Source organism: Microbacterium sp. LMI1-1-1.1, from assembly GCF_040815675.1.
Lineage (GTDB): Bacteria > Actinomycetota > Actinomycetes > Actinomycetales > Microbacteriaceae > Microbacterium.
In genome coordinates this window covers 512,982-567,214 of sequence record NZ_JBFPNN010000008.1, presented here as the reverse complement: position 1 = coordinate 567,214, position 54,233 = coordinate 512,982, and the positions used below count along the sequence as shown (strand labels likewise).

Here is a 54,233-nt window from a genome sequence, read left to right as displayed (position 1 = left end):
GCCTCACCCCGTTCGCGCAGGACTATTACCTGCTCACCGTGCTCATGGTGGGCGTCTTCCTCGGGTCGATCGGCTTCCCGGTCATCTTCACCCTGTGGCGCCACTACTGGCATTTCCGGCGGTGGTCGCTGCACGCCAAGCTCACGATCATCACGACCGTGATCCTCTTCTTCGCCGGCGCCGCGGTCATTCTCCTGCTGGAATACGACAACCCGTCCACCTTCGGGAGCATGGACGCCTGGGACACGACGTTCCAGGCCCTCTTCCTCTCCGCGATGACCCGGTCGGGCGGCTTCTCCGTCATCGACATCGGCGACCTCAACGGCGCGACCCTCATCGTCGGGTCGATGCTCATGTTCGTCGGCGGCGGTTCCGCCTCGACGGCGGGCGGCATCAAGGTGACGACGCTCGCCGTGCTGGCGCTGGCCGTCTGGTCCGAGGCGAAGGGACGCCCCGCGGTGCAGGCGTTCGGCCGCCGGATCCCCAGCGACGTCCAGCGCGTCGCCCTGTCGGTCGTGGCCTGGGGCGCGACCATCGTGGCGCTGTCGACCGTCATCATCAGCCGGATCACGAACGCCCCGATCGAGTACGTCCTGTTCGACGTCATCTCCGGCTTCGCCACCGTGGGGCTGTCCACGGGCCTGACCGCCGAGCTCCCCGACCCCGCCGTCTACGTGCTGGCCGTGACCATGTTCATGGGGCGCATTGGTACTGTGACACTCGCCGCGGCCGTCGCCGCGTCCTCTCGTTCGCAGCTCTACGCGCTGCCCGTGGAAAGGCCGATCGTTGGTTGAACGGATTCGCAGCGACGCGCCCGTCCTCGTGATCGGACTGGGCCGCTTCGGCGCCGCCTGCGCCGGGGAGCTGGACCGGCTCGACCGCGACGTGCTCGCCGTCGACGGCAACCTCGAGCTCGTGCAGAAGTGGTCCGAGCGCGTCACCCACGCCGTACAGGCCGACGCCCGCAACATCGATGCGCTGCGTCAGATCGGCGCCCAGGACTTCCAGGTGGCCGTCGTCGCCGTCGGGTCGCTCATCGAGGCGTCCGTCCTCATCACCGCCAACCTCGTCGACCTCAAGGTCCCCCAGATCTGGGCGAAGGCGGTCTCGCAGTCGCATGGCAAGATCCTGTCGCGCGTCGGGGCGAACCACGTCATCTACCCCGAGCGCGAGGCCGGCGAGCGCGTCGCGCACCTCGTGAGCGGTCGCATGCTGGACTTCATCCGCTTCGACGACGACTTCGTCCTCGCCAAGATGTACCCGCCCAAGCTGGTCCGCGGCGTGGGCCTGAACGAGTCGGGCGTGCGCTCGAAGTACAACGTCACGGTCGTCGGGGTGAAGAGCCCGGGCCGCCCGTTCCGCTACGCCGAGGCGAACACCGTGGTCACGAATCACGACCTCATCATCGTGTCGGGGACCAACAGCGACATCGAGCGGTTCGCGGCGCTCGACCGCTGATCGCGGGGCCCCGGCGGGCGCTGCAGGTCGCGCCTTCGGCGACGCTCAGGCGTCGATGTCGAGCTCGAGCTCGACCACATCGTCCACGGCGACGCCCTCGGCATCCTGCAGCGCCTTCTTGATCGGCACGACGTAGCCGCCGTCCTTCGGCCAGAGCGACGTCGTCACACGCGTGCGGCCGATCGTGACAGCGGCGGGGATCATCCCCCAGCCGTACGTCACGACGGGGGCGACCTCGGCGATCCTCGCGGCCTCCCGCTCCGGGACGGTGACGAAGTGGAACGGCGCGGGACCGCGCCAGAACCAGATCTCCCCCGAGAACCGCAGTCGCATGTCAGCTCCCGGCGGCGAGCTCCCGGGCCCGCGCCAGCGCGGCCTCGGCGGCCTCGGTGAACGTCCGGTCCAGGCGCGCCTCCTGCAGCACGGCGACCGCCCGTTCGGTGGTGCCCTTCGGGCTCGTCACGCGACGTCGGAGCTCGGCGGGGTCGTGCTCGGAGGCATCCATCAGCACCGTCGCCCCGATGAAGGTCTGCTCGGCGAGGAGGCGCGCGTCGGCCGTCGAGAAGCCCATCGCTTCAGCGGCCGCGGTGAACTGCTCGACCAGCAGGAACACGTAGGCGGGGCCCGACCCCGAGATGGTCGACAGCGCGTCGATCTGCGACTCCGGCACCTCCAGCACGGCGCCGACGGTCTCGAACAGGCGACGCACGACTGCGACCTGCTCCTCGGACGCGCTCGGACCCGCGGCGAGCCCCGTCACGCCCTTGCCGACGAGCGACGGCGTGTTCGGCATCGACCGCAGTGTCGCGACGTCCGCGCCCAGACGGTCGGCGAACGTGGCGAGGGTGACGCCGGCCGCCAGGCTCACGACGACCGCGCCGGGACGCAGGTGCGGCCGAATCTCGTCGAGGAGGTCGGGCACCATGGCCGGCTTGACCCCGATGAGGACGATGTCGGCGGATGCCACGGCCTCGGCGTTGCCGTCCGCGTTCGCCTCGAGGGCGATGCTCGTCACGCCCTCGAGATCCGCCAGCTCGGCGGCCTTCGCGATCGACCGATTCGTCGCGACGATCCCCCCGCCGGAGAGCCCGGCCGTCACGAGGCCGCGCAGGATCGCACCGCCCATCGAGCCGGCGCCGAGAACGGCGATCGAAGGCAGGGACCCGGTGGCATCCGTCATGCTCCCCAGTCTACGAACACCGCCTCGCCCGACGCGGGCAACCCTGAGTGCGGGCCGAAGGGGGGCGCGTTAGAGTCGGGAGCGCGCGGGGTACCGGGGCTCCGCGCTCGACCCGGAGGACCTCGCATGACTCTCTTCGACGGCATCGCCGCCCGCCTCGTCGACACCGGTCGGCTGAGCGTGAACGTGCTCGAGCGCGCCGGCGACGAACCCGCGACGGTGGCCGAGCAGACGGTCGTGCTCGTGCACGGCAGCGTCGCCTCGTCGCTGTTCTGGCAGGAGATCATGCAGGACCTGCCGAGCGACCTGCGCGTGCTCGCGGTCGACCTGCGCGGCTTCGGCGGCACCGAGCACTCCCCCATCGACGCCACCCGCGGCGTCCGCGACTTCAGCGACGACCTGCACGCGACCCTTCAGACCCTCGGCCTCGACGCGGTGCACCTCGTAGGGTGGGCCCTCGGCGGCGCCGTCGTCCTGCAGTACGCGCTCGACCACCCCGTGCTCTCGCTGACCCTCCAGGCGCCCCTGTCGCCGTACGGGTTCGGCGGTACGCGCCGGGACGGCTCCCTCGTGTCCGAGGACGGCGCGGGCACCGGTGCGGGTGCGGCCAACCCCGACTTCGTGCAGCGGCTCACCGCCCGCGACGCCACCGACGACGCCCCCACCTCCCCCCGCTCGGTGTTCCGCTCGAGCTACGTCTCGTCGGACTACCGCTCCGAGCACGAGGACGTGTGGGTGGAGGCCATGCTCAGCACCTCCACCGCCGGCGGCAACTACCCCGGCGACGCACGAACCGTCGCGACCTGGCCCGGGTTCGCACCGGGGACGACCGGCGTGCTCAACGCGATCGCGCCCACCCACCTCGACCTCTCCGCGATCGTCGACATCGCCGACAAGCCGCCGGTGCTGTGGATCCACGGCACCGCCGACGCCGTCGTGTCGGACACCTCGTTCTCGGACGTGCACCACCTGGGCGCGCTCGGCGTTGTCCCCGGGTGGTCCGGCGCCGACGCCGCTCCCGCCCAGCCGATGGTCTCGCAGACCCGCGACGTGCTCGCCGACTACGCGGCGGCCGGGGGCGCGGTCACCGAGCTCGCCGTCGAGGACGCCGGGCACGCCGTGCACCTGGAACGGCCCGCGCAGTTCCGTCGGGCGCTGCTGGAGCACATCGGCTACGTCGGGCGCCCCGCCGACCCCGCGCCGCCGACCGAGGCGATCATCCTGCGCTCGGCCGACTGATCCGCCCACCCCGAGGAGCCCTTTGTGGAGTACTGCCTGTTCACCGAGCCCCAGGAGGGGTTCTCGTACGACGACCAGCTCGCGTTCGCCCGGTCCGCCGAGCAGCACGGCCTGGACGGGTTCTTCCGCTCCGACCACTACCTGCGCATGGCCGACGGCGACCCGCTGCCCGGGCCCACCGACGCGTGGACCACCCTCGCCGGCCTCGCCCGCGAGACCTCCCGCATCCGCCTCGGCACCCTCGTGTCGTCGGTCACCTACCGGGTGCCCGCGATCCTCGCCATCCAGGTCGCCCAGGTCGACGCGATGTCCGGCGGACGCGTCGAGCTCGGGCTCGGCACCGGATGGTTCGCGCGCGAACATGCCGCCTACGGCATCCCGTTCCCCGACAAGCGTTTCGACCTCCTCGAGGAGCAGCTGCAGATCGTCACCGGACTGTGGTCCACACCGGTCGGCGAGACCTTCTCGTTCGACGGCGCGCATCATCGACTGGATGCCGCCCCCGCCCTGCCGAAGCCGGTGCAGACGCCCGTGCCGGTCATCGTCGGCGGCGGCGGCCCGAAGCGCACCCCCCTGCTCGCAGCGCGCTACGCCACCGAGTTCAACATCGGCTTCGTGACCGAGGACGTCGTCGCGGAGAAGTTCGACGGGGTGCGCCGCGCCTGCGACACCATCGGCCGCGACCCCGGGTCGCTCAAGCTGTCGGTCGCGCTCCCGACGATCATCGGCACGGACGACGCCGAGATCGAGCGCCGCGTCGCCGCGATCGGTCAGACCCGGGCGCAGTTCGACAACGGGGCCAACCTCATCGGCACCCCCGCGGAGGTCGCTGAGCGCGTGGAGCGGCTCGCGGCGCGGGGCGCACAGCGCGTCTACTTCCAGCTGCTCGACCTGCGCGACGTGGACCACGCCGACCAGGTGGGCGCGGAGCTGCTGCCGCTCCTCCCCCGCTGAGCCGGGCGCGTCCGGGCCGTCAGTCCCCGCGGCGGTCCTCGAAGAACGCCCGCAGCAGGGCCGACGCTTCCTCCTCGGCGACCCCGCCGACCACCTCGACCCGGTACGGCAGGCGCCGGTCGCGGAGCACGTCGTACATCGATCCGGCCGCGCCGGCCTTGGCATCCCAGGATCCGAAGACGACCCGCGGCACGCGCGCCTGCAGGACGGCGCCCGCGCACATGACGCACGGCTCCAGCGTGACGACGAGGGTGCAGTCCGCGAGATGCCACGAGCCGAGAGCGTCGGCGGCGCGGCGCAGCGCGACGACCTCCGCGTGCGCGGTCGGGTCGCCCGTCCGCTCGCGCAGGTTCCGCCCCTCGCCGAGGACCCGGCCGTCGGGCCCCAGGACCACCGCCCCCACCGGGACGTCGCCCTCCGCCGCGGCCTCCCCTGCCAGCACGAGGGCACGGCGCATCGCGTCGAGGTCGGCGGCGAGCGGGGTCACGGTCCTCCGGGACGGGAAGTGCGACGCCGGGGTCGGGCGCGCGGGTGGAACGGCTAGCCTTGAGCCTATGCGTGTCCACGTCGCCGATCACCCGCTCATCACCCACAAGCTCACGGTGCTGCGTGACGTGCAGACGTCGTCGCCGGTGTTCCGCCAGCTGACCGAGGAGCTCGTGACGCTCCTCGCGTACGAGGCGACCCGCAACGTCCGCGTCGACCCCGTCGAGATCCAGACCCCGGTCACCACCACCACCGGGGTGAAGATCAGCGAGCCCCGTCCGATCGTCGTCCCCATCCTGCGTGCCGGTCTCGGCATGCTCGAGGGCATGGTCAAGCTCCTCCCGACGGCCGAGGTCGGCTTCCTCGGCATGGTCCGCGACGAGGAGACCTTCGAGCCGACCACCTACGCCGAGCGGCTGCCGGACGACCTCAGCGACCGTCAGTGCTTCGTGCTCGACCCGATGCTCGCCACCGGCGGCTCGCTCGGCGCGGCCATCAACTTCCTGTTCGCCCGCGGCGCGCAGGACGTCACCGCGATCTGCCTGCTCGGGGCGCCCGAGGGCGTCGCGGCCATCGAGAAGCAGGTCGAGGGGCACGACGTCACGCTCGTGCTGGGCGCGGTCGACGAGCGCCTCAACGAGAAGGGCTACATCGTGCCCGGTCTCGGCGACGCCGGCGACCGCCTCTACGGCACGGCCTGAGCCGCGCCCCGCGGCTCAGACGACGGCCGGCTCGCGCACATCGCCGGTGAGGGCGCCCGCCGATGTCGGCTGGGCCGCCCTCAGACGACGGCCGGCTCGCGCACATCGGCCTCGACGAGGCGCGCGAACGCGCTGAGGCGGGCGACTCCCTCCGGCGTGCGCGGGAGGTCGTCGAGCAGTGCGGGCGAGAAGACCACGTACGCCGCCTGCATCGCGCGCGAGATCGCGACGTTGATCCGGTTGCGCAGGAGGAGGAACTCGAGCCCGCGGGGAGCCTCCCGGCCGGAGGACGCGGCGAGGGTGAGGACCGCGACCACCGCCTCCTTGCCTTGGAACCGGTCCACCGTGCCGACCGGCACGTCGGCGAACCCGGCCGCGGCCAGTGCCTCCTCGACCGCCACCTGCTGTGCGTTGTAGGGCGTGATCACGATGATGTCGTCGGCCCGCAGGGGCCGGGGCTCGTGCCGGACCGCGGTGTCGCCGGCGCCGCCCTCCGCACCGGTCCACCGACGCCCCACGAGGTCTGCGACGATGCGCACGACCTCCGCCGCCTCCTCGGGCGAGCAGGTCGCGTTGCCGGTGTGACGCACCGGGCGCACGTGCACGCCCGGCTCGACCCCGTCCAGGGTGCGCAGCGCCGTGGAGGGGTGCGCGGCCAGGCGCCCCTCGTACGACAGGCGCGATACGGGCTCGGCGACGTCCGGGTGCATGCGCCGGGTGCGCGCGAGGAAGTAGCCGAGCTCCGCGGGCACGACCTCGGCACCGTCGATGATCCACCCCAGCGCGGACGTGTCGACGGGCTCCGGGTGGGTGCCCTGGCTGACCTGCGGCAGCTGCTGCGGGTCGCCGAGCAGCAGCAGGCGCTGGGCCACGAGGGAGACGGCGATCGTGGATGCCAGCGAGAACTGCCCCGCCTCGTCGATGACGAGCAGGTCGAGGCTGCCGCGCGGCAGGCGGCCCTCGTGACTGAAGTCCCAGGCCGTCCCGCCGACGACGAAGCCCGTCGCGGCGTTCTCGGCCGTGAAGGCGGCGATGCCGTTCTTCGGCAGCACCGTGAAGGCGTGCGCGGCCGCGGGATCCTTCGGCGCCTTGCCGACCCGCGACGCCGGGACGCCGGCATCGACCACCCGGTCGAGCATGTTCTCGACGGTCGCGTGCGACTGCGCGACCACGCCGACGCGGAACCCGCGCTCGGCGACGAGACGCGCGATGACGTGGGAGCCGACGTAGGTCTTGCCCGTGCCGGGAGGGCCCTGCACCGCGAGGTAGCTGTGGTCGAGGTCCGCCACGCTGCGGGTGATGGCCCCGACCTCGTCGAGTGGCTCGGCGGTGGCGGGGCCCCCGCCCGCGGCCCCGGCGACGGGGGCGGCGGTGACGCCGGTGACCGCGGCGAGCGCGCCGGACCGCGTGCGCGGCGGCACGCGACGCAGGATGTCGGCGGCCGGGCCCTGCGGGATCCGCGGCGCCGCCGCCAGCACGGCGTCGGCCCAGGCGTCGATCGCCTTCTGCTGGTTGCCGGCCCGAGGCGGTGCGGGCGGCGTCAGGGCCAGCGGCAGCTCGTCCCACGTCACGCCGTCGGCCGCGACCTCCTCGACGACGGCCCCGTCGTCGAGCACCTCGCGGACGGTGACCCGCCGCGCGCCGTGGATCCAGCGCGGCCGGGTCTCCATCGGGAACGGCGCCGGCAGGTCGTAGACGGCGAACGGCTCGCCGTCGACGCTGAGACGCGTACCAGGGGCGAGCTCGCCGCGCAGTTCGATGAGGCGGCGTTCCGCGCCGCGGCCGGACTCGGCGATGTGCCAGTCCGCCACCACGCGGGAGCGGGCGGCGTCGACGACGACCACGTCGCGGGTCTCCTCCCACACCGACACCGGCTCGCGCAGGCGCAGGAAGTGGGTGGCCCAGTACGTCTTCTCCTCGCGCGGGTAGTAGTCGATCGCGGCGGCCGCCAGCCGCAGGGCGACCGCGTCCGCCTCGTCGGCATCGGCCGCCCACCGCTGCAGCGCCGTCGCGCGGGGCGAGGGCTCGTAGGCCTGCTCGTCGGGCTCGGCGCCACGGGCCGGGACGGCGCCCGACTCGCGGGCGCGCTCGACGAGCCAGTCGCGCAGGCGACGGGTCGAGACGCAGTCGTAGCGGTTGTAGTCCGCGAGGTCGTCGAGCACGCGTCGCGCCCCGTCCGCGTCGCCGTCCGCCGCGAGCGCCCGCGCCTCCACGTACTTGACGATGGAGTCGTCACCGCGCTGCACGTCGCTCGTGCGCACCTCGTCGCCCATGTACAGCGGCTCGAGCTTCTTGATGGAGTACGACCGCGATCCGACGCGGAGCGCACGACGGACGACCGGGTACAGGTCGACGAAGACGCCGTCGCGCAGCAGCCGGTCGACGTCCGCCTCGCGCACCCCGTACCGTGCCGCCATCGTGAGCAGGTGCGTCGGCTCGTAGGGCGCGTAGTGGTAGATGTGCATGCCGGGGAACCGCTCGCGCCGCACCGCCACCATGTCGAGGAAGCGCTCCAGCGCCGCCCGCTCCTCGTCGAACGTGTGCGCCCACAGCGCGCCGTACGTCTCGCGGCTGTCGACCCACCCGAACAGGTAGTCGATGCCCCAGTGCGCGCCGGCGCCCTCCGTGTAGAGCGGGTCGCCCTCGAAGTCGAAGAAGAGGTCGCCGTGGTCCGGACGGGGCAGCACGCCGAGCGATTTGGGGGCGACGACCTCGAAGGTGGGGACGGCGTGCGGGTCGGCGTCCGCCTCGTCCCCGGGCACGCCGGCCGGACTCGCGAGCTGCAGCCGGGCCTGCGTGCGCAGCGACTGGAACGTGTCGGCGCTCATCGCGCTCGGACCCGTCGCGGCGGCGGCGAGCGCGTCGATCGTCTCGAGCCCGCCGGCGCGCAGACGCTCGCGCTGGACGGGGCGCATGCCCGCCACGAGGAGGAGGTCGCGGTGGGCGACGACCTCGAGCTCGCACGTGGCGCACCGCCCGCACGCGATGACGGCGAGATCGCCGCGCGGGTCGCCCCACGGGATGACGGGGCCGCCGGTGCCGAGACCGACGGCGCGGTCCGCGATGAGGGCGCGCAGCCGGGCCCGGCGCAGGCCGAACACCGGCAGGAGGTCGTCGACACGGTGCTCGCTGACCGACCCGTCGCCGAGGAGGAGCTGCACGTCGTCGGCGCGGGGGACGCCGAGGCGGTCCAGCTGGTCGACGTAGGCGGCGAGCTGCATGAGGGCGGTGACCCGGGCCCGGCGGGCGAGCTTGGTGTCCTGCACGACCCAGCGACGTGGCATCCCGTCGCCCCGATCCGGCTCGCGGACGAGGAAGTCGGCGAACCCGACGAACTCCTCGGTGGCGAACGCCGCCTGGTAGACGACCTCGACGTCCGGGTCGGCCAGGGCGTCGCCGGTGAGGCGGACCGCCTCGGCGAGCGCCGCCGCATCCGACGAGCGCGTCTCGGGGATCTCGCGCACGGCCGCGCCGAAACGGGCCCGGTAGTCGTCGAGCACGCGCAGCTCGTGCGCGGTGCCGAGGCGGGCCGCGCGCTCGAGCGTGGCGTCCTCGGGGTCGTCGACGGGCGCGATGCGGCCGATCTTCGCGTCGATGGCCCGCAGCCACGCGAACTCGCATTCGGCTGCCGCCTTGAGGTCGCTGGCGCTCCAGACGATCCGACCGTCGTGCTCGATGTACCGCATGATCCCCCACGGTAATCCGGGGCGCCGACATCGGCGGTCGCGGCGCCCGGACGGGGCCCTGCGCGATCCGGCCGCCCCCTGTCGGGAGCACCTGACAGACTGAACGGGTGAGCACCGACCTGCCGTTCGAGAGCGTCTACCGGCACGGGTTCGCGCGCGTCGCCGCGTGCACGATCCCCGTCGCGGTGGCGGACCCCGCCCGCAACGCCGACGCCGTCCTCGCCTCGGCGCGCGACTGCCACGACGAGGGCGTCGCCGTGGCCGTGTTCCCGGAGCTGTGTCTGTCCGGCTACGCCATCGACGACCTGGTCATGCAGGACCCTCTGCTCGACGCGGTCGAGGCGGCGGTGGGTCGCATCGTCGCGGCATCCGTCGACCTTCTGCCCGTGCTGCTGGTGGGTGCGCCGCTGCGCAGCGGCAACCGCCTCTACAACTGCGCGGTCGTGATCCACCGCGGCCGGGTGCTGGGCGTCGCACCGAAGTCGTACCTGCCGACCTACCGGGAGTTCTACGAGCACCGGTGGTACGCCCGCGGTGACGACCGGTCGGACGAGCTCATCGTCGTGGCCGGGCAGACGGCGCCCTTCGGCCCCGACCTGCTCTTCGACGCGGTCGACGTCCCCGGGCTGACCGTGCACGCCGAGGTCTGCGAGGACGTGTGGGTGCCGATCCCGCCGTCGTCCGGGGCCGCGCTGGCCGGCGCCACCGTGCTCGCGAACCTCTCCGGCAGCCCCATCACGATCGGCCGCGCCGACGACCGGTCACTGCTGTCGCAGTCCCAGTCGCTCCGCTGCCTCGCCGCGTACGTGTACGCCGCCGCGGGGCAGGGCGAGTCGACCAACGACGTCTCGTGGGACGGCCAGACCATGATCTACGAGGGCGGGCAGCTGCTCACGACCACCGAGCGGTTCCCCGACGGTCCGCGGCGGAGCGTCGCCGACGTCGACCTCGACCGCCTGCGGCAGGACCGCCTCCGCCAGGGCACCTTCGACGACAACCGGCGCACGACCCGGCCGCGGTTCCGCACCGTGACGTTCGAGCTGGCTCCCCCGGCGGCCGACATCGGCCTGCGCCGCGCCCTCGACCGCTTCCCGTTCGTCCCCGACGACCCGTCCCGCCTCGCGCAGGACTGCTACGAGGCGTTCAACATCCAGGTGTCGGGTCTCGTGCAGCGCCTGCAGGCCATCGGGAACCCCAAGCCGGTGCTCGGCGTCAGCGGCGGACTCGACTCCACGCACGCCCTCCTCGTCATCGCGCGGGCCATGGACCGCATGGGCCGGCCGCGCAGCGACATCCTCACCTACACCTTGCCCGGCTTCGCCACGAGCGAGCGGACCAAGCGCAACGCCATCGCCCTCGCCGAGGCCGTCGGGGCGTCCATCGAGGAGATCGACATCCGCCCGGCGGCATCCGAGATGCTGGCGCGCATGGGGCACCCGTTCGCCGCGGGCGAGCCCGTGCACGACGTCACGTTCGAGAACGTGCAGGCCGGTCTGCGCACCGACTACCTCTTCCGCCTGGCGAACCAGAACGGCGGCATCGTCGTGGGCACCGGCGACCTGTCCGAGATCGCGCTGGGCTGGTCGACGTACGGCGTCGGCGACCAGATGAGCCACTACTCCGTGAACCCGGGGGTGCCGAAGACCCTCATCCAGCACGTCATCCGGTGGGTCATCTCCGCCGGGGAGCTCAGCGCCGCCACCGTCGAGGTGCTGCAGGCCGTCCTCGACACCGAGATCAGCCCCGAGCTGGTGCCGGCCGGTCAGGACGGACGGATGCAGTCCACGGAGGATCGCATCGGCCCCTACAACCTCCACGACTTCACGCTGTACCACGTGCTGCGCTACGGCTTCCGGCCGTCGAAGATCGCGTTCCTCGCCGCCCGGGCCTGGGGGGATCCGGATGCCGGGACGTGGCCTCCGGGATACCCGGAAGGTCAGCGCCCGTCCTACGACCTGGTCACCGTCGCACGGTGGCTCGAGGTGTTCCTGCAGCGGTTCTTCGGCTTCGCGCAGTTCAAGCGCACCGCCATCCCCAACGGCCCGAAGGTGTCCCCCGCAGGCTCGCTGTCGCCGCGCGGCGACTGGCGCGCCCCGTCGGACGGGAACGCGCGGGTGTGGCTCGCCGACCTGCACGCCGCGGTGCCGCAGGCGTTCGAGGACTGACCCGCGGGCGCGTCGGCGCGCTCGGGTCGTTCGGCGCGCTCGGGTCGCCCGCCGTGGCCGCGTCGGCGCGCTCGGGTCGTTCGGCGCGCTCGGGTCGCCCGCCGTGGCCGCGTCGGCGCGCTCGGGTCGTTCGGCGCGCTCGGGTCGCCCGCCGTGGCCGCGTCGGGCCGCCCGCGCGGGGCTACCAGCCCATCGAGCCCGGGACGCCCTTGAACGGGCCGGCGAGGTCCGACGTCACCCATCCGCCGTAGAAGCCGCCCGGCTGCGGCTCGACGACTTCGCCGTTCACGATGCAGCGGTCCATCGGGCCGGCGTACACCGCGACGCGATCGGCGAGGACCTCGTAGCCGGGCATCGGCGACGGGTAGTTCCACGCCGCCCGTTCCGCGACCAGGCCTCCGCCGCCATGGACGTCGAAGTATCGCGCCCCGCCCTTGAACTCGCAGAACGACGCCCCCTGGCCCAGGGTGAGCGCGTCGCCGAAGGCGTCGATCGGCAGGTAGTAGACCGGCGGATGGCTCGTCTCGAGCACGCGCACGACGTCGTCGGTGTCGGCGATGCGCACACCGCCGAAGTCGATCTGCACGCGGCCGGGGACGCGCTCCACGCGCGGCGGCCGGGGGAAGTCCCACACCGAGAGCTGGCCGGGACGGATCGGGTGGGGTACGGGACGCGCCATCCCTCCACGCTACGCAGCGCCCGCCGGTGGTCAAGCCCTCGCGCCGGGACATGTCCACGGCATTCGCTACGCAGCGCCCGCCGGTGGTCGCGCCCTCGCGCCGGGACATGTCCACGGCATTCGCTACGCAGCGCCCGCCGGTGGTCACGCCCTCGCGCCGGGACATGTCCACGGCATTCGCTACGCTGATCCCGGGAGGCGAACGGGTGAGCGGCGACAGAAGCATCGGCGGCAACGGCCGGTACCGGGTGTACCAGGTGGTCGGTCTGATCCTGGGCGCCCTGTTCGTCGCGGTCGGCCTCGCCGCGATCCTCGGCGGCGGCGGACCGGTCATCGGGGTCATCGGCCTCGTCGGCGGCGTCGCCGTGATCGCCGTCTCGATCGTCATGATGGTGCGCTCGTGAGCGCCCCCGAGGGCGGCGGCGGCCGCAAGTACCCGCCGGGCACCATCGTCATCTGGGTCGCGGTCTCGGCCGTCGGCCTCTGGCTCATCGGCAGCGGCCTGGTCGGCATCCTGTCCGGCAGCTGACGCGCGCCCCCACCGATCCGCCCGGGGATGAGACGGTGCACGGCGGCGCGCCGCGGAATTCTCCACGCCGCGGGTCGTTGACATTCTCCAGATCCACACGACCTGGAAGGGCATCATGACGCGCATCGGACAGAGCGACCTCGACATCCTCCCCCTCTCGCTCGGCGGGAACGTCTTCGGCTGGACGGCCGACCGCGACACCTCCTTCGCCGTGCTCGACGCGTTCCACGCGGGCGGCGGCGACTTCATCGACACCGCCGACGGCTACAGCGCCTGGGTCCCCGGCAACAGCGGCGGCGAGAGCGAGACCCTCATCGGCGAGTGGCTGGCCTCGCGCAAGCCCGCCGACGTCGTCATCGCGACCAAGGTCAGCACCCACCCCGACTTCCGCGGGCTGTCCGCGTCGAACGTCCGCGCCGCCGCCGAGGCATCCCTCTCCCGCCTCGGCGTCGAGGCGATCGACCTCTACTACGCGCACTTCGACGACCCCGAGACCCCGCTCGAGGAGACGGTCGGCGCCTTCGCCGACCTCGTCCGGGACGGCCTCGTCCGTCACGTCGCCGTGTCGAACTACACGGCGGAGCGCATCCGCGAGTGGATCTCGCTCGCGCAGTCCTCCGGCGCCGCCCTGCCCGTCGCCGTCCAGCCGCACTACAACCTCGTCCACCGCACCGAGGTGGAGAGCGAGATCGTCCCCGTCGCCGAGGAGTTCGGCCTCTCGCTCGTTCCGTACTACGCCCTCGCGAGCGGATTCCTCACCGGCAAGTACCGCACCCCGGATGCCGCCGGCTCCTCGCCCCGCGCGGGCACCGCCGCGAAGCTGGCCACTCCCGCCGGCCTCGCCCTGATCGACGCGCTCGAGGAGGTGGGCGCCGCCCACGACGCCTCAATCGCCTCCACGGCCCTGGCGTGGCTGCGCCGGCAGCCCACGGTGGCCGCGCCGATCGCGAGCGCGTCGAAGCCCGAGCAGGTCGCCGACCTGCTGGCGAGCGCGCGCCTGGAGCTGTCGGACGACGAGGTCGCGCGTCTGTCCGCCGCCGCCCAGTCCTGAACGTGTGATCTCGGGCCCGGCGGACCGGCCATGATGGAGGGGTGAAGCTCCTCGTCGCCGCCCACGTGTCCGAGCTCGTCGCGTTCGAGGAGGACCTGCCCGGGTTCGACCGTCTGCTGACCGGTGTCGGCAAGATCCCCGCGGCCTACGCCCTCACCCGCGCACTGAGCGGCCGCACGTACGACGAGATCGTCGTCGTCGGCACGGCCGGCGCCATCGACCCCGAGGTGGAGGGCGGGGTGTACGACATCGCCGCCGCCATCCAGCACGACGTGAAGGACCTGGACGGCGTCTTCGGGCAGCACGCGTCCCTTCCCGCGCGCGTGGAGACCGGGGTCGACGGCCTGGTGATCGCCACGGGCGACCACTTCGTCGACGACGCCGAGACCGTCGCCCTCGTCCGCGCGCTCGACGCCCGTCTCGTCGACATGGAGTCCTACGCGCTGATCTGGGTCGCCCAGCAGTTCGGCGTCCCCATCCGCATCCTGCGGGCCGTGTCCGACCGCGCCCAGGACGGAGCGACGCAGGTCTGGGATGAGGTCGTGGAACGCTGCAGCCACCAGCTGCGCACGGTCGTGCGCGAGCGCTACGGGGTCTGACCGGCGGCATCCATCCGCGACATCCCCGACGACCTCAGGGCGTCTGCGATCCGCGGCGGGCGCGTCTCGTGAGGTCGACGACGCCGATGACGAGGGCGAGCCCCAGGAACACCCCGACGGCGATCATCCCGCTCGCGTAGGCGTCGTGGAAGACCGTGAGGGTCTCCTCGGTGTCCTGCTCCCGGTAGACCGTCGCGTAGAAGAGGGCGAGCGCGATCGCCGTGCCCACGGCCGTGCCGATGCGCTGACCGAGCTGGCCGACCGAGCCGGCGACGCCGCCGCTGGCGACCGGGATGTCCGCGAGCGTCAGCGTCTGGTTGGGCGAGATCACCAGGCCGCCGGCGAAGCCGCCGAGCACCATCACCCCGGCCATCACCCACGGCGTCCATTCCGGGGCGGTGAACACCGCCGCCAGGACCAGTCCCCCGGCCGTCGCGACCATGCCCACGATCCCCGCGACCACGAGGGGGCGCCCCAGGCGGATGACGAGGTTCCCGCCGATCCAGGAGCTCCACGCGGATGCCACGGCGAAGCCGATCGTCACCATCCCGGCGAACACCGGCTCGAGGCCGAGACCTCCCTGCAGGTAGAGCGTGCCGAGGAGGAACATCGCGGGGATCGCCGAGAAGTACGCGGTGGAGATCAGCACGCCGTTGCGGTACGACGACAGCCGGAAGATCGAGAACGGCATGAGGGGCGACCCGCCGCGGTCGGCGTAGCGGCGCTCCCAGAAGACGAAGACCGCCGCGAACAGCACGGACACCACCAGCAGCCACCACCGGCGGGGGTCGTCGTCGGGTGATCCCGTCGTGAACAGGAACGGCCACATCAGCGCGATGATCGTCAGCCCGAAGAGCAGGACGCCGACCGGGTCGAGGTCGAGGCGGCGGTGGGACTTCTCCCGGGTGGCGGGAAGCAGCCAGGCGGCGAGGGCGATCACGATCGCGACGAGGGGGATGTTGATCCAGAAGATCAGGCGCCACCCGTCGGTGTCGCCGCCGAGGGCGATGAGGAGGCCGCCGAGGGTGGGGCCGAAGGCCGTCGCGATGCCGATCGTCGCGCCGAACAGCCCGAAGGCGCGGCCCCGCTCCTTGCCCTGGAACAGCTGCTGCACGAGCCCGAGGACCTGCGGCATCTGGATACCGGCAGCCACGCCCTGCAGCAGCCTCGCGGTCAGCAGGACCGCCGTGTTCGGCGCGAGGGCGCACGCGAGGCTCGTGACGAGGAACAGCGACAGGCCTACGAGGAAGAGCACCCGGCGCGACCGCAGGTCGCCGAGTCGCCCGGCGGGCACGAGCACGAGGCCGAACGTGAGGATGTAGCCCGACACGACGAGCTGCAGCTCGGTGGGGCCCGCGCCCAGGGCCGCCTCGATCGAGGGCAGGGCGACGTTGACCTTGGTCAGGTCGAGGATCGTCAGGGCGGCGACGGACACGGCGACCCAGTAGGCGCGCCAGCGGTGCTTCGGCGAGAGGACGATGTCGCGGGTGGGCGGGTGGGCGCCACCGGCGGGCGCGGACTGATCAGGCATCGCTCGCGACGCTACTCCCGCGCGGGAGGCGGCCGGTCGGGGTTGCGCGGAAGGGGCGAGGGCACCAGCGGGTCCGCGCTGGCGGGTCAGTCGACGTCGCGGCGCGCGAAGACGGCGCGCAGCACGAAGAAGACGATGAGCGCGACGACGGCCACCGCGAGGAGACGGAAGACGAACGCGACGAGCGAGAAGAGGATGTTGACCAGGAACCACGCGATGACGATGGCCGCGATGACGCCGAGGACGGTCCACAGGGTGCTCTTGCGCATGGTGCCAGCCTACGGCGCGGATGCGAGGGCGCGGCTCACACGAGCGCGGCGGCGTCCTGCCGGATGATGCTCGGGCCCCGCGGCGTCGCCGAGACGCGCAGGTGCGCGGGGAGCTGATCCTTCATCGCCGCGACGTGGCTGATGACGCCGACCGTCCGACCCCCCTGGCGCAGCTCGTCGAGTGTCCGCAGCGCCAGATCGAGCGTCTCGTCGTCAAGGGAGCCGAAGCCCTCGTCGATGAAGAGCGTGTCCAGACGGATGCCGCCCGCGCGCGCGGTCACGACCTCGGCGAGGCCCAGCGCGAGCGCCAGCGACGCGAGGAACGTCTCTCCCCCCGAGAGGGACTGCGGCGGTCGGCACTGCCCGGTGAAGGCATCCATGACCTCCAGGCCGAGACCGCTCGCGGCCCCGCGCGCGGCGAGTGCATCCGTGTGCTGCAGCCGGTAGCGCCCGCCGGACATGTGCTCGAGGCGCAGGTTCGCGGCCACGACGATCTCCTCCAGCTCCGCGGCGAGCACGAACGTCTCCAGCGTCATGCGGTGGGTGTTCGGGGCGCGTCCCGCGACCGTGTTCGCGAGTCGGGCGATGACGGCGTGCTCCTCCGAGAGCCGCGCGACCGCGTCGTGCCCGGCGTCGGCGCGCTGTGCCAGGTCGCGGAGGCGGGCGGCGGCGGACGCGGCCGCGGCGTGGGCGGCCGTGGCGGCGCTCGCCTCGGCACGGGCGGCGGCGACGGCGGCGACCACCGGGGTCAGGTCGACCGGCTCGTCCGGTTCGTCGACGAGGGCGAGCTCGAGCTCCAGCAGCCTCTGCCGGGCGGCGCGCTCCGCGCTCTCGTGGGTGCGCACGCGGGTGTCGAGCCGGCGGCGCTCCGCGGCGTCGCGCAGCGCCGCCGTCGCCTCCGACGCGTCGTCGAACGGGCTGCCGGCGAGACGTGCCGACAGGTCGTCGCCCGCCTCCGCCCGGGCCCGTACGCGCGTGCGGAGGTCCGTCCCGGCGTCCGCGAGCGCGCGCAGGCCGTCGCGCCGTGTCACGGCGTCGGCGCGGCGTGCCGCCACCGTGGGGAAGCCCCCGCGCGCCTCGTCGAGACCCCACCGTGCCGCCTCCGCCCGCTGAACCGCCAGCGCGAGCTCCTGCCGCTGGGCGACGAGCTCGGCGGCGAGCCGGTCGGACTCGGCCGCCGCGGCCGCCTCCAGCTCGGTCAGCGACCGGTGCTCGGCGCGGACGCGGCCCTCCTCGGCGACCTCGGCCGTCGCGGCGTCGACGAGCGCCGTCGCCTCGTCGAGACGCTCCGCCAGGGCGGGCACGCTCTCCCCGCCCGCACGCGCGGCGGCGAGGGCGTGCACGTCCCGGGCGACGCGGGCGGCGTCGGACGCCAGACGGTCGGCCTCCGCCGCGGTGTCCTTCCGCCGCTCGGCCGCCGCGATCTCCGCGTCGGTGACGGGGGCGGCCTCGTGGTCCGCCGGTTCCGGGTGCTCCCGCGAGCCGCAGACCGCGCAGGGCTCGCCCGGCACGAGGTCGCGCGCCAGCTCGCCCGCGGCTCCCGCGAGGCGACGGCGCAGGAGCGCCGCCCACGCCTGGACGGCCTGCTGCAGCTCGTCGGCACGGACCAGCGCGGTGAGCTCCGCCTGGTCGCGGTCGGCCGCGAGCCGCTCCGCCTCGCGTGCCGCCGCCAGACGCCCGGAGAGCTGCTGCGCCGCGGCGCGCGCGGCCTCCGCCCGGGCACCGGCACCCGCGAGGGTCTCCAGACGCGTCTCGAGCTGCCTCATCATCGTCGGGACGGCCGCACGTCGCTCGGCCAGGGCGGCGAGGGCTCCGTCCGCCTCCGCGACGGCCCGCTCGCGTGCACGCACGTCGGCCTCGGCCGCCGACGCGGACGCCTCGAGCCCGGAAGCCTCGTCGCAGCGCGCGACCGTCGCCGTCAGCGCGTCGATCCGCGCGCCGAGCTCCTCGCCCGAGATCGCGTCGTCGGCGTCGGACGCTTCTTCCGCCGGACCCGCGGCGCTCCCGGACGCCTCAGCGGCCGGGAGCTCGCCGAGCGCCCGGGCCTCGGCGGCGGCCCGCTGCAACGCGGCGCGTGCCGCCGCCTCGTCCCCCCGAGCGCGCTCGACGGCCTCCAGGGGTGCGCGAAGGGCCTCCGCGGCGTTCGCCGCCTCCAGCTCGGCGCGCTGACGGACGATCTCCGGCGTCCCGGCATCGAGAGCGGCGAGCGCGGACCGTGCCCGCACCCGCTCGATCTGGCGTTCGCGGAGCGCCCGCGCCTCCCGCTCGCGATCGAGCGCGCGGTCCAGAAGTCGGCCGGCGTCGTCGCGTTCGCGCTCCAGCGTCTCGACGCGGTAGTCGGCGCGTTCGACCCCGCGCACCACCTGCGCCAGTCGCTCCACGACGGATGGGGCCGGGGCACCGTCGCCCGCAGGCCCGTCCGCCGTTCCCGACTCCTCGTCCGGCGTCAGCTCGTCCGCGAGCCGCTGAGCCTCGTCGAGCAGCGTGGAGACCTCGCCGCCCTCCGCGGCGAGCGCCTCGCCCGCGGCCTTGCGGCGGTCGTCGAGGGCGCGTTCGTACTGCTCGAACGTCCGCGTGCCGAACAGGGTGCGGAGCAGGCCCTGGCGCTCGTCGTTCTTGGCCAGGAGGAACCGGGCGAAGCGGTTCTGCGCGAGCAGGATGACCTGGAGGAACTGCTGCTGGGTCAGCCCCAGGATCTCGTCCAGGTGCGCGGCGACGTCGACGGGACGCGCCGCCACGCCGCTCCAGCCGTCCTCGCCGAGGACCTCGAGACCCGCGCGGTGGGCCTCCTTCGTCATGCCGCCGCCGCGCCGCTTGGGGCGCTCGTACTCCGGTGAGCGCGTGACCCGCCACCGTCGCCCCTCGGCGGTGAACTCCACGGTCACCCGGGTGGGGTCGTCCGGCCCGCAGTGGTCGCTGCGCACCCGCCGGTCCGCGCCGTCGTACCGCGGCACCCCGCCGTACAGCGCGAAGCAGATGCCGTCGAGGACGCTCGACTTGCCCGCTCCGGTCCGGCCGGTGATGAGGAAGATCCCGTCGTCGGCGAACGCGTCGAGATCGACGACCTGCTTCTCCAGGAACGGCCCGAAGCCCTCGAGTTCGAGGCGGTGCAGCTTCATGCGCGCGCCTCCGCCGCGGTTCGGGCGTCGAGCACCTCGCGCAGCAGATCCCTCTCGGCGTCGGACGCGCCCTCGCCCTCGCGGACGTGGCCCAGGAACGCGTCGATGAGCTCGACCTCGTCGCGGGCGGCGCGCACGCGTCGCGCGTACCCGATCTCGTCGTCCTCGCGCGTGACGGCGGGGGTGTGCGCGACGGTGGCGCACCAGGGGAACCGCGCCTGGAGACGACGCATGGGATCGGTCTGCGGCGTCGCGTCCGTGTACTCGGCCCGGACCCAGTGCTCGACGTGCTCGTCATGACGGGCGTCGGCGAGCAGGTCGTCGAGGGCGCCGCGGAGGGTGACCAGCGGACGCGGAACGGGCAGCTCGAGCCATTCGACCGCCCCCAGCCCGTCGGCGTCGAGGTCGACGAGCCACGACCCGCGCGGCTTGCCGGCCTCGCCGAAGCTGTAGTGCAGCGGCGCACCGGCGTAGCGGACGTGGTCGGCGAGGCGCTGACGCCCGTGGATGTGCCCCAGGGCGACGTAGTCCAGGCCGTCGAACGTCGACAGCGGGACGACGTCGAGGCCGCCCTGACGGATCTCGCGCTCGACGCCCGGCGTCGCGTCGACCCCCGCCGCGAAGCAGTGCGCCGCGACGACCGCCCGGCCCCCGCGGCGCGCGTGGTCGGCGCGGACGAGCTCCATCGCGTGCCGCATCGTCTGCGCCTGCGTCCGCAGCTCGGCGTCGGGCCAGACGTTCCGCACGATGGCGGGCTCGAGGTACGGGATGCCGTACACGTGGACCGGCCCGTGGGCGTCGTCGAGCGTGACGGGCGTGCCCACGGAGGCGGGATCGGTCAGGACGGAGATCCCGTCGCGCAGCAGCCCCGACTGGAAGCCGAGGCGGGCGGCCGAGTCGTGGTTGCCGCTCGTGACGAGGACGCGGGCGCCCGCGTCCGTCAGCGCGGCCAGGGTGCGCGACAGCAGCGGATAACAGGCCGCCGACGGGGCCGCCGAGTCGAAGACGTCGCCGGCGACCACGACGAGGTCGACCGCGTGCGTCCGCACCTGCGCGACCAGCGCCTGCAGGACCCCGTCCAGCGCGTCGAGCGTGGAATGGCCGTGGAACGACCGCCCGATGTGCCAGTCCGACGTGTGGAGGATCCGCATGCAGAACACGGTACGTCGCCCCTCCGACATCGACGCGAGGGCACGCGCGGGTCCGGGACGCCGACGCCGCGGCATCCCCCTCCCGGGTCCCGCAGGACGCCGCGCAGGCGCCCGGGACGCCCGGATAAGGTGTCGGGATGCTGCCCGAGGTCTCCGTCGTCTACCTGCGCCGCGGTGGCGCCGAGGGCGAGGTCCTGCTCGGCGAGAAGCTGACCGGTCTCGGGGCGGGCCGCCTCGTGGGGCCCGGCGGCAAGCTCGAGCCCGGAGAGACCCCCGTGGATGCCGCGGTGCGCGAGGTCCGCGAGGAGATCGGCGTCGAGGTGGCCCCGGCAGATCTCCGCCCCGTCGGCGCCCTGGACTACCACTTCCCGGATCGGCCCGCGTGGTCGCAGCGGTCGCACGTGTTCGTCGCCGACCGCTGGCGGGGCCGGCCGGTCGAGAGCGTCGAACTGCGCCCGGCGTGGTTCGCGCTCGACGCCGTCCCCTACGACCGGATGTGGGACGACGCACGACGGTGGCTCCCCGCCGTCCTGCGGGGAGCCACCGTCGATGCGTCCTGCGTCTTCGCCGCGGACCTGGCGACGGTCTCCCGATGGGAGCCGCGCCCGGCCTGATCAGCCGTTGGCGACCTCGGCGGCCAATGCCGCGATGCGGTCGTCGCCGAGGTCCAGGCCGATGTCGCTGAAGCGCTGGCGCAGCACCTCCGCGATGCGGTCCTCCGACTTGTCGCCCACGTCGGCGCGGGTCTGGACGACGACGCCGGCGATCCGCGCCTCGTCGTCGGTGTCGTGCGTGTCCATCATCGGGCCGGACTGCTCGGCGGGGCGCGACGGCGCGACCTGGGTGTCGGGCTCCGCGGGCATCTTGCGGTCCTCGTGGACCGCGCCGCCGACGGAATCGGCCGCGCCGGCACCGCCGTCGGGCTGCTCCGAGGGCTGGGGGGCGCGTGTGGCGTCGGACATCGTCATTCCTCCGTGCTCAGGTCGGGATCGATGCCCTGGCTCGCGGCATCGCCTTCGATCGGGTCCGAGGGCGCCGCGTCGTTCAGACGCGGCGAGCCCTTCGCGTTCTCGTTCTGCTCTCGCGTCTCACCGTCCGCGGTGGCGCCGCTCTCCCACCCTCCGGGCGGGTCGGCGTCGATGACACCCTCGGGCAGATCACGGTCGTCGCTCATGGCATCCCCTTTCGACGTCTCCAGCATCGTCGCCGCGGGGGTGCGCCTGAGAGGGGTTGACGCCTCGGACGGCCGGTGACTAGGCCCGCGCCGGGTCGCGACCGTCAGACGGCGGGACGTCGGTGCAGGAGACCGGCGCGCTCCGGGTGCGCCTCGAACCACTCGCCGACGTACCAGCACACGGGGAGGATCTCGCGATCCCCCGCCTCGGCGATGGCGTCCACCGCCCGCTCCGTGACGACGGCGGCGTAGCCGTGACCGCGGAACGTCGGGACCGTGAACGCGCGGGTCAGCGCGATGGTGCGGCCGTCGTCGCGGTAGTCCAGCACCGACACGAGGTCGTCGCCGCGGTGCAGCGTGAAGCGGGAGGCGTCCTTCTGGTCGGCGAAACGCAGATCGGTCATGCCGTCAGGCTACGCCGGATGGATGCCACGGGCTCCGAGCGGGCATTCTGCGCACTCCCCCGCCTCTCGCGCCCCGGTGGGCCGTGCACTCTGCGCACTTCCGGCGACGGCCGGCGACTTGACGTTCTCGGACTCGGTACGACATAATCGGCCGCATGACTGTCAACGCGCTCTCTCTGTCCGCCGTGGAGGCGAACGGGACTGCCGGCATGATGATGCCCGGCCGCGTTGCCATGTGTTGTCGAATGTGCCGCTGACACAGCGACCTTCGTCCGACCGCTCGTGCTTCTGAACGCCGAGCCGTCCCCCGGCAGCAGGACTCCCGCGTCGATCACGCGTCCCCTGCGTCGAACCCCCGGCCTCCGGCCCTTCTCCTCCCGTCGAACCCGCTTCGCGACCGACGCCCGGGTTCCACCCCCAAGGACTGCATCATCATGTCGACCTCCGCTCTGCTCGACCGCCCCGTGACCTCCTCGACCGCCCGCCCCGCCGCTCCCGCGGCCGTCGCGCGCCCCGCCTCCCCCTCCGTGCGGTCCGCCGCTTCGCCGGCCCCCCGCACCGTGCAGTCCGCCGCCGCGCCGGCCGCCGCACCCGCTGCTCCGGCCGCCGGACCCGCCGCTCCGGCCCCGCGGCCCGCGCCCACCACCGCGCCCCGAGGGTTCGCCCTCTACGTCGGCATCGACGAGGCCAAGGCCGCCGCCGCCGGCGTGAGCCTGGGCACGCTCGTCGAGGCGCTGCGCCGCACCCTCGGCGAGCTCGCCCCCGCCGCCGAGACCTACGCGACCGTGGCGCTCGCCCCCGCCGGCGCCGGCGGCCGCGACGTCGACGTCGTCCGCCTCGCCCTGCACGAGCCCTCCGCCGTCGCCCGCACCAAGGACGAGCCGGCCGAGGAGGACCGCGCCTCCGGCGGCGTCGTGGTCGACATCTCCCGCAAGCGCGTGCTGATCGACGGCGAGTCCGCGGCGTTCACCTTCAAGGAGTTCGAGCTGCTGCAGTACCTCGTGCTGCGCGAGGGTCGGACGATCGAGCGGGCCGAGCTCGTGGCATCCCTCTGGGAGGCCTCGGCCGACGACGACGCCCCGGGCGAGCGCACGATCGACGTGCACGTCCGTCGCCTGCGGGCCAAGCTCGGCGTCTACGAGGACATCGTCCGCACGGTCCGCGGCGTCGGCTACCGGTTCGACCGCCATGCCGACGTCGCCATCCGCTACGGACACGGAACGCCGTCGCCTGACCGGTTCTGACCGGTTCTCACCGTTCCCGACCGCCCCGGATGCCGCGTTGTCGGCGCCCCGACGTAGGGTGTCGGCATGAGATCGACCGGGGTGCGCGCGCGACAGCCGCAGCGCGAGCTCGCCGTCCCGGTCGAGAAGCCGCGCGAGTCGGAGTACCGCCCCGCGGTGCCGACCGACGTGGGTCGCGCCGTCCTCGCTCAGCGTCACGGCGGCAACGACCCGACCTTCACGGCCACCACCCCGCTCTCGGCGGGCGGCGTCGTGTGGCGGGCGAGCCGGACACCCCTGGGGGTCGCGACCCTCGCGCTCCGGCAGACCGCGGGCGGCACCGTCCGCGCCGCCGCGTGGGGCCCGGGCGCGGAATGGGCCCTCGATCAGCTGCCCGCGCTGTGCGGACGCGACGACGAGCCCGACGGGTTCGACGCGTCACGGCATCCCTCCGTCGCCGAGTGGCACCGCCGCCATCCCGACCTGCGCATCGGACGCACCGACCTCGTCTTCGACGCTCTGGTCAGCGCCATCATGGAGCAGAAGGTCACGAGCATGCAGGCCTTCTCCGCGTGGCGCAGCATCGTCACCTGGTACGGGGAGCGCGCGCCGGGGCCGACGCCGCGACCGATGTTCGCCCCGCCCGACATCGACGGCTGGCGTCACGTCCCGTCCTGGGCGTGGCATCGCGCCGGCCTCGAGCCCCCGCAGTCCCGGACCATCGTCGAGACCGCGCGCCGGGGCCCCTCCGTCGTCCGCGCGGCCGAGGCGGCCACCGACGGCGAAGCCCGCGACCGGGTCTTCATCAGCCTCCGCGGAGTGGGCATCTGGACGAGCGCCGAGACGCGTATCCGGGCCTTCGGGGATCCGGATGCCGTGAGCGTGGGTGACTACCACCTCGCTCACCAGGTGGGCTTCGCCCTCACCGGCCACCGCACCGACGACGACGGCATGCTCGAGCTGCTCGAGCCGTTCGCGGGGCACCGGCAGCGCGTCATCCGTCTCATCTACGCCGGCTCGGCGCTGGAGCCCCGTCGCGGTCCGCGGCTGCACCCCGAGGATCACCGCGACCGCTGAGCGTCGGCGCTCCCCGGGCCCGTCCATGTCCGGCATCCGTAGTCTGTGGGGATGAGCGAACCCGCAACCGGCTGGCCCCGTGGCCGCACCCACTGGATCCTCGGCACCGTCGTCCTGCTCGGGCTGGGCGTCCTGGTCGGCCTCGTCCTCCAGAACGTGTGGCTGGGCGTCGTGCTCGCGGTCGTCGTGTCGATCGGGTGGCTCATCGCCTACGAGTCGAGCCGGGGGCGCAACGTCGGCGTCAACGATCCCGACAACGGCGTCGAGCTCTGACGGTCAGCGGTAGTAGACCGCCACGGGGTAGGCCCCGTCGCGGCGGATCTCGACGGCCGTCCCGAACACCTCCTCGAGCGTGTCCGGCGTCATGAGCTCGACGGGCGTCCCCTCGTGCACGACCCGCCCGTCGGAGAGGGCGATGATGCGGTCGGCGTACGCGGCCGCGAAGTTGATGTCGTGGATGACGATGACGATCGTCTTGCCCAGCTCGTCGGCCGCCCGCCGCAGCTGCTGCATCATGGCGACGGCGTGCTTCATGTCGAGGTTGTTCAGCGGCTCGTCGAGGAGGATGTAGTCCGTGTCCTGGGCGAGCACCATGGCGACGTAGGCGCGCTGCCGCTGCCCGCCCGACAGCTGATCGAGGTAGCGGCCGGCCAGGTCGGTGAGGTCGAGGAACGCGATGGCCTCGTCGATCTTCTCGTGGTCCTGCGCCGTCAGGCGCCCCTGCGAATGGGGGAAGCGCCCGAACCCCACGAGCTCGCGCACCGTGAGCCTGGTGACGAAGTGGTTCTCCTGCCGCAGGATCGACACGATCTTCGCGAGAGTGCGGCCGGGGGTGGTCGCCACGTCGTGCCCGGCGATCTCGGCGCGACCGGTCGAGGGGGTGGCGAGCCGCCCGATGACGGTGAGCATCGTGGACTTGCCCGCCCCGTTGGGGCCGACGAGCGCCGTGATGCCCCCGGCGGGGATGTCGAGGTCGACCGGCCCCAGCACGGTCAGGTCGCCGTAGGTCATGGAGACGTCGGTGAGGCGGATCACAGCGCGCCCTTTCGCAGGAGGTAGACGAGGAAGAACAGGCCGCCGGCGAACTCGATGATGATCGACAGCATCCCGGCGGCGTAGAAGACGTGGCGCAGCACGAAGTAGCCGGTCAGCAGGGTGGCCATGCCGAGCAGCACCGCGAACGGCAGGACCACCCGGTGCTGCGACGAGCCGGCGAGCTGGTAGGCCAGCGTCGCGACGATGAAGCCGAAGAACGTCATCGGCCCCACCATGGTCGTCGAGACGGAGATCAGCACCGCCACGAGGACGAGCATCCGGATGACCTCGCGCCGGTAGGCCAGACCGAGGTTGATGGACGCCTCCCGTCCGAGCGCGAGCACGTCGAGACGGTGCCGTGCCCGCCAGACGAGGACGAGCACCACGGCCACGACCAGGGCGCCCCAGGGGAGGTAGTCGGCATCCGAGTTCGACAGGTTGCCGAACAGCCGCGCGGAGAGGATGTCGAAGTCGCTGGGGGTGAGCAGCCGCTGCATGACGGTCGAGAGCGAACCGAACCCGACGCCGAGCACGACGCCCACGAGCAGCATGATGTGGAGGTTGCCGCGGCGGCCGGCGAACAGCCAGCCGTACAGCAGCGTCGCGAACCCGACCATCAGGACGCTCTGGACGACGACCTTCAGCAATCCGTCCGTCGCCGACAGCGCGGCGCTGCCGAAGAAGAACACGAGCGCGGTCTGCATGACGACGTAGAGGGCGTCGAAGCCCATGATCGACGGGGTCAGGATGCGGTTGGCCGTCGCCGTGTGGAACAGCACGGTCGCGACGGCCTGGCAGCAGGCGACGAGGGCGATCGTGGCCACACTGACCACGCGCAGGTCCATCGCGATCCAGAAGCCGCGCGAACCGGGCGTCCCGGGGACGTCCCAGGTGAGCACCCCCACGGCCGCGACGATCACGATGAGGGCCAGGATGCCGAATCGCAGGGCGATCCGCGGACGCCGGGCCGCGACGGTCGGGGCCGGGCGGGTCAGGGTGTCAGCCACGGGCACGCATCCTCAGCAGCAGGGTGATGAACACCGCGGCGCCGACGACGCCGAGGATCATCGAGACGGGGACCTCGAAGGGCATCCGGATGACGCGTCCGACGATGTCGCACACGATGACGATCGCGACGCCCCCGAGGCACACCCAGGGGAGGTTCGCGCGGGCGTTGTCGCCGCGCCACATCGAGACGAGGTTGGGGACGACCAGGCCGAGGAAGGGCAGGAAGCCGACGACGACCGTCGTGACGCCCGTGGCGACGGCCACGAGACCCGTGCCGACGAGCAGGACGCGGGTGTGATCGAGCCCCACCGACGTGGCGATGTCGCGGCCGAGGCCCGCGACGGTGATGCGGTCGGCGTAGAGGAAGACCAGCAGCACCACGATCGCGACGATCCACAGCACCTCGTAGCGACCTCGGACGATCGAGGTGAAGCTGCCCATGAACCACGTGCCGAGCATCTGCAGGGAGTTGGTCGAGACGGCGAGGTAGGTCGTGAACGCCGAGACGACCGCGCCGAGCATGATGCCGATCAACGGGACCACCAGCGAGGAGCGCAGCGAGATGCGGCGCAGGATGCCGATGAAGATCATGGTCCCGACGAACGCGGCGACGGAGGCCGCGATCATACGCACGGAGAGCGGCGCGGTCGGGAAGAGCAGCACGGTGGCGAGCAGGCCGAGCGCGGCCCACTCCGTCGTGCCGGTGGTGGACGGCTCGACGAAGCGGTTCTGGGTGAGCAGCTGCATGATGAGGCCCGAGACGGCCATGGCGCAGCCGGCCAGCACGAGCGCGACGGTGCGGGGCACCCGTGAGATGAGGAACATCTCGCTGCCGAAGTCGTCGGCGGTGAGGTCGTAGGCGCCGACGAACAGCGACAGCACGACGAGGGCGGCGACACCCAGGAGGGCGGCGGGAAGCGCGAGACGTCGGAGCCTCGGGGGCGCGGGGGGAGTTCTCGTGTCGATCATGGCGGAGGTGGGGGCCCGGCGTTCCGGGCCCCCACCGGTGCTCAGGAGGCGAAGGCCTCGGCGGCCTGGCGGTACAGCTTCGTGTACGCCTGGATGCCCTCGTCGAGGTAGAAGCTGCCGTCGAGGTAGACGATCTGGCCCTTCTGCACGGCGGGGACGTTCTTCAGCGCCTCCGCGTTCTCGATGAGCTCTGCGGCTCCGACGTAGTTCTCCACTCCCAGCGGGGCGTCCCGGTCGAGCACGAAGAGCCACTCCGGGTTGGCCGCGGCGATCGCCTCGACGCTGATGTCATCGCCGTGCGACGAGTCCTCGGCCGAGCGCTCGAGCGCGGGGGTGAGACCGAGCGTCGGGAACAGGGTCCCGACGCCGCGGCCCTCGCCGGGGGCGGCGTAGGCGATCTTGCCGCCGGAGGTGATGAGGCCCATGACCGTCTGCGACGGGTCGTACGCGTCCTTCGCATCGGCGATCGCGGTGTCGAGGTCGGCGTTGAGCTGGGCCGCCTCGGCCTGCTTGTCGAAGACCTCGCCGAGGATCGTGGTCTGCCGCTTCAACTCGGAGGACTGGTCCTCGCCGTCGCGCGGGCTGGTCTCGATCGTGGCGGGCTGGATCTCCTTGAGCTGGTCGTAGAGCTCCCGGAAGCGGTAGCCGCCGATGATGAGGTCAGGCTCGGCCGCGACGATCGCCTCGACGTCCGGCTCGCGGTGCAGGCCCGCGTCGAGCACCTCGTCGCCGCCGGAGAGGTCGGGCCACAGGCCGTGCATCAGCGGCTTGGGCGCGGCGACGAGCGTCACTCCCCAGTCGCTGAGGGTCTGGAAGGTCGTGTTGTCGAGCGCGACCACGCGTTCCGGGTCGACGGGCACCTCGATCTCGCCGTGGTTGTCCTCGACGGTCACCGTGGTGGGAGCGGCCGAGGCGTCCGGCGCTTCCGCGGACGGACCGCTGGCGCATCCGGCGAAGGCGAGCGCGGTGACGGCGAGGGCCGCCGCCGCGGTGACAGAACGGAACGTGCGTGATCGCATGCGTATCTCTCCAGTGCTGTGTGTGTGATGGGGGCCGAGCACCTCCCAGAGGGCCGGCATGCGAGTTAGGTTAGCCTTAGCTTCGTGAAAATGTCGAACCGTCTCGCCGCCCCTCTTTCTTCGACGCCTCCCTCCGCGGCGCGCCTCGAGCCCCGGCGGCACGACCTCGTCTTCCGCCGCGCGACGCTCGCCCGTCGGACGTTCCTGACGCCCGCGTACGTGCGTCTCCGACTGGTCGGCGAGGAGCTGCGCGGCTTCGACTCGCCCGGCGCGGACGACCACATCCGGGTGTTCTTCCCCGAGGCCGGCGCCGTCACGGGCGACCTCCGCGAGGCGCCGAACCGCGAATACACCCCGGTCGACTGGGACGCCGCGGACGGACGCCTCGACCTCGAGTTCGCCCTGCACGGCGACGGCGTCGCAGGCAGATGGGCGGCCGAGGCGCCGATCGGAGCGCCGGCGGGGGTGGGCGGCCCGCGCGGATCCCTCGTCCTGGTCGGTCGCCCCGACGGCTGGCTCCTCGCCGGCGACGAGACCGCGGTGCCCGCGATCCGCCGGTTCGTCCGGACGATGGATGCCGCCGCCGTCGGGCGCATCGCCATCGAGGTGCCCGATGCGGCTCACGACCTCCCGGTCGACGCGCCGGCCGGGGTCGAGGTGGTGCAGCTGCACCGCGGAACCCGCCCCGCCGGGACCGAGCTGGCGGACTGGCTCGACGCGCTCGACGTCGAAGAGCGCCCCGACGGCAACGTGTTCGGCTTCGTCGCGGCCGAGCAGTCCATCGTGCGGTCCGGCCGCGCGCTGCTGCGGGATCGCTGGGCGCTCGACCCCGCCATGACGGTCGTGAAGGGGTACTGGAAGCGCGGGACGAGCGAGTACCACGCCCCGCACTGACAGTCGCCGCGACGACCGGCGGCGGCCCCGAGGGGCCGGCCCCGACCGTCCGCCGCCGTCAGGACCGTTCGGCTCCCGCGGCGAACGCGAGCACGCGCGCCGTGACGAACGGGGCGATGTACGGCGCGTCGGTGTCCGTCGGAGCAGGGTCCGTCGGGCTCGCGGCGGTCGCGGCGGACGACCGCAGGGCGGCATCCGCGAACGCACCGCGGAGGAAGGCGGCGTCGGCGCCGCCGGTCTGCACGGCCTCGATCGCGTGGACCGTCCATTCCTCGGCCACGGCTGCCCGCGTCAGGACGGCATTGCCGTCCGCGGCGTCCTCCGCAGTGGTGTCGCGGAGGGTGCCGTCCGCGGCGCGGCCGAGCGGCACGCCGTCCGGCACCATGGTCAGGACGGGGGCGCAGAGGACGTAGATCGACGTCGCGACGCTCAGCGCGGCCCAGCCCCCCGACGCAGGGCCGTCGGCCGCGCCGTCCCCGGCACCGTCCGCGGCCGTGGCGAGGGCGGTCAGGTCCTCACGGGCCGCGTCGATCGCCGCGAGGCGAAGCGGGAGGAGGTCGGCGGCATCCGTCGACCCCCCGGCGCTCTCGGCGTCCCCCGTCGGAAGAACGGCGGCCGCCGCATCCTCTGTGGCGATGGTCGCGCGACGCAGCAGCGACGCCAGCCCCGTGAGGTCCGCCCCGTCCGCCAGCGCGCCAGCGGCATCCGTGTCGGCGCCCTCCCCCGTCTCGCCGTCCGGGCGGATGTCCTCGGCCGCCTGCAGCGCCGAGGCGGCCACGACCGCCGCCGTCGTCGCGGACGCGGCTGTTCCGGCATCCGTCGTGTCCGACCCGGCGTCGGCTCCGCCCGTGGCGGCGAAGGTCTGCGCGGCGAACCGGCTCAGGGCATACGCGTCGACGGCCGAACGGGCGACCCGCAGGACGGCGTCGGCCTCGTCGAGAGACGCGGGCGGCGCGGCGAACAGCTGGTCGAGCAGGGCCTCGCTGGCCGCGGCGGTCCGGTCGGCGAGCTGCGCCGCGTCCGTCGCCGACACCCGCGCAGCCGTCGCCGCGGCCGCCAGGTCGAGCGCGCCGGCCGTCGCCTCGATGGCCCCCGTCACGTCGCCGGCCTCCTGCAACGCCGCCGCGCGATCAGCGGCGGCCGTCGCCGCCGTGGCCCGACCGGGATCGGCGCCGGAAGCCGCCGGATCCGCCAGGTCGTCGACGGCCGTCTCCAGACGCGCGGTCAGCGCGCGCAGCCCGGCATCGGCGGCATCCCCTCCCCCGCCGTCGTCCCCGGCCGCGGCCTGATCGCCGTCCGGCGCGACGGTCGGCAGCGGCGTGGGCGTGGCGGGCGGCGTGGGGAAGACGGATGCCGGGAGGTCCGCCCCCGTCACGACGCTGTACGCGGTCGCCACGTCGGCGACCTCGGAGACGGTCATGCCGCCGGTCGCCGCGAGCTGGTCGAGGTCGACGAGGGAGCCGGTGGCATCCGGAGCCGTCCGCTGCCCGGCGGGGACGAGGATCGTGTCGATGCCCCCGGCGTCGATGGCGGCCGAGACCATCTCGGGAAGCCCCGCGACCGGGCCGATGGTGCCGAGGGGGGTGACGGTTCCGGCGAGGGCGACGCCCGGCTGGACGTCGGTGTCGAAGTACAGCGCCAGGACGCCGACGGCGGTGATCGCACCGGCGGCGGGCGTCGCGATGCGCGCGTCGAAGCCGAAGGTGTACGCGGTGTCGGGCTGTGCGCCGGTGAGGAGGGTCGCCGCGGTGACGGCCGCCCACGTCCCGGACTGGGTGACCGCGTCGACGCCGCTGACGTCGTTCTCGGTGATGTCGATGCTGAGTCCGGCGCCGTCCGCGGGCGTCGCGGTGATCCGCTGCGTGGTGACGCCGCCCTTCGCGCCCGAGCTGTGGAGGACGGGCACGGTGAGCTCGGATCCGTCGAACGTCCCGTCCGATCCGCTCCCGAAGCCGAGGGAGAACGGCAGCGACAGTCCGCATGCGGAGAGCGCGATCGTCAGCGCCGCGAGCCCCGCGACGCCCTGGACGAGGCGGCGGCCCCTCACTCCCGCGCCTCGCTGACGTACAGTGCGCACGCGGTGTCGTAGTAGTCGGTCGTCGTCCCGTCGGACCTCATGCCGAGGCGTCGGGCGACGGCTCCGGATGCCGCGTTGGCGGGGTTCGTGACCGCGATGATCCGGTGGATGCCGGACGCGTGGGCGAGGGAGAGGACCGCCTGCGCCGCCTCGGTGGCGTAGCCGGCACCCCAGGCGTCGGGGTGGAAGTGCCACCCGATCTCGATCTCGGCGTCGCGGCCCCCGCCGGCCCCCTCCGACCAGGGGATGCGCTTGAGCAGCACCGATCCGAGTCGCCGGCCGTCGTGCCGGGTCACGGCCCGGACGCCGAGCACCCCGTCGGCGAGGGCGGTCCAGCGGTCCTGCAGGGCGTCGAGCTCGGCGGCATCCGTCATCACCCGTCCGTCGCCGAGGAAGCGCCGGACGTCGGTGCGGCGGTACATGTCGAAGAGGAAGTCCCGGTCCTCCGCGGTGCGGGTCCACTCGCGCAGCTGCAGCCGGTCGGTCCGCAGGTGGGTGCGACGCATCGGCAGGTGCGGGATGCCGTCCTCGGCGAACGGCGGGCCCGAGACGACGAATCCGAAGCGGGCGTACCAGTCGGCGAGGTGCGCCTGCGCGTCGAGGAGGGTCGGGATGCCGGGGGCGTCGACGTCCAGCTGACCGGTCGCCGCGCGCATGAGATCGGCGGCCAGGCCGCGCCCACGCGCCGCGGCGGAGGTCGCGACGCGGCCGATCCTCGTGTTCGCCGCCTCGCGGAGGATGCGCAGGGTCGCGAGGACCTCGCCGTCCTCTTCCGCCCAGAGGAGCTCGGCGCCCGACTCGATGTCGCGACCGTCGATCTCCGGATACGCGGCCTCCTGCTCGACGACGAAGACGCTCACCCGGAGCCAGAGGATCCGGTAGAGCGTCTCGGAGGGGATGTCGGCGACCGGGGCGCGATGGATCGAGACGGCCATCCTTCGACGCTAGCGCGTCGGGAGTACCCTTCCGTCATGTCGTTTCAGGCGTACCTCGACACCATCGAGAAGAAGACGGGGCTCACCCCGCGGCAGTTGATCGCGCTCGCCGAGGAGCGCGGGTTCGGACCGGGGACCACGGCGGGGCCCATCCTGCAGTGGGCCAAGGAGGAATACGACCTCGGGCGCGGTCACGGCATGGCGCTCGTGCACGTCATCACCAAGGGTCCGCAGATCAGCGAGAAGCACGTCGGGTCGGGCGGAACGCACGCGGATGCGAGCTCCACCCTGTGGCTCGACGGCGCGGCGACGAACCCCGACCGCTGACGACCTTCGCGGGCCGGACGCGTCGCGGGCGACGGAGGTCCAGACTGGGGACATGTCGACCGCGCCGATCCTCATCACCGCCGCCGCCCTGCACGAGGCTCTCACCGGACCCGGTGCGGACCGTGTCCGCGTGCTGGACGTGCGGTGGCGACTCGACCGGCCGGACGGCCGGCCGGAGTACGAGGCCGGACACATCCCCGGGGCGCAGTTCGTCGACCTGAACGTCGAGCTGGCGCGGCACGCAGGGCCGGAGGAGGGTCGGCATCCCCTGCCGTCCGTCGACGAGCTGCAGGCCGCGGCGCGGCGCTGGGGCATCTCGGACGGTGACACCGTCGTCGTGTACGACGACCTGAGCAACCTGTCGAGCGCCCGCGCGTGGTGGCTGCTCCGCCACTCCGGCGTCGCCGACGTGCGTCTGCTCGACGGAGCCCTGCGCACCTGGACCGAGGCGGGACTCCCCCTCGAGTCGGGCGCCGCGGCGCTGCCCGCGCCGGGGACCGTCTCGTTGTCGTACACGTCATTGCCCGTGCTCGCGCTCGAGGACGTCGCGGCCTTCGCCGACGACTCCCTCCTGCTGGATGCGCGTGCGGCGGAGCGGTACCGCGGGGAGGTGGAGCCCGTCGATCCGCGAGCGGGTCATGTGCCGGGGGCGGTGAGCGCGCCGACGACCGAGAACCTGGGACCGGACGGCCGGTTCCTGGCAGCGCCGGCGTTGCGGGAACGGTTCCGCCTGCTCGGCGCCGCGGACGGCGTCGGCGTCGGTGTCTATTGCGGGTCGGGTGTGACGGCCGCGCACCAGGCCGTCGCTCTGGCTCTGGCGGGTCTGGAGCCGCGGGTCTTCGTCGGCTCGTGGAGTCAGTGGGCGAACCACCCGGAGCTCCCGGCGGCGACCGGCCCGAACCCGTCCTGATCCCGCGGCTCGCCCTCGTCGTCCCGGGCCCCGTGCTCGTCGTCACACTCAGAGGTCTCCGTCGTCACGCCCAGAGGTCGCTGACGGCAACGGGTCGTTCGAGCACGTTCTGGGCGGCGCGATGACCTGAGAGCAGAGCGGCCGGCACCGTGGCGGGATCATCGCCCCACGTGGCCTCTCCGGCGAGATGGAGGACCGCCGGACCGCACGGCGCGGGGCGGAGGGGTTCCGCCAGGACGTCGTGGTCGGCGCCCACCGAGCCGGGCAGCATGTAGGCGTACGAGCCTCGGGAGAACGGGTCGTCCTGCCAGCGGGTCACCACCACGCTCGTCGGGTCCGGCACGGCGTCGCCGTAGAGGCGGCGCAGCTGCGCGACGCTGGACGCGGCGATGTCGTCGTCGCTCCAGTCGCGCGTGGCGATCGCCGCCGGTCCCGCGGCGAAGGTGAGGAGCGCCGGCTCGTCGTGGAGCCGTCCCAGGTCGTACCAGGAGTGCCACCATTCCCCCTCGGGCCCCAGCTGCCGGATGCCGTAGACCCCGTCCTCCCAGAACCGCTGGCGGAAGCGGAGGACGACCTTCTCGAACGCGTTCATGCGGAACAGCGCGAGGGCGCGCGCCTGCCGCGGGGGCAGGGGCGGCTCGAGGACCAGGTCCCCCGCCTGAAGCACCCCGACCGGAACGGTGACGATCGTCCGCGCCGCGGCGAAGGAGGCGTCCGCGGTGCTGATGACCACCCCCTCGGACGCCCAGGCGACGCGGGTGACCGCATGACCGAGGCGGACGTCCAGTCCGTCGGCCAGGCGCGAGGCGAGCTCGTCGTACCCGTCGGGGAAGACCACCTCGGGTCCGTCGATGACGTCGTCGTCGAGGCCGTGTGCACCGAGATGCATCATCGCCACACCGTACTGCTCCTGCGCACGGCGGTCGTTGTACTCGCGGACGCTCTCGACGCGCGCTGACGACCAGTCCTGCTCGGCGAGAGCCCGTTCCACCAGGTCACCGAAGGTCGCCTCGGATCCGGCGTCTGAGATGAGGCGTTCGAGCACGGTGTTGACGGTGCGGATGTCGTCGGCGTAGCGCCGGACGGCGTCGGGGCTCATGCGCGCCCCCGCGGCCTCGAAGTAGGTGAGCGGACGGCTGTCGGGCTGATAGCCGCCGACTGTGAACTCGACCATGCGCATCCCGAATGCCCGGGCCGCCTGCTCCACTGGACTGTCGTGGATGCCGTGGATCCACGAGGCGCCGCGGTCGGTGATGCGGCCGCCGGTCCGATCGGTCCAGACGCGTCCCCCCACCCTGCTGCGCGCCTCCAGGACGACCACGCGGTGCCCCTCTCGCTGCAGGAGTCGCGCGGCGGTGAGGCCGGCGATGCCCGCCCCGACGACGAGGGTGTCGATCCGGTCGGGTTTCCCCGCGGGGTCCGTCCCTGCAGCACCCGCCCCGACCCCTCCACCGGCGGACACGCTCGGGAGCTCTTGTTCAGCGGTCATGAGTTCTCCTTCGCCCCGGCGGCACGAGCGTATCCCCGTCGTCCTCCCCGCCCGGGGGCTGGACAGGTCGATCCGCCCGCCTAACGTCGCCTTCCTCCCGGGCGTCCGCCGCCGTTCCCTCCAGCTCGGTCGAGACGAAAGCGACGGCGGCGGGATACGCCTCCGGAACGTCGAGGTACGTGCGCCCCGTGGGGGAGGTCCACTCCAGGACTCCCCCGGGATGCTGGCGGACCGTCCACCGCGTGAACTGCTTCTGGCTGTGGTGGCGCTGGCACAGGTGAGCGAGATTGCCGACGTGGGTGGCTCCCCCGAGCGCGTGATCCCGGGTGTGATCCACCTCGCACCGGACGGCGGCGGCGGTGCAGCCGGGCCACCGGCAGCGACGGTCGCGAGCGCGCAGATGACGGTCGATGGCGGCTGTCCGTTGGTATGTGTCGGTGGCGAGCACCTCACCGGTCACCGGGTGGGTCAGGACGCGGTCCCAGGGCACGGTCGTCGCCTCCGCGAGGGCGCGGGCGGTCGCCACGTCGACCGGCCCGTGACCCACGAGCTCGGCGGGCGCGAGGTTTTCCGATTCGGGGGTGAGCATGGTGAGGACCGGCACGACGACCTGCACCCGTGCGCGGATCGCCCCGAGCGTCCCCGGCCCGTCTCCCTCCCGCGTGGGATCGGCGGCGGGCGCGGCGGTGAGAAGCATGTCGGTGAGGATGTCCGCCCTGACCTGATCCGTCGTGCGTTCGTCCGCGGGGTCCGGCCCGTCCGGAACCGCCTCTCCGGTGGGCCTTTCTGACGCACGGGTCGCTTCGTCCGCGGCATCCAGCGCCGGGCCCGACCGCAGGTCGATGAGCGCGTGAGCCTGCTGGGTGAGACGGTCGTAGATCGCCGCCGCGTGCACCGGATGGAGGGTCGCGATCAGATCCGAGGTGCCGTCCGTCCCCGGCACGAGACGAACGCCGCGCCTCTCGTGGGCGGCCCGGTGACGTTGCGTCACCGTCGTGGGGTGGAGCCGTTCCGCCATCGCGGCCAGCGTCGTGCGCAACCGCCCCGGCGACAGTCCCGGCGACACCTCCACCGCCAGCCGGTCGAATTCGCCCTTCCGCCCGGGAGGGACCCGCGCGCCGACATCCGCGATGACGCGGACGTGCGACCGGGACAGCGCCCCCGCCTCCCAGGCGGCGACGACCCCCGGCAGGGAGGATGACAGCGTCATCGCCTCGTCGATCTGCCGCTGGACGGACCGGTCCGACAGCGCGGTCGCCGCCGCGATCTCCGACGCCACCTCTCGCAACGCCATCTCGGAAGCCCGGACGCGGGACCTCTGCCCTGCCATCGCCTCCTGGGCGTACCGGCCCGCCGCCGCCAGCGCCCGCACCCGCCGCGCCTCCGCTGCGGCGACCGCCGCCTCGGCCGTCACGACCTCGTCGACCACTCCGGCGAGGGCGTCGAGTGCCGGGAGGCCGGGCAACGCGGGAGGCGTGGAAATCATGTCCCCACGCTAGGGCGATGCGCAGACGAAGACCAGGTCAAATGCCCTTTCCGTGGACAACTCACGGCGGTCTGCGCTTGGGGAGGAACCGTCCCGAGGCGCGCATCCGAACGGCGCACCCCCGCGGTCATTCTGCCGTCTTCCCGACCTCGCCTCCACCAGGAAGCGGACAGCGCGAGCCGGTGGCATCCCCTCTGCCCCTTCCCGACCCCCACCCGGCCCGCCGCGCCCGGGATCATGACAGGCTCGACCCGAGGGGAAGGGGCGCTCATGTTCCACGTGACGGAGACCATCGACATCGCCGGTCCGCCGGACGCGGTGTTCGCATTCCTGACGGATCCGGCGCGGCGTCCGCAGTGGGATCACACGGTCGTGTCGGAGCAGCTGCTGACGCCCCCGCCGGTCGCGCCCGGCAGCAGGATCCGCACCCGCATGAGCGTGATGGGACGCGAGGTCGAGTTCGAATGGCGTGTGACGGCCTTCGACGCGCCGCGCGAGATGGCGGCCGAGAGCGACTCCGGCACCCTCCCGGCGCGCATGCGGTTCGATCTCGAGGCGACGGACACGGGATGCCGCGTCCGCAGCTCGCTCGAGGCGGAGCCGACGGGTCTGCTGCGCTTCGTCGAGCCCATCGTCGAAGGCACCGCCCGCTCGACGCTGGCGGAGGGCCTGGCCCGCGCCAAGCGGCTCATCGAGGAGGAGCGTTCCGCGGGCAGGACGTGAGGGCCGAGGCTCAGTCGCGGCGGTCGACGGGCGCCTCTTCGTTCACGACGGGCGCGGGTACGCGCCCGCGACGTCCGTAGCGCAGCCAGAAGTATCCGTAGCAGAGCAGGACGAACGGGATGCCGAAGTACAGCGCCGGCGCCTGGGCGGGATCGAAGGCGATGGCCACGATGGATGCCGTGAGCAGCACGAACGCCACGATTGGCACGGCCGGGTAGAACGGCGTGCGGTACGGCAGCGTCGCGGGGTCTCCCCCGCCGGCGACGAACTGACGGCGGTGGAAGAACTGGGCGGCGACGATCGAGATCCACACGGCCACCGCCGCGAAGCCCGCGATCGACACCAGTACCAGATAGACGGTCTCGGCGGCGATCACGCTGGAGATGAGCGACACCAGCCCGACTCCCAGGCTCACGAGCAGGGCGAGGAGCGGGATGCCGCGCCGCGTGAGTCGCGTGAACACCCGGGGCGCCTGCCCCTCCTCGGCGAGCGAGAAGAGCATGCGCGCACAGGAATACAGTCCGCTGTTCCCGACGGACAGCAGGGCTGTGATGACGACGAAGTTCATGATGTCCGCCGCGAAGGGGACGCCGACGTACTCGAAGACGTCGACGAACGGGCTCGAGGTCACACCCGCCTGCTCGTAGGGCAGCAGGGCGGCGATGACGGCGATCGAGCACACAAACAGCACCAGCAGGCGGACGACCGTCGAGCGCAGGGCACGCGGGATGTTGCGGGCGGGATCCTTCGTCTCCCCGGCGGCGACGCCCACCAGCTCCGCGCCGCTGAAGGCGTAGAACACCGCGAGGGAGGTGATCAGCACCCCGCCGATCCCCGCGGGGAGCAGCCCCTCGGGCGTCGTGAAGTTGCTGAACAGCACGGCACCCGGATTCTCCGCAGACAGCGGGGTGAAGCCGAAGATCGCCATCCCGCCGAGCACGATCAGCGCGACGATCGCCACCACCTTGATGAGCGCGAACCAGAACTCGGTCTCGCCGAACACGCGCGCCGAGATGGCGTTGAGGGTGAAGAGCACCCCGGCGAAGACGAGACACCAGACCCACACGTCGACCTGCGGGAACCACCGCTGCATGAGGATCCCGGATGCCGTGAACTCCGAGCCGAGCGCCACGACCCAGCACAGCCAGTACATCCACGCCGTGGCGAACCCCGTCGCCGGCCCCATCGTCCTGGCCGCGTAGATGTGCAGCGACCCCGACACGGGGTAGGCGACCGCGAGCTCGCCGAGGCACATCATGACGAGCCACACGACGAACGCGCCGAGCAGGTAGGCGATGACGGCGCCGAGCGGCCCCGCCTGATGGATCGTGTAGCCGGAGCTGAGGAAGAGCCCGGACCCGATGACCCCGCCGAGCGCGATCATCACCAGGTGGCGCGCGTCCATCGATCGGCGCAGCGTCCGCGGCGACTCCTCGGATGGGGACTGCTCGGCGGGATGCGCGACGGTTCGCTTCATGGGTCTTCTCTCGTTCGGGTGCCGTCCGGGGCCGGTGGGCTCGGGAACGCCGCCGGTCAGAGTAATCGAAATAGCGGACGGCGGCGCTCACTACGCTGGGACGACGACCCCGGTGGACGGCAGCGACGCCGCGGATCACCCGCTCCTCCGTCGGTCGCCGCGACAGGAAGGCCACCGAGATGACGTCACGCCCCGACCGCTCCGACGCCGCGACCCTCCGCGAGTCCAGCCTCGCCGTGCACGCCGGGATCGAGCTCGACAGCACCCGGGCGCTCCGCACGCCGCTCGTGATGGCGAACTCGTACGCCCTGCCCGACGATCCGAGCGAGATCAGCTGGTCCGCGACCGGGCCCGGCCTGTACACCCGCAACTCGGGACACAACCAGCTCGCTCTGGAACGGAAGCTCGCCGCTCTCGACGGTGGCGAGGAGGCCGTCGCCCTCGCGTCCGGTGTCGCGGCGCTGCACGCCGTGTTCTTCACCCACGTGCAGGCGGGCGACCACGTCGTCGTCAGCGATGTCGTCTACGAGGCCACCTGGCGGCTGTGGACCGAGCTGCTGCCCCGTCGCTACGGCATCCAGGCCACATTCGTGGATGTGACGGATCCGGATGCCGTGCGCGCGGCGATGCGCCCGGAGACGCGGCTGTTGTGCGTCGAGGCCGTCGCCAACCCGACGACGAAGGTGGCTGACATCGCGATGCTGGCCGGGATCGCGCACGAGGCCGGCGCGGTCCTGATGGTCGACTCGACGTTCACTCCCCCGCCGTTCTACCGCCCCCTGGCCGACGGCGCGGACCTCGTCGTCCACTCGTTGACGAAGTACATCAACGGGCACGGCGACGCGATGGGAGGTGCCGTCATCGGGCGTTCCGAGCTCATCGCGCCCATCAAGGCCGACGCGATGGTCGATGTGGGCGGGGTGATCTCCCCGTTCAACGCCTGGTTGATCCAGCGCGGGTCGGTGACGCTGCCGCTGCGTCTCCGTCAGCACTTCGCGTCGGCCCAGCGCATCGCCGACATGCTCGCGGCGGACCCGCGCGTGGCGTTCGTCGCCTATCCGGGACTCGCCTCCCATCCCGGCCACGATGTCGCGCGACGGCAGTTCGCCGACCGGGGATACGGCGGGATGATGGCGTTCGCCGTCGACGGCGACCCCGACACCCAGAACCGGTTCGTCGCGTCGCTCCGCCTCATCACGTCGGGCTTCTCCCTCGGCCACGACGACAGCCTGATCGTCCACACCGCGGCGGACGGCCCCCGCACGGCGACGTATCCCGAGGAGTTTCGACGTTTCGGGCACCTGCGCCTGTCGGTGGGGCTGGAGGACCCCGACGATCTGCTCGCCGACCTGGGGGCGGCACTGGATGCCGTCGGCGCCTGACCCGGCAGCGAGGGAGCAGGATGAACGCATGAAGGACGACGAGCTGACCGAACCCGACGGGCGCCTCGTGCTCGTGCGACACGGCGAGACCGAATGGAGTCGCTCCGGCCGGCACACCGGCCTCACGGACATCCCCCTGACCGAGACGGGCGCGTACAAGGCCGAGCTGGCGGGGACGCTCCTCGCGACACGGTCGTACGACCTCGTCCTGACGAGCCCGCTGCAGCGCGCGGTCGAGACGGCGCGGCGAGCGGGGTACCCGCAGGCGCGGCCGGAGCCCCGGCTGGTGGAGTGGGACTACGGCGCCTACGAGGGGCTGACGACGCCGCAGATCGTCGCCCAGCTCGGCCGACCCTGGACGATCTGGCAGGCGGGCTCCCCCGCAGGGGCGACGCCGGGCGAGACCGTCGCGCAGGTCACCGCGCGCGCCGCGTCGCTCCTGGACGAGCTCCGCCCGCGGGTTCAGGCGGGACAGCAGATCCTGGTGTTCTCGCACGCCCACGTCCTCCGCGCCCTCGCCGGCGTGTGGCTCGGTCTCACCGCCGCCGGCGGGCGGTACTTCGTCCTCGGCACCTCGGCGGTCAGCGAGCTGGGGTTCGAGCACGGCTCCGAGGTCATCACGCAGTGGAACCACGTCCGCGGGCGCTGAGACCGCGGAGGACCCGCCGACGGAAAATCATCACGGAAACATAACGACAGCTCTTCCCTTCCGTTATCTCACCGTTATAGAGTGCAAGCACGGTAGTTGTTTTGCTGTGGCAGCTACCGACATGTGATTGCAGGACACTCTTGGTGCAAGGGACAAGGGCCGGTCGGAAGCCTCTCCGACCGGCCCTTACTCTGTCCCGGGATCGATGGCGTCACCCGGTCCTCCGTCCGCGAGATCACGTGGTCTCGGCGAGATCCCACGCTCGGTCGCGCCGGATCACGTGACCTCGGCGGGATCACGTGATCTCGGCGCGGCTCAGGAGCGCCGCGCCCGGCGGCGCAGGAGGAGGAGCACACCGCCCACTGCCATGAGCACCCCCGCAGCGAGGGCCCAGGGCAGGAAGGCCGCGGCATCCGTTCCGGTCACCGCCAGCGGATTGCGTCCCGGAGTGTCGCCCGCCCCGGCGCCGACTCCCGGCGCACCTGCGCCACCGTCCGCGCCCGGCTGGCCGGACCCACCCGCACCCGGCAGCCCCGGCTCACCCGGCAGCCCCGGCTCACCCGGCAGCCCCGGCTCGCCGGGCTCGACCGGCTCACCCGGCTCGACCGGCGCGGCGAGGACGGAGAACAACGACACACGCGAGTAGTCGACCGCGCCGAACGGGTCGCTCGACCGGACGTACCAGCCCCGTTCGCCCGGCTCGGCGACCGGCCACGACGCGGACAGGATCGTTCCGCTGGCGACGTCGGAGAACGACGCGATCTCCGCCGCCCCCAGGATCTCGGCGGAGAAGGCATCGGTTCCCAGCCGACGCTCGACGGGTTCGATGCCGAGCTGGTCGTAGGTGAGCTCGAACTCCTGGTTCACGTAAGGATCGTCCGCGGGTCCGAGCAGGCTCGGCTCGTCGGCGTTGTACCGGTCGAGGGACGGCGAGTAGGTGCGCACCATCATGCGCTCGCCCTCGTTGTCGAAGTGGAGCAGCCGCAGGTACCCGAGACCGCCCTCGGGCAGGCCCTGGTAGTCGAACAGCATCGAGTACACGGTGCGGTCGTCGATACCGTCCCCGTCGTCGTCGAACGCGTCGGTCCGGAGGAACGCGTCGTGATAATGGCCGGACATGACCATCCGCACGTTCGGGTTCGGGGCGACGACCTCGTCGAGCACACGCTGCGGGATCGCCCCCAGACCGCCCGTGGTGAGGATGAACTCGTGCTGGGCGATCACCGCGACACGGTCCGGGTAACGCTGCAGCACCTCGTTCATCCACGCGATCGACGCATCGTCCGGCAGCCAACCGGTGTACAGCATGAGGAAGTCGATGCCGCCGGCGGACACGAGGTCGTAGTGCCCGCGGTTGTCGGCGTAGCTCCCGCCGTACCACGGGGTGTCCGCGAACCGCGCCTCGCCGAAGTAGCGGCCGAAGTTCGTGTAGTCGCCGACGTCGTGGCCGACGTCGTGGTTCCCCGCGAGCACGCCGTAGGGAAGCCCCGCGGCATCCAGGCGTGCGTACTCCACGTCCGCGCGGTCCCACTGCTCGAGCTGGTCGTAGTCGTCCACGATGTCGCCGGTGTGGAACACGTACTGCAGGTTCAGCTCGTCCCGCCGGTCGAGGAAGTAGGAGTGGATCGCCTGCTGATGCCTGTACGGCCCGCCCTCGAGGGTGTTCTCGTTGTAGTACTGCGTGTCCGACTCCCACCCGAGCGTGAAGTCGTACTCCGATCGCGGCACATCGGCGGGGTTGTGGGGCGTCACGGCGGTGTCGCGGGTGCTCCGGTCGGGGGCCGCGAAGCCCTCCGAGTGCTGCACGAGCATCCGCACAGACCCGTCGACCGTGTACGCGTCCACGGGGACGACCCCGTCGAGCGTGAAGGCCTCGTCGCCCGTCAGCGCCACGTGCCGGTCGACCTCGTCCCACCCCGACCCGTCCGGGCGGAGCGCCGACAGGATGACGGTCGCTCCCGCATTCGCGCGGCCCGCCCACGTCGCGCGGACCTCCGCGCCCGCGTCGGCGGAGTCCACGGCGATGTCGAACGCCTGGTACGGGAAGGCCTCCCGGCTGGCGACGTCGTCGCCGGCGCCGTCGACCTCCGCCAGCGTCCGGGCCTGAGCCGGCGAGAGCGTGACGGGGGTGGCGCGCTCGACGGCGGCCGCATCGGCCACGGTGCCCGACTGCGCCTCGATGTCGCCGTCGGCGAGGTCCAGACGGCGTCCTTCGAGGAAGGCCACGTCGAGGGCGTCGCCCTGCGGATCCTCGACCTTGGCCTGCAGCGTCACGTCGCCGGCCGTCACCTCCGCGCCCTCGGCGGGAGCGAGCATACCGGCGGCGGGTTGCTCGTCGTACGTCTCGAAGGTCGCGCTCCACGTCGCCGCGTTGCCCAGGGCATCGGTGGCGACGATCTCGAGGACGTGGTCACCGGCGACCAGATCGACCGACGAGGTCTGGAAGGGGAGCGGGATCTCGCGACCGTCCAGGCGCGCCGTCACGGCGGCGACGCCGGAGCCCGTGTCCTCCACCGCGGCGTCGATGTCGATGACGCCGCGGTAGGCGGTGCCGTCCTCGATGCGCGAGGTCACGACCGGGGCGGTGTTGTCGACACGCACCGTGCGCGCCACCGTCTCGTCTCCGTCGGTGGCGGAGACCGCGGCGTCGCCGTCCGCGCGCGCGGCGGTGTCCCACGTGTGGGAGACGGCGGAGAACGCGTCCTCCGGGATGTCGAAGCGCGCGTCGAAGAAGTCGAGCTTGCCGGCGCTGTCACCCATGCGGAGGATCGCCGCCGGGTCGGCATAGTCCGCCGGGGTCAACGTGCGTCCGTCCGGGAGGACGAGGCGGAGCCCGCGGATCTCGAAGTCGTCGTTGTTCTCGTCCGGGTCGATCTCCGGGGCCTTCTTCGTCCCCGCCCAGACGGACACGGTCAGGTCGTCACCGCGCACGACGTGCTCCAACGGCACGGGCGTCGCGATGGTCTCCCACCCTTCCGTGCCCGTGTCGAAGATCGTCAGCACCTCGTCGCCGACGCGCACACCGTTCTTGAAGTAGTAGTTCACGTTGGTCGCCTCGAAGACGAACATGGGTCGCGCCTCGAGGCTGGGCGTCGTCTCCACCGTCCGACCGTCGATCGACAGCGCGAGGGGGCTGGGGTAGGCGTCACCGGATGCCACGACCTCGGTGCTGCCGCTGACGAACCGGCCCTCGTCCAGGTTGAGTCGGACGGGGTCCGTCGACACGCCGGCCACCGTGACACGGTGTTCGGCGGTGCGGGCGATGTTCGTCCCGTCCCGCGCCTCGACGGTGTACGCGTACCACCGCTTGCCGGTGAGGTCGACGGCCTTCACCGTGTGACGGTAGACGCCGTCGCCGGAGTCGGTGAGGTTCACGCGGAGGGGCTCCGGGTCGACGTCGTTCCCCAGCGTGAGCGTCGCGGTCCGCACGTCCACGTCGTCGGAGAGGGCGAATTCCAGGGTGAAGTCCTGACCGGTCGCGATCTCCCCCGGCGTGCGGTCCACGACCAGCGGCTCCTCGACGTCCGCCGGGACGTCGGCGAGCGCGGCGGGCACCTGGTCCGGCTGCACGGCGCCGGGCGTCGCCGGCACGATGTCGACGAGACGCTGACGTGCGAGGTCGTCCCCGGTGGTGTAGCGGATGCCGCGGTCGGCCTGCGTGTCGTCGCGCCCGTCGAGGTTGTAGAACGCCGTGCTGATGACGTGGCCGGTGTTCGTCGCCACCTGCACGCCCCGTGGGCTGCCGTTGGCCATGCCGGCGGACGAGATCTCGACGAGGTCCGTCCCGGCGGTGAGGGCGGTACCGAAGCGCCGGTTGAAGTCCTCGGCGGTGAGCGCGTCGTTCGCGCCGTTCTTGATCCAGAAGACCAGGGTCCCGCCGCCGGGGATGACGACGTCCGCCGGCACGGCCGGCCACCGGCTCACCGTGCCCTCGACGGGGTAGAGGTAGTCGATCGCGTAGTCGCCGAAGTCGATCGGCGCGCGGGTGGCGTTGTAGACCTCGATGAACTCGTACCCGTCCGATCCGCCGACGTTCGTCGAGTCGGGCAGGAGCTCCGTCACCTGCAGCGGAGCGGTCGGTCCGGTCGGCGCGGGGGTCGGCTGCGGCGCAGGGGTCGTCGGCTCCGGTGCGGGGGTCGTCGTCGGCTCCGGCGCAGGAGTCGTCGGCTCCGGCGCCGGGGTCGTCGGCTCCGGCGCAGGGGGCGTCGGCTCCGGTGCAGGAGTGCTGGGCGCAGGCGTCGGCGTCGCCCCCGGGCGGGTCACCGCCTCGGGCAGCACGGCGCCCGGAGACGGGGCGGCGTTGACCCCGAACACGTCGAGGCGGGGCTGGGCGGGGTCGCCGGCCAGCCGGAAGTGCGTCGCGAGACCCACCCCGAACCCGGCCGCGGGCGCATGCGACCACGAGACGAGCTCGCCGTCGTCGAGAACCCGGATGCCGCGGTCCCCGCCGTTCGCGATGCCCCCCTGTCCCGTCAGCCGGGCCACCTGCACGTCGGCGGGCACGTTGTGGGCGCCGCGGAACTCCTCGACGGTCCGGACCGACGTGTCGACGCTGGCGTTGGTGTAGCTCACCCAGAGGAGGGCGGTCTCGCCGACGGCGAGGGTGAGCGGTTCGGCGGTGAGCGCGACGTCCCTCGTGCGGTCCGCCGAGTCGCTGTAGGAGTACGCGAACGAGATCCCGGCCGCGGACAGGTCGACCACGGCATCCGAGACGTTGTGGATCTCGACGTACTCCCACGTGTCGACCCCCGGGTTGTCCGCGACGATCTCCGTCACCACGATCGGCGCCGAGGTCGCGACGGCCGCGACGGCCGGTGCGGACAGCACCGGCACGGCGCCCGCGGCGAGCGCGGTCGCCAGAGCGGCGGAAAGGACACGGGGATGCGGAGAGCGCATGGCAGGGCCACCTTCGTCTGGGGGGACGGGTCGACGGTAGGCAGCGCGGCGACCGCGAGGGTGAATCGCGTTCGGCGGCCGGGTGGACGGCAGGTGACGAGGCCGTCCACCTCGATGTGGTACCGGCGCCTGCGCCCGGGGGCCGCTCAGACGCCTCTAATGTGAATGCATGACCGATCGACGTCTCGCCGTCCAGGCGTGGGAGAGCCTGTTCCGTGCGCAGCACGAGGTCTTCGAGGACATCCGGTCGGATTTCGAGTCCACCGACCTCACCCAGGCGGAGTACGACGTGCTCCTCACCGTGACCCGCGGGTCCGGGAACACGGCCCGCCTGCGCGACGTCACGGCCAACATGCTGATCAGTCAGCCCAGCGTCTCCCGCCTCGTCGAGCGCATGGTCGCCCGTGGCCTCCTCACGAAGTGCCCCGACCCCGAGGACGGCCGCGGCTCGCTCGTGCGCGCGACGGAGGAGGGCGCCGTGATGTTCCGTCGGATGGCGGCGGCCCACGGCAGCTCGATCGCCGAGCGCATGGCGCGCCTCGACAACGAGGAGCTCGCCCTCCTGCGCGACCTGACGTCCAAGCTCCGCGCCCGCTGACCCCGGCGCGCGCCCGGCGTCCGGCCCGCGCCTCGCCGTCAGGACCGCGACCGGTGCCTCAGCACTCGATGACGTTGACCGCCAGGCCGCCCTCGCTCGTCTCCTTGTACTTGGTCGACATGTCGATGCCCGTCTGCCGCATGGTCTCCACCACCGCGTCGAGCGACACGTAGTGGCTGCCGTCGCCGCGCAGCGCGAGGCGGGCGGCGGTCACGGCCGTCGAGGCGGCGATGGCGTTGCGTTCGATGCACGGGATCTGCACGAGACCGCCGACCGGATCGCAGGTGAGCCCGAGGTGGTGCTCCATCGCGATCTCCGCCGCGTTCTCGATCTGCCGGTTCGTGCCGCCCATGACCGCCGTCAGACCGCCCGCGGCCATGGCGCAGGCCGACCCGACCTCCGCCTGGCATCCGCCCTCCGCCCCCGAGATGGACGCGTTCGCCTTGAACAGGGAGCCGAGAGCGGTGGCCGTCAGGAGGAACCGACGGATGCCGCGACGCCGATTGGCGTCGGCGATGTCGCCGTCGTCCCAGGCGGCGACCTCGCCGCGCGTGACCGCGTGCCCGTCGTACCCGAGCAGGGCGCTGCCGACGAGCTCGCCGTACGGGGTGACGGCGTTGCCGGCCCCGAGCCCCGAGTCGGCGAGGAAGCGCCACCAGTACATGGCGACGGCGGGGAGGATCCCGGCGGCTCCGTTGGTCGGGGCGGTGACGACCCGACCGCCGGCGGCATTCTCCTCGTTGACGGCCAGGGCGAACGCCCCGAGCCACTCCCCGGGGAGCTCCCGGCGCCCGTCCGCCTCGACGGCCTCGAGCTGCGCCCGGATGGCCGACGCACGCCGCTTGACCTTCAGCATCCCGGGGAGCACCCCGTCGTGGTGGAGGCCGGCGTCGACGCAGGAGGACATGGCATCCCAGATCGCGTCGAGCCCCGCAGCGATCTCCTCGTCCGTGCGCAGCGCCGCCTCGTTGAGCCGGGCCGCCTCGGCGATCGTGATGCCGCGCTCGTCGCAGAGGGCCAGGAGCGTCGCGGCGTCGTCGAATGCGAGCGGGAAGGGCGCGGCTGCGACCCGCGACGCCTCGCCCTCGCGGCGGATGAAGCCGCCGCCGACGGAGTAGTACGTGTCCTCGGCCACGACGTCCCCGTCCGCGGCGCGCGCGACGAGCGTCATGGCGTTCGGGTGCCCGGGCAGGCGGGTGCGGGGCGCGAGCACGACGTCGGCCTTCGCGAACGGGATCTCGTGCGCGCCGGCAAGGAGGAGACGGCGCCCCTCGGGCCAATGCGTCCACGCCGCGCGCACGGCATCCGGATCCACCGTCTCGGGGTGGTGCCCCTGCAGGCCCGCGACGACGGCGTCGGGGGTGCCGTGGCCGATGCCCGTCGCCCCGAGCGAGCCGTAAAGAACACAGGACACGGATGCCACCCGGTCCAGCACCCCGCCGGCGCGCAGACGCCCGGCGAAGTCGGCGGCGGCCCGCATCGGCCCGACCGTGTGGGAGCTCGAGGGTCCGACGCCGACGGAGAACAGCTCGAACGCCGAGACGTACGCGCTCATCCGACCAGACTACGTCGCCGCCGCGTCACCCGCCGGACACCTCCGCGCCACGCCCGGGATGCAGCATGGAGCGTGCCGATTAGACCTCCGTCACGGCTCCGGCTATGCTGGACCACGGCCTGCGCGCCGTTTCGCGCGGAGGCCCTGCGCCCGTAGCTCAATGGATAGAGCATCTGACTACGGATCAGAAGGTTAGGGGTTCGAGTCCCTTCGGGCGCACACTGTGTTGAGACAGTGACAAGGCCCCGGCCGTGAGGAAACTCCGGCCGGGGCCTTTTTCCGTTCACGGGCGCGATCGAGGATCGCCCGGCATTCGCGCGGGCGGGGTCAGGCGGTCCCGGACTCCTGATGCGCGGCCTCGGTCGCCGTCGAGTGCAGCTGCATCACCGCGACGGCCTCGTGCAGCGAACCGATCGGCGTCTCGATCTCGTCGTAGTGGTGGACGAAGCCGTTGGCGTCCCGCGCCGTCACCGTGACGAGGGCGTACCCCTGCCGTGCTGCGCGCGTCTTCCGCCCGATCCGTCGCTCCGCCATGTCCGCCTCCTCGATTGCTCAGAGGATAACCACGGGCACGCCGTCCGCCGCGACGACACCCGGACGTGCTAGGCGCTGGCCTTCTTCTTCTTCTTGCCGGTGGGGGCGGGCGCGGCCTCCTCCGGGCCCGACTCCGCGGGGTCGGAGGAGGCGGCATCCGGGGCCTCCTCCCCCGGGCGCGCGGACGCCTCGACCTCGGCGGCCCGCTCCTTCGCCCGACGCTTCGCCTGCGAGGCGAGGCGGGCGAGGTCGACCATCCGCAGCGCGTCCATCCGGGCGCGGCGCATCGTGGCGTACTCGGGGTCGGAGTCCGCGGTCATCCCCTCGACGTCGAGCCGCTGGGTGAGGTTCGCCTCGACGTCGCCCCACGCCGCGATGCGGGCGTCGGCGACGAGGGCGGCGACCTGCGCGGGGTCCTCGGCGCGGGCGCGCAGCTCCTTCGCCACCCCGCGCGACTGCTTGGCGCGACGGCGGAGATTGCGCGTGTCGCGGTCGCGGTAGTCGTGCGTGCCGGACGAGTCCGAGAACCGCCCCCAGGCGCGCTTGCGCTGAGCGGTGACGCGGTCCGCCGCCTGGTCCTGCTCGTCCGCGAGGGACTGCAGCGTCTCGCGGGCGAACTCCGCGAAGGTCTCGTTGTCGTAGTGACCGCCGCGCGCGATCGTCTCGACGAGGATGCGGTTGCGCACAGCGAGCCGCGCGGCGGCCGTCGCGATCGACAGCCCCTCGGCGATGGCATCCTTCGTGCGGCCCACGCGACCTCCCGTTCCAGGCTATCGTCCACGGACCTCGCCCCGTCGAGCCGCTCGCGCGGATCGTCCACCCTCGAGCGGTCGGCGGCCGGGGATGCCACGGTGCCGGGACGAGGCGTGCCCGCGCTCGGCGGCGCGAGGATGCCACGGCCCCGGCCCTCGAGACAGGTCCCGACCCCGTAAGCGCGAGCGGCGCCGTCCCGCCGCGTCGGACGGCGTCAGGAGAGCTTGGCGACGACGGCGTCCACCCGGCGCGCCCGCGTCTCTGCGGCCTTCGCCCCCGTGACGGCGGTCACGTGCGCCTTGCGCGCGCTCGGGCTGAGGGCGTCGAACGCGGCACGGACCCCGGCCGCGTCCAACGCCGCCGCGAGGTCGTCGGGCACCTCGACGGTGCGCGGCGCGTCGTCGAGCTGCAGCTCGACCGTGATCGGGTCCCCGCCCGTCAGACCCGTCGCCGCACGCTTGTCGGACGAGAACGGGATGAGGTGACGGCCGCCCATGACGGCGAGCGTGCTGGCGTACACGTATCCGTTGACGTCGACGGTGACGGCCGCGCGCTTGCCCCCGCCGAGTTCCTCCACGATCTCGGGAGGGACCTCGATGCCGGTGTTGTTGCCGCTCTGGAACAGCGTCGTCTCGAATCGCATGGCGCGAGTGTGCCAGACGGCGACCTATCCCGCGAGCGCCGATCGCGCAAGCCCTCCCGGTGGCACCGCCGCGGCCGTATCGTCGTCGCTGTTGCGGAGGGCCTCGGAGAGTACTCGGGGGCCTTCTGTCGTATCCGGCTGTCGCAGCCGGCGCCCTACCGGATCGGACGGATACGCGCAAACGCCAATCCGAATCCGGGATTGTCTCCGAAGATGTATGAAAGCGGCCGAACGGTCGCTGCAAACATCCTGGGAGGTTCATCATGAGCTCGTCACCGAACCGCATCGTCGCCACCGTCTTCGGCGCCGTCTACCTGCTCGTCGGCCTGCTCGGTTTCGCCGTCACCGGCGGCGTCGGCTTCATCTCGACCAGCGGAAACCTGCTGCTCGGCGTGTTCGAGGTCAACCCGCTGCACAACATCGCGCACCTCCTCATCGGTGCCGCGCTGCTGATCGCGGGCCTGGCCAACGCGCGCGCCGCCAAGAGCGTCAACGTCACCGTCGGCGCCGTCTACCTGCTCCTCGGCATCGTCGGGTTCTTCCTCGTCGGCACCGCGGCCAACATCCTCGCCCTGAACACGCCGGACCACTTCCTGCACCTCGCCAGCGCGGTCGTGCTCCTCGGTGTCGGCCTCGGCACCGAGAAGAGCGTCCCCCGCACCTCGGCGGTCTGACGATGAACGCCGCGACCTTCGTCCGGTCGTGGCCCTCCGCCGCCGCGTGGGGGGCCGGCCTGATCATGGCGGCCCTCGGCGCGGGGGCGATCGTCGGGTCCGACTCCGGGGCCGCCGCGCGCGGCCTCGGGGTCGGCCTGGTGGGACTGGGCCTCGCCTCGCTCGTGTGGGGCGCCGCCACCCTCTCCGCGGGACGGCTCGCCGTTCCCCGCATCGCGCTCACCGGCGCCCTCGTCTCCCTCGTCGCGACCGCCGCCGTGCTCTTCGCGATGCCCGCGCGGGTCAGTGTGCTGGCCGTCTTCGCCGGCATCTCGCTGATCGTCGTGGTCGGCGCCTCCGCCGCGGTGCACCTGCGTCGCGCCCGCCGCGACGCGGCATCCCCCTCCGGCAAGCCCATGAGCGTGATCGGCCTGCTCGTGGCCGCCGCCGTCGTGGCCGTCGTCGTGACCCCCGCGTTGAACGCGACCCAGGGAGCGCTGCTGCTGCGCGATGACGGGACCGTCCCCGTCATCAGTCACAACCACTGAGCCCACCCCCTCCGGCGGATGGCACGCTGGAGGGGTGCATGTCTCCCCCTCCGACGCCCCGCGCGTCCCGCGTCACGTCAGCTCGCTGCGCGCCAAGCTGCTCATCGCCCTCGCGGGCGACCCGACCGGCATGGCACCGTACGTCCGGGCGATCGCCGACGGCGACGACGCGGGCTATTTCGTCGAGAACGGCCCGGCCTGGACCGTGCACGCGGGGATGGGGACGCTCGTCGCCGGCATCCGCGCGTTGCTGCTGCAGGCTCTGCACCCCGGCGCCCTCGCCGGCGTCCACGACTGGTCGCGGTACCGCGAAGACCCGATCGGACGCCTGACCGGCACGGTCCGCTGGGTGATCACGCTCACCTACGGCTCGAAGACCCAGGCCGACCAGGAGACGGCGCGCGTCGGCCGATTCCACCAGCGGGTGAAGGGGACGTATCGCGGCGGCGACGGCGCGGAGCGCACCTACACCGCCGAGCAGACGGACCTCGTCCGGTGGGTGCACCTCGCCTTCACCGACGCGTTCCTCGCCTCGCACGAGGCCTACGGGGGACCCATCCCCGGCGGTCCGGACGCCTACGTGGCCGACTGGGCCACCGCCGGACGACTGATGCGGGTCGTCGATCCGCCCACGACCCGGGCCGCGCTGCGCGCCGAGCTCGACGGGTTCGTCGAGCGCGGCGAGCTGCGCCGCGACGAGCGGGTGGACGACGTCGTGCGGTTCCTCCGCCGTCCGCCCTTCCGCGGCACGATGGGGCTGGCCTATCGCGTGCTCTTCGCCGCGGCGGTCGCGACCATCCCGCCGCACCTGCGTCGGCTGCTCGGGGTGCGGCGATGGCCGCTGCCCGTCGTCACGGCGACCCGGCTGATCCTGAAGACGACCGAGCGCGCACTCGGCTCCGGGCCGCGCGCCCAGGACATGGCCCGCCTGCGACTGCGCCGCCTCGCCGAGCAGCGGTGAACGGACGTCCCGCGCGGGACCGGAGCCCGACGGAGCACGTAGCCTGGAAGGACCCCTTCTCACGGAGGCGACGATGAGCGACGACCCACGGCAGACGGCGGCCCGGTACCGCCTCGACCAGGAGCTGCGCGAGAGCGGTCTGGCATCCGATCCGCCGGAGACGGCCGATGCGCCGCAGCGCGGATCCACCGCCGCCGAGCGCGCGGCCTACGTCGAGACCTCGATCCAGCAGGCGATCCGCCGCGGCGAGTTCGACGACCTGCCCGGTGCCGGCAAGCCGCTTCCCGATCTCGGCGGTTCCCATGACCCGGACTGGTGGATCCGTCGCAAGATCGAGAACGAGAACCTGACCGGTCTCGGTCCGCCGGCGCTGACCCTGCGCGTCGAGCACGCCGAGCTGGACGAGCGGATGGATGCCATCCGGCACGAGGCCGAGGTCCGGGAAGCGCTCGAGGACTTCAACCGGCGGGTCATCGAGGCACGACGCCAGTTGCTCGGCGGACCCCCGGTGGTCACTCCGACCGTCGACGTCGAGGAGCGCGTGCGCGGCTGGGCGGAGCGCCGGCGGGACGCCGTGCCCGTGGCATCCCCTCCTCCCCCGCCCCGACGGGGCTGGTTCCGCCGCCGCTGACGAGGTCGCGGCGCGGGGACGGGAGGAGATGCCGCGACGGGAGGACTGTCCTGCCGCGCAGGCTCCTCCCTTCGCCGCATCTCCTCCCCCGGCCGACGCCGACCCCGGGTCAGAGCGCGGCGAGGGCCTCCGCGCGGGCCACGAGCGCACGCGCCCGGGCGAGAGCGGGGGCGTACGAGCCGTCGACCGGTCCGTCGGGCGTCGCCGCGAGAAGGGTGCGGGCGGAGGCGATATCGTCCGCCGACGGCGTGAAGGCCGCGTGCGCGCCCGCGACGGCCGCATCGTCGAGCGCCAGGGTGCCGGTGAAGCCCATGCCGGCCGCGTGGGCTGCGGCGTCGTGGGCGAGGCCGACCGGCCCGCAGGGGCCGTCGATCGGCGCGGCGATGCCCGCAGCGGCGCTGGCGACGACGAGCTGCGCGCGGGGCCACGACAGCGCCAGGCGGTCGGCCGACATCCCGGTGTCGCGGCGGAAGTCACCGGTGCCGAAGGCCAGGCGCAGCGTCGCGGGGTGCGCGGCGATGGCCGGCGCCGACAGGAGGGCCGCGGCGGACTCGACCATCGCGACGACGGGCGTCCGCGGCGGCAGCGAGGCCGCCACGTGGGCGACGTCGGCGGGGCCGGCGCACATCGCGAGGACCACGCCGGCCAGCTGTCCGCCCAGCGTGCGGCCGAGGGCGAGGTCGGCCTCGCCGTCGGGCGTCCCGGCGGCGCTGATCCGCAGCCACACGGGTCCGGCCGCGGCGGCGCGCTCGGCGCGGGCGCGGCCCTCGTCCTTGCGTGCGGCGGGCAGGCCGTCCTCGAGGTCGAGCACGAGGACGTCCGCGGCGGTGTCGAGCTCGCCGACGAGCGGCGAGCGGAGCATCCAGGTGCGCGCGTGGACGACGCGCACGGGGGCGGGGGCGGCCGAAGCCGCCCCCGCCGGGGTGTGGAGCAGACTCACGAACGGCTCCGCGTGATGGCCTCCGCCTCGGCCTGGGCGCGGAAGGTGTTCAGCGCACGGGTGTCGACGGGACCGGCGCCGACCTCGGCGGACGCCTCCTCCTTGGCATCCGCGGCCGTGTTGACCGAGCCGTGGTCGTCGCCGCCCAGGGTGCTCTCGTCGAACGGCACGGTGCCGGCGAGCACCTGGCGGACGCGCTCGGCGTCGTACTCCTTGGTCCAGACGCCGATCAGCATGGTCGCCACCGCGTTGCCGGTGAAGTTGGTGACGGCGCGGGCCTCGGACATGAAGCGGTCGATGCCGACGATGACGCCGACGCCGTCCAGCAGGTCGGGGCGGTAGGCCGACAGGCCGCCCGCGAGGGTCGCCAGGCCCGCACCGGTGACACCGGCAGCGCCCTTCGAGGCGATGATCATGAAGATCATGAGGCCGATCTGCTCGCCGATCGACATGGGCGAGCCCATGG

General features: G+C 73.0%; 53 protein-coding genes and 1 tRNA gene (2 of these 54 cut by a window edge). 26 read left to right on the top strand and 28 right to left on the bottom strand.

The window, feature by feature from the left end:
- On the top strand, positions 1–794 hold the 3' portion of the coding sequence (locus MRBLMI1_RS12165; RefSeq protein WP_367733192.1) for a TrkH family potassium uptake protein. It extends 649 nt beyond the left edge of the window; the window shows 794 of its 1,443 coding nt (coding positions 650–1,443); its start codon lies beyond the left edge, outside the window; the stop codon is at positions 792–794.
- Positions 787–1,458: a potassium channel family protein gene (locus MRBLMI1_RS12160; RefSeq protein ID WP_367733190.1), complete on the top strand. Its 672-nt coding sequence runs from the start codon at positions 787–789 to the stop codon at positions 1,456–1,458. The genes MRBLMI1_RS12165 and MRBLMI1_RS12160 overlap by 8 nt, the downstream gene beginning before the upstream one ends.
- Positions 1,459–1,503: 45 nt before the next feature.
- Here the strand turns inward: MRBLMI1_RS12160 and MRBLMI1_RS12155 are convergent, their stop codons facing one another.
- On the bottom strand, positions 1,504–1,791 hold the full coding sequence (locus tag MRBLMI1_RS12155; RefSeq protein WP_367733188.1) for a DUF1905 domain-containing protein: 288 nt from the start codon (positions 1,789–1,791) through the stop codon (positions 1,504–1,506).
- Between the two features lies 1 nt (position 1,792).
- Positions 1,793–2,638, bottom strand: a complete 846-nt coding sequence (gene proC / locus MRBLMI1_RS12150; protein ID WP_367733186.1) for a pyrroline-5-carboxylate reductase — start codon at positions 2,636–2,638, stop codon at positions 1,793–1,795.
- A 126-nt stretch (positions 2,639–2,764) separates the two neighbouring features.
- Between proC and MRBLMI1_RS12145 the strand changes: the two genes are divergently transcribed.
- Positions 2,765–3,877, top strand: coding sequence for an alpha/beta hydrolase (locus MRBLMI1_RS12145; protein ID WP_367733184.1), 1,113 nt, complete (start codon positions 2,765–2,767; stop codon positions 3,875–3,877).
- A 24-nt stretch (positions 3,878–3,901) separates the two neighbouring features.
- The gene (locus MRBLMI1_RS12140; RefSeq protein ID WP_367733182.1) at positions 3,902–4,831 is read left to right on the top strand and encodes an LLM class F420-dependent oxidoreductase; all 930 of its coding nucleotides are present in this window, start codon (positions 3,902–3,904) and stop codon (positions 4,829–4,831) included.
- Between the two features lie 19 nt (positions 4,832–4,850).
- Here MRBLMI1_RS12140 and tadA read toward each other — a convergent pair whose 3' ends face one another.
- Entirely contained in the window at positions 4,851–5,288 is a 438-nt protein-coding gene (tadA, locus tag MRBLMI1_RS12135; RefSeq protein ID WP_367733687.1) for a tRNA adenosine(34) deaminase TadA, read from the bottom strand.
- A gap of 97 nt (positions 5,289–5,385) precedes the next feature.
- Between tadA and upp the strand changes: the two genes are divergently transcribed.
- Complete coding sequence (gene upp / locus MRBLMI1_RS12130) at positions 5,386–6,018, top strand: uracil phosphoribosyltransferase (protein ID WP_367733180.1); 633 nt, start codon at positions 5,386–5,388, stop codon at positions 6,016–6,018.
- A gap of 80 nt (positions 6,019–6,098) precedes the next feature.
- On the opposite strand, the gene MRBLMI1_RS12125 is transcribed toward upp, so the two are convergent.
- On the bottom strand, positions 6,099–9,704 hold the full coding sequence (locus tag MRBLMI1_RS12125; protein WP_367733176.1) for a TM0106 family RecB-like putative nuclease: 3,606 nt from the start codon (positions 9,702–9,704) through the stop codon (positions 6,099–6,101).
- Between the two features lie 107 nt (positions 9,705–9,811).
- On the opposite strand from MRBLMI1_RS12125, the gene MRBLMI1_RS12120 reads away from it, so the two are divergent.
- On the top strand, positions 9,812–11,869 hold the full coding sequence (locus MRBLMI1_RS12120; protein WP_367733174.1) for an NAD(+) synthase: 2,058 nt from the start codon (positions 9,812–9,814) through the stop codon (positions 11,867–11,869).
- A 181-nt stretch (positions 11,870–12,050) separates the two neighbouring features.
- Here MRBLMI1_RS12120 and MRBLMI1_RS12115 read toward each other — a convergent pair whose 3' ends face one another.
- Positions 12,051–12,548, bottom strand: a complete 498-nt coding sequence (locus MRBLMI1_RS12115) for a DUF427 domain-containing protein (protein ID WP_367733170.1) — start codon at positions 12,546–12,548, stop codon at positions 12,051–12,053.
- Positions 12,549–12,754: 206 nt separating this feature from the next.
- Between MRBLMI1_RS12115 and MRBLMI1_RS12110 the strand changes: the two genes are divergently transcribed.
- The 4 genes from MRBLMI1_RS12110 (at position 12,755) to MRBLMI1_RS12095 (ending at position 14,727) form a co-directional block, all read left to right on the top strand.
- Positions 12,755–12,952 carry a hypothetical protein gene (locus MRBLMI1_RS12110; protein WP_367733168.1) on the top strand — a complete coding sequence of 66 codons (198 nt, stop codon included), beginning with the start codon at positions 12,755–12,757 and terminating at the stop codon, positions 12,950–12,952.
- Positions 12,949–13,077, top strand: a complete 129-nt coding sequence (locus tag MRBLMI1_RS12105) for a hypothetical protein (protein ID WP_367733166.1) — start codon at positions 12,949–12,951, stop codon at positions 13,075–13,077. The genes MRBLMI1_RS12110 and MRBLMI1_RS12105 overlap by 4 nt, the downstream gene beginning before the upstream one ends.
- 115 nt (positions 13,078–13,192) lie before the next feature.
- Positions 13,193–14,128, top strand: coding sequence for an aldo/keto reductase (locus MRBLMI1_RS12100; RefSeq protein WP_367733164.1), 936 nt, complete (start codon positions 13,193–13,195; stop codon positions 14,126–14,128).
- Between the two features lie 41 nt (positions 14,129–14,169).
- Entirely contained in the window at positions 14,170–14,727 is a 558-nt protein-coding gene (locus MRBLMI1_RS12095) for a nucleosidase (protein WP_367733162.1), read from the top strand.
- 34 nt (positions 14,728–14,761) lie between these two features.
- On the opposite strand, the gene MRBLMI1_RS12090 is transcribed toward MRBLMI1_RS12095, so the two are convergent.
- The 4 genes from MRBLMI1_RS12090 to MRBLMI1_RS12075 all read right to left on the bottom strand — a co-directional run bounded on the left by MRBLMI1_RS12090 (position 14,762) and on the right by MRBLMI1_RS12075 (position 20,797).
- Positions 14,762–16,258 (bottom strand): MFS transporter, encoded by a 1,497-nt coding sequence (locus MRBLMI1_RS12090; RefSeq protein WP_367733160.1) that lies wholly within the window; start codon positions 16,256–16,258, stop codon positions 14,762–14,764.
- 86 nt (positions 16,259–16,344) lie between these two features.
- Complete coding sequence (locus MRBLMI1_RS12085) at positions 16,345–16,527, bottom strand: hypothetical protein (RefSeq protein ID WP_367733158.1); 183 nt, start codon at positions 16,525–16,527, stop codon at positions 16,345–16,347.
- Between the two features lie 35 nt (positions 16,528–16,562).
- Positions 16,563–19,646: an AAA family ATPase gene (locus MRBLMI1_RS12080; protein WP_367733154.1), complete on the bottom strand. Its 3,084-nt coding sequence runs from the start codon at positions 19,644–19,646 to the stop codon at positions 16,563–16,565.
- Entirely contained in the window at positions 19,643–20,797 is a 1,155-nt protein-coding gene (locus tag MRBLMI1_RS12075) for an exonuclease SbcCD subunit D (protein ID WP_367733152.1), read from the bottom strand. The genes MRBLMI1_RS12080 and MRBLMI1_RS12075 overlap by 4 nt, the downstream gene beginning before the upstream one ends.
- A 137-nt stretch (positions 20,798–20,934) precedes the next feature.
- Between MRBLMI1_RS12075 and MRBLMI1_RS12070 the strand changes: the two genes are divergently transcribed.
- Positions 20,935–21,411, top strand: coding sequence for an 8-oxo-dGTP diphosphatase (locus MRBLMI1_RS12070; protein ID WP_367733150.1), 477 nt, complete (start codon positions 20,935–20,937; stop codon positions 21,409–21,411).
- Here MRBLMI1_RS12070 and MRBLMI1_RS12065 read toward each other — a convergent pair whose 3' ends face one another.
- The 3 genes from MRBLMI1_RS12065 to MRBLMI1_RS12055 all read right to left on the bottom strand — a co-directional run bounded on the left by MRBLMI1_RS12065 (position 21,412) and on the right by MRBLMI1_RS12055 (position 22,375).
- Entirely contained in the window at positions 21,412–21,759 is a 348-nt protein-coding gene (locus tag MRBLMI1_RS12065) for a hypothetical protein (RefSeq protein WP_367733148.1), read from the bottom strand.
- Between the two features lie 2 nt (positions 21,760–21,761).
- A complete protein-coding gene (locus MRBLMI1_RS12060; RefSeq protein WP_367733146.1) occupies positions 21,762–21,971 on the bottom strand; it encodes a hypothetical protein in 210 nt (69 codons plus the stop codon).
- Between the two features lie 104 nt (positions 21,972–22,075).
- Positions 22,076–22,375, bottom strand: coding sequence for a GNAT family N-acetyltransferase (locus MRBLMI1_RS12055; protein ID WP_367733144.1), 300 nt, complete (start codon positions 22,373–22,375; stop codon positions 22,076–22,078).
- Positions 22,376–22,809: 434 nt separating this feature from the next.
- Between MRBLMI1_RS12055 and MRBLMI1_RS12050 the strand changes: the two genes are divergently transcribed.
- From MRBLMI1_RS12050 to MRBLMI1_RS12040, 3 genes are all read left to right on the top strand, one after another.
- Positions 22,810–23,619, top strand: a complete 810-nt coding sequence (locus tag MRBLMI1_RS12050) for a winged helix-turn-helix domain-containing protein (protein WP_367733142.1) — start codon at positions 22,810–22,812, stop codon at positions 23,617–23,619.
- A 66-nt stretch (positions 23,620–23,685) separates the two neighbouring features.
- Positions 23,686–24,675 (top strand): DNA-3-methyladenine glycosylase family protein, encoded by a 990-nt coding sequence (locus tag MRBLMI1_RS12045; RefSeq protein WP_367733140.1) that lies wholly within the window; start codon positions 23,686–23,688, stop codon positions 24,673–24,675.
- A gap of 51 nt (positions 24,676–24,726) precedes the next feature.
- A complete protein-coding gene (locus MRBLMI1_RS12040) occupies positions 24,727–24,948 on the top strand; it encodes a hypothetical protein (protein ID WP_367733135.1) in 222 nt (73 codons plus the stop codon).
- A 3-nt stretch (positions 24,949–24,951) separates the two neighbouring features.
- Here MRBLMI1_RS12040 and MRBLMI1_RS12035 read toward each other — a convergent pair whose 3' ends face one another.
- Genes MRBLMI1_RS12035 through MRBLMI1_RS12020 form a run of 4 tightly spaced genes read right to left on the bottom strand, consistent with a single transcriptional unit; the run spans position 24,952 to position 28,706 of the window.
- Positions 24,952–25,710 (bottom strand): ABC transporter ATP-binding protein, encoded by a 759-nt coding sequence (locus MRBLMI1_RS12035; protein WP_367733133.1) that lies wholly within the window; start codon positions 25,708–25,710, stop codon positions 24,952–24,954.
- Positions 25,707–26,717, bottom strand: coding sequence for an iron chelate uptake ABC transporter family permease subunit (locus tag MRBLMI1_RS12030; RefSeq protein WP_367733131.1), 1,011 nt, complete (start codon positions 26,715–26,717; stop codon positions 25,707–25,709). Before MRBLMI1_RS12030 ends, MRBLMI1_RS12035 begins: the two co-directional genes overlap by 4 nt.
- Positions 26,710–27,687, bottom strand: coding sequence for an ABC transporter permease (locus MRBLMI1_RS12025; protein ID WP_367733129.1), 978 nt, complete (start codon positions 27,685–27,687; stop codon positions 26,710–26,712). Before MRBLMI1_RS12025 ends, MRBLMI1_RS12030 begins: the two co-directional genes overlap by 8 nt.
- 41 nt (positions 27,688–27,728) lie before the next feature.
- Positions 27,729–28,706: a siderophore ABC transporter substrate-binding protein gene (locus tag MRBLMI1_RS12020; RefSeq protein WP_367733122.1), complete on the bottom strand. Its 978-nt coding sequence runs from the start codon at positions 28,704–28,706 to the stop codon at positions 27,729–27,731.
- A 90-nt stretch (positions 28,707–28,796) separates the two neighbouring features.
- Here MRBLMI1_RS12020 and MRBLMI1_RS12015 point away from each other — a divergent pair, with 90 nt between their 5' ends.
- Positions 28,797–29,600: a siderophore-interacting protein gene (locus MRBLMI1_RS12015; protein WP_367733120.1), complete on the top strand. Its 804-nt coding sequence runs from the start codon at positions 28,797–28,799 to the stop codon at positions 29,598–29,600.
- A 58-nt stretch (positions 29,601–29,658) separates the two neighbouring features.
- Here the strand turns inward: MRBLMI1_RS12015 and MRBLMI1_RS12010 are convergent, their stop codons facing one another.
- A complete protein-coding gene (locus MRBLMI1_RS12010; RefSeq protein WP_367733118.1) occupies positions 29,659–31,647 on the bottom strand; it encodes a hypothetical protein in 1,989 nt (662 codons plus the stop codon).
- Positions 31,644–32,612, bottom strand: coding sequence for a GNAT family N-acetyltransferase (locus MRBLMI1_RS12005; protein WP_367733116.1), 969 nt, complete (start codon positions 32,610–32,612; stop codon positions 31,644–31,646). Before MRBLMI1_RS12005 ends, MRBLMI1_RS12010 begins: the two co-directional genes overlap by 4 nt.
- 36 nt (positions 32,613–32,648) lie before the next feature.
- Here MRBLMI1_RS12005 and MRBLMI1_RS12000 point away from each other — a divergent pair, with 36 nt between their 5' ends.
- Positions 32,649–32,939 carry a DUF4287 domain-containing protein gene (locus MRBLMI1_RS12000; protein WP_367733114.1) on the top strand — a complete coding sequence of 97 codons (291 nt, stop codon included), beginning with the start codon at positions 32,649–32,651 and terminating at the stop codon, positions 32,937–32,939.
- Positions 32,940–32,991: 52 nt separating this feature from the next.
- The gene (locus MRBLMI1_RS11995) at positions 32,992–33,849 is read left to right on the top strand and encodes a sulfurtransferase (RefSeq protein ID WP_367733112.1); all 858 of its coding nucleotides are present in this window, start codon (positions 32,992–32,994) and stop codon (positions 33,847–33,849) included.
- A 64-nt stretch (positions 33,850–33,913) separates the two neighbouring features.
- Here the strand turns inward: MRBLMI1_RS11995 and MRBLMI1_RS11990 are convergent, their stop codons facing one another.
- Positions 33,914–35,338, bottom strand: coding sequence for a flavin monoamine oxidase family protein (locus MRBLMI1_RS11990; RefSeq protein WP_367733110.1), 1,425 nt, complete (start codon positions 35,336–35,338; stop codon positions 33,914–33,916).
- Positions 35,328–36,824, bottom strand: coding sequence for an HNH endonuclease signature motif containing protein (locus tag MRBLMI1_RS11985; protein WP_367733107.1), 1,497 nt, complete (start codon positions 36,822–36,824; stop codon positions 35,328–35,330). Before MRBLMI1_RS11985 ends, MRBLMI1_RS11990 begins: the two co-directional genes overlap by 11 nt.
- A 270-nt stretch (positions 36,825–37,094) precedes the next feature.
- Here MRBLMI1_RS11985 and MRBLMI1_RS11980 point away from each other — a divergent pair, with 270 nt between their 5' ends.
- Complete coding sequence (locus tag MRBLMI1_RS11980; RefSeq protein WP_367733105.1) at positions 37,095–37,547, top strand: SRPBCC family protein; 453 nt, start codon at positions 37,095–37,097, stop codon at positions 37,545–37,547.
- 10 nt (positions 37,548–37,557) lie between these two features.
- Here MRBLMI1_RS11980 and MRBLMI1_RS11975 read toward each other — a convergent pair whose 3' ends face one another.
- The gene (locus MRBLMI1_RS11975; protein ID WP_367733103.1) at positions 37,558–39,024 is read right to left on the bottom strand and encodes an amino acid permease; all 1,467 of its coding nucleotides are present in this window, start codon (positions 39,022–39,024) and stop codon (positions 37,558–37,560) included.
- 179 nt (positions 39,025–39,203) lie between these two features.
- Here MRBLMI1_RS11975 and MRBLMI1_RS11970 point away from each other — a divergent pair, with 179 nt between their 5' ends.
- Positions 39,204–40,406, top strand: coding sequence for a trans-sulfuration enzyme family protein (locus tag MRBLMI1_RS11970; RefSeq protein WP_367733101.1), 1,203 nt, complete (start codon positions 39,204–39,206; stop codon positions 40,404–40,406).
- Between the two features lie 28 nt (positions 40,407–40,434).
- Positions 40,435–41,055 (top strand): histidine phosphatase family protein, encoded by a 621-nt coding sequence (locus tag MRBLMI1_RS11965; RefSeq protein WP_367733099.1) that lies wholly within the window; start codon positions 40,435–40,437, stop codon positions 41,053–41,055.
- Positions 41,056–41,370: 315 nt separating this feature from the next.
- Here MRBLMI1_RS11965 and MRBLMI1_RS11960 read toward each other — a convergent pair whose 3' ends face one another.
- Complete coding sequence (locus MRBLMI1_RS11960) at positions 41,371–45,951, bottom strand: metallophosphoesterase (RefSeq protein ID WP_367733096.1); 4,581 nt, start codon at positions 45,949–45,951, stop codon at positions 41,371–41,373.
- Positions 45,952–46,120: 169 nt separating this feature from the next.
- On the opposite strand from MRBLMI1_RS11960, the gene MRBLMI1_RS11955 reads away from it, so the two are divergent.
- A complete protein-coding gene (locus tag MRBLMI1_RS11955; protein WP_367733094.1) occupies positions 46,121–46,549 on the top strand; it encodes a MarR family winged helix-turn-helix transcriptional regulator in 429 nt (142 codons plus the stop codon).
- 58 nt (positions 46,550–46,607) lie between these two features.
- Here MRBLMI1_RS11955 and MRBLMI1_RS11950 read toward each other — a convergent pair whose 3' ends face one another.
- The gene (locus MRBLMI1_RS11950) at positions 46,608–48,104 is read right to left on the bottom strand and encodes an L-serine ammonia-lyase, iron-sulfur-dependent, subunit alpha (RefSeq protein WP_367733092.1); all 1,497 of its coding nucleotides are present in this window, start codon (positions 48,102–48,104) and stop codon (positions 46,608–46,610) included.
- 146 nt (positions 48,105–48,250) lie between these two features.
- Here MRBLMI1_RS11950 and MRBLMI1_RS11945 point away from each other — a divergent pair.
- Positions 48,251–48,323, top strand: a tRNA-Arg gene (locus MRBLMI1_RS11945).
- 108 nt (positions 48,324–48,431) lie between these two features.
- On the opposite strand, the gene MRBLMI1_RS11940 is transcribed toward MRBLMI1_RS11945, so the two are convergent.
- The 3 genes from MRBLMI1_RS11940 to MRBLMI1_RS11930 form a co-directional block, all read right to left on the bottom strand.
- Positions 48,432–48,638 carry a hypothetical protein gene (locus MRBLMI1_RS11940; protein WP_367733090.1) on the bottom strand — a complete coding sequence of 69 codons (207 nt, stop codon included), beginning with the start codon at positions 48,636–48,638 and terminating at the stop codon, positions 48,432–48,434.
- A 68-nt stretch (positions 48,639–48,706) separates the two neighbouring features.
- Positions 48,707–49,390, bottom strand: a complete 684-nt coding sequence (locus MRBLMI1_RS11935; protein ID WP_367733088.1) for an asparagine synthase — start codon at positions 49,388–49,390, stop codon at positions 48,707–48,709.
- Between the two features lie 215 nt (positions 49,391–49,605).
- Positions 49,606–50,034 (bottom strand): YdeI/OmpD-associated family protein, encoded by a 429-nt coding sequence (locus tag MRBLMI1_RS11930; protein ID WP_367733086.1) that lies wholly within the window; start codon positions 50,032–50,034, stop codon positions 49,606–49,608.
- 263 nt (positions 50,035–50,297) lie between these two features.
- Between MRBLMI1_RS11930 and MRBLMI1_RS11925 the strand changes: the two genes are divergently transcribed.
- The 4 genes from MRBLMI1_RS11925 to MRBLMI1_RS11910 all read left to right on the top strand — a co-directional run bounded on the left by MRBLMI1_RS11925 (position 50,298) and on the right by MRBLMI1_RS11910 (position 52,827).
- The gene (locus tag MRBLMI1_RS11925) at positions 50,298–50,708 is read left to right on the top strand and encodes a DUF4383 domain-containing protein (protein WP_367733084.1); all 411 of its coding nucleotides are present in this window, start codon (positions 50,298–50,300) and stop codon (positions 50,706–50,708) included.
- 2 nt (positions 50,709–50,710) lie between these two features.
- The gene (locus tag MRBLMI1_RS11920; RefSeq protein WP_367733082.1) at positions 50,711–51,235 is read left to right on the top strand and encodes a hypothetical protein; all 525 of its coding nucleotides are present in this window, start codon (positions 50,711–50,713) and stop codon (positions 51,233–51,235) included.
- Between the two features lie 34 nt (positions 51,236–51,269).
- A complete protein-coding gene (locus MRBLMI1_RS11915; RefSeq protein ID WP_367733080.1) occupies positions 51,270–52,196 on the top strand; it encodes an oxygenase MpaB family protein in 927 nt (308 codons plus the stop codon).
- 73 nt (positions 52,197–52,269) lie between these two features.
- Positions 52,270–52,827, top strand: a complete 558-nt coding sequence (locus tag MRBLMI1_RS11910) for a DUF1992 domain-containing protein (protein ID WP_367733078.1) — start codon at positions 52,270–52,272, stop codon at positions 52,825–52,827.
- 109 nt (positions 52,828–52,936) lie between these two features.
- Here the strand turns inward: MRBLMI1_RS11910 and MRBLMI1_RS11905 are convergent, their stop codons facing one another.
- Together MRBLMI1_RS11905 and MRBLMI1_RS11900 are read right to left on the bottom strand one after the other, a co-directional pair.
- Entirely contained in the window at positions 52,937–53,767 is an 831-nt protein-coding gene (locus MRBLMI1_RS11905) for an aldolase/citrate lyase family protein (RefSeq protein WP_367733076.1), read from the bottom strand.
- Positions 53,764–54,233, bottom strand: the final stretch of a protein-coding gene (locus tag MRBLMI1_RS11900) for a cation:dicarboxylate symporter family transporter (protein ID WP_367733074.1). The gene runs 976 nt beyond the window's last position; 470 of the gene's 1,446 nt are visible here — the last part of the coding sequence; its start codon lies off the right edge, out of view; it ends in the stop codon at positions 53,764–53,766. The genes MRBLMI1_RS11905 and MRBLMI1_RS11900 overlap by 4 nt, the downstream gene beginning before the upstream one ends.

What these genes read in the sequence shown, in the direction of transcription:
- upp (WP_367733180.1), top strand. Translation starts at nt 5,386, where the DNA reads ATGCGTGTCCACGTCGCCGATCACCCGCTCATCACCCACAAGCTCACG.
- MRBLMI1_RS11980 (WP_367733105.1), top strand. Translation starts at nt 37,095, where the DNA reads ATGTTCCACGTGACGGAGACCATCGACATCGCCGGTCCGCCGGACGCG.
- MRBLMI1_RS11975 (WP_367733103.1), bottom strand. Translation starts at nt 39,024, where the DNA reads ATGAAGCGAACCGTCGCGCATCCCGCCGAGCAGTCCCCATCCGAGGAG.
- MRBLMI1_RS12100 (WP_367733164.1), top strand. Translation starts at nt 13,193, where the DNA reads ATGACGCGCATCGGACAGAGCGACCTCGACATCCTCCCCCTCTCGCTC.
- MRBLMI1_RS12025 (WP_367733129.1), bottom strand. Translation starts at nt 27,687, where the DNA reads ATGATCGACACGAGAACTCCCCCCGCGCCCCCGAGGCTCCGACGTCTC.
- MRBLMI1_RS11930 (WP_367733086.1), bottom strand. Translation starts at nt 50,034, where the DNA reads ATGCGATTCGAGACGACGCTGTTCCAGAGCGGCAACAACACCGGCATC.
- tadA (WP_367733687.1), bottom strand. Translation starts at nt 5,288, where the DNA reads ATGCGCCGTGCCCTCGTGCTGGCAGGGGAGGCCGCGGCGGAGGGCGAC.
- MRBLMI1_RS12065 (WP_367733148.1), bottom strand. Translation starts at nt 21,759, where the DNA reads ATGTCCGACGCCACACGCGCCCCCCAGCCCTCGGAGCAGCCCGACGGC.
- MRBLMI1_RS11960 (WP_367733096.1), bottom strand. Translation starts at nt 45,951, where the DNA reads ATGCGCTCTCCGCATCCCCGTGTCCTTTCCGCCGCTCTGGCGACCGCG.
- MRBLMI1_RS12155 (WP_367733188.1), bottom strand. Translation starts at nt 1,791, where the DNA reads ATGCGACTGCGGTTCTCGGGGGAGATCTGGTTCTGGCGCGGTCCCGCG.
- MRBLMI1_RS12045 (WP_367733140.1), top strand. Translation starts at nt 23,686, where the DNA reads ATGAGATCGACCGGGGTGCGCGCGCGACAGCCGCAGCGCGAGCTCGCC.
- MRBLMI1_RS12145 (WP_367733184.1), top strand. Translation starts at nt 2,765, where the DNA reads ATGACTCTCTTCGACGGCATCGCCGCCCGCCTCGTCGACACCGGTCGG.
- MRBLMI1_RS12090 (WP_367733160.1), bottom strand. Translation starts at nt 16,258, where the DNA reads ATGCCTGATCAGTCCGCGCCCGCCGGTGGCGCCCACCCGCCCACCCGC.
- MRBLMI1_RS12115 (WP_367733170.1), bottom strand. Translation starts at nt 12,548, where the DNA reads ATGGCGCGTCCCGTACCCCACCCGATCCGTCCCGGCCAGCTCTCGGTG.
- MRBLMI1_RS12005 (WP_367733116.1), bottom strand. Translation starts at nt 32,612, where the DNA reads ATGGCCGTCTCGATCCATCGCGCCCCGGTCGCCGACATCCCCTCCGAG.
- MRBLMI1_RS11910 (WP_367733078.1), top strand. Translation starts at nt 52,270, where the DNA reads ATGAGCGACGACCCACGGCAGACGGCGGCCCGGTACCGCCTCGACCAG.
- MRBLMI1_RS11955 (WP_367733094.1), top strand. Translation starts at nt 46,121, where the DNA reads ATGACCGATCGACGTCTCGCCGTCCAGGCGTGGGAGAGCCTGTTCCGT.
- MRBLMI1_RS12080 (WP_367733154.1), bottom strand. Translation starts at nt 19,646, where the DNA reads ATGAAGCTGCACCGCCTCGAACTCGAGGGCTTCGGGCCGTTCCTGGAG.
- MRBLMI1_RS11995 (WP_367733112.1), top strand. Translation starts at nt 32,992, where the DNA reads ATGTCGACCGCGCCGATCCTCATCACCGCCGCCGCCCTGCACGAGGCT.
- proC (WP_367733186.1), bottom strand. Translation starts at nt 2,638, where the DNA reads ATGACGGATGCCACCGGGTCCCTGCCTTCGATCGCCGTTCTCGGCGCC.
- MRBLMI1_RS12050 (WP_367733142.1), top strand. Translation starts at nt 22,810, where the DNA reads ATGTCGACCTCCGCTCTGCTCGACCGCCCCGTGACCTCCTCGACCGCC.
- MRBLMI1_RS12075 (WP_367733152.1), bottom strand. Translation starts at nt 20,797, where the DNA reads ATGCGGATCCTCCACACGTCGGACTGGCACATCGGGCGGTCGTTCCAC.
- MRBLMI1_RS11940 (WP_367733090.1), bottom strand. Translation starts at nt 48,638, where the DNA reads ATGGCGGAGCGACGGATCGGGCGGAAGACGCGCGCAGCACGGCAGGGG.
- MRBLMI1_RS12125 (WP_367733176.1), bottom strand. Translation starts at nt 9,704, where the DNA reads ATGCGGTACATCGAGCACGACGGTCGGATCGTCTGGAGCGCCAGCGAC.
- MRBLMI1_RS11985 (WP_367733107.1), bottom strand. Translation starts at nt 36,824, where the DNA reads ATGATTTCCACGCCTCCCGCGTTGCCCGGCCTCCCGGCACTCGACGCC.
- MRBLMI1_RS12000 (WP_367733114.1), top strand. Translation starts at nt 32,649, where the DNA reads ATGTCGTTTCAGGCGTACCTCGACACCATCGAGAAGAAGACGGGGCTC.
- MRBLMI1_RS11970 (WP_367733101.1), top strand. Translation starts at nt 39,204, where the DNA reads ATGACGTCACGCCCCGACCGCTCCGACGCCGCGACCCTCCGCGAGTCC.
- MRBLMI1_RS12055 (WP_367733144.1), bottom strand. Translation starts at nt 22,375, where the DNA reads ATGACCGATCTGCGTTTCGCCGACCAGAAGGACGCCTCCCGCTTCACG.
- MRBLMI1_RS12020 (WP_367733122.1), bottom strand. Translation starts at nt 28,706, where the DNA reads ATGCGATCACGCACGTTCCGTTCTGTCACCGCGGCGGCGGCCCTCGCC.
- MRBLMI1_RS11950 (WP_367733092.1), bottom strand. Translation starts at nt 48,104, where the DNA reads ATGAGCGCGTACGTCTCGGCGTTCGAGCTGTTCTCCGTCGGCGTCGGA.
- MRBLMI1_RS11965 (WP_367733099.1), top strand. Translation starts at nt 40,435, where the DNA reads ATGAAGGACGACGAGCTGACCGAACCCGACGGGCGCCTCGTGCTCGTG.
- MRBLMI1_RS11925 (WP_367733084.1), top strand. Translation starts at nt 50,298, where the DNA reads ATGAGCTCGTCACCGAACCGCATCGTCGCCACCGTCTTCGGCGCCGTC.
- MRBLMI1_RS12040 (WP_367733135.1), top strand. Translation starts at nt 24,727, where the DNA reads ATGAGCGAACCCGCAACCGGCTGGCCCCGTGGCCGCACCCACTGGATC.
- MRBLMI1_RS12060 (WP_367733146.1), bottom strand. Translation starts at nt 21,971, where the DNA reads ATGAGCGACGACCGTGATCTGCCCGAGGGTGTCATCGACGCCGACCCG.
- MRBLMI1_RS12070 (WP_367733150.1), top strand. Translation starts at nt 20,935, where the DNA reads ATGCTGCCCGAGGTCTCCGTCGTCTACCTGCGCCGCGGTGGCGCCGAG.
- MRBLMI1_RS12015 (WP_367733120.1), top strand. Translation starts at nt 28,797, where the DNA reads ATGTCGAACCGTCTCGCCGCCCCTCTTTCTTCGACGCCTCCCTCCGCG.
- MRBLMI1_RS12085 (WP_367733158.1), bottom strand. Translation starts at nt 16,527, where the DNA reads ATGCGCAAGAGCACCCTGTGGACCGTCCTCGGCGTCATCGCGGCCATC.
- MRBLMI1_RS11990 (WP_367733110.1), bottom strand. Translation starts at nt 35,338, where the DNA reads ATGACCGCTGAACAAGAGCTCCCGAGCGTGTCCGCCGGTGGAGGGGTC.
- MRBLMI1_RS11920 (WP_367733082.1), top strand. Translation starts at nt 50,711, where the DNA reads ATGAACGCCGCGACCTTCGTCCGGTCGTGGCCCTCCGCCGCCGCGTGG.